Here is a 57138-nt window from a genome sequence, read left to right on the forward strand (position 1 = left end):
GCGACATCGTCGACTGGCCGGCCTCGGAGCGCGATGGCTACGTCTTCCGCCCCTACAACACGGTCATCAACGCGATCGGGCACCGGTCGTTCCGCCACAACTGCGTTCTCGGCCCGCCAGAACTACGGTTTCGCCGGCGGCGCGGTGCTGCTGCGCACGACCAGTTCGGCGGGCAGCCGCAGATGGCGCTCGGTCTGCTTGCCCTCGAGGAGCTCGAGCAGGAGCCCGAGGGCGGCTCGGCCCATCTCGTGGAGGGGCTGGGCGACGGTGGTGAGCGGGGGAGTGGCGTCGCGGGCCTCGGGTACGTTGTCGAAGCCGATCACCGAGAGGTCCTCGGGCACGCGCAGGCCGAGCGAGCCGGCGACCTCGATGACCTTGATCGCGGAGATGTCGTTGGCGGCGAAGATGGCGGTGGGCCGCTCGCCGACCGGTAGCGAGAGCAGCTCGCGGGCCGGTGCCTCGGCGAGCTCGGGGTGGTAGCCGCCCACCCGGATCAGGTCGGGGGAGACGCTCAGGCCGGCGTCGTGGAGGGCCTCGCGGTAGCCCTGCTCGCGCAGGCCGGCGGAGCGGAGGTCGGGGCGCCCGCCGAGGAACCCGATGCGCCGGTGGCCGAGCCCGACCAGGTGGTCGACGGCGAGCCGGGCGCCGGTGACGTTGTCGGCGTCGACGGTCATCGGGCCGTCCGGTCCGGTGTGGGGGTCGATCGCGACGACGGGGATGGTGGTCTCGTCGGTGATGATCATCGACGGCGTGACCACGATGGCGCCGTCGATCAGGGTGTGACCGAGGCGGGAGAGCGAGCGGCGCTCCCAGCCGGTGTGGTTGTGGGCGCCGGTGCGTCCGGCGTGGGCCAACAGCTCATAGCCGGTGCCGTCCAGGGCCGCCGAGATGCCCTTGAGGAGCTCGGCGGAGTAGGGCTCGAACTCGGCCACGAGCACGCCGATCACGCCGGTGGACTTGCGGCGCAGGCTCGAGGCGATCAGCGAGGACTGGTAGCCCAGCTGGTCGATCACCGCGAGGACCTTCTCGCTCGTCGCCTCGCTGACTCCGTAGCGCTCGTTGATCACCTTCGAGACCGTGGCCACCGAGACCCCTGCTTCGCGGGCGACATCGGTGATCGTCACCCGGCGGGGGCGGGGCTGGTCGAGCGTACTCATGACCCTGACAGTAGCCCACTTGGTGCATGTTCGATAACCATCTACGAAAACGTTATCGACAACGATTGACACGATCGGCTCGGACGCGCCATGCTCGACCCCGACGAATGTGGCGGCAGTCACATCACCCATACATCCAGAGCTGTGACGAAGAGGTCCCAAGATGTCGAGGAAGACACAAGCGCTCGCCGCGCTGTGCGCCGGATTGATGATTGCCGCCACCGGTTGTGGCGGCTCGGGCGACTCCGGTGGCGACGACAACACCATCATCTGGTGGCACAACTCCAACAACGATCCCGGAAAGGGCTACTACGAGCAGGTCGCGAAGGACTTCGAGGAGGCCAACCCCGGCGTCGACGTCAAGGTGCAGGCCTTCGCCCACGAGGACATGCTCACCAAGCTCGACGCCGCGTTCCAGAGCGGGGACCCCGAGCAGATCCCGGACGTCTACATGGAGCGTGGCGGCGGCGAGCTCGCCGACCACGTCGAGGCGGGCCTGACCGAGGACCTGTCCGAGGACGCGAGCGAGGAGATCGACATGATCGGCGGCTCCGTCGCCGGCTGGCAGGTCGAGGACAAGACGTACGCACTGCCGTTCTCCATCGGCGTGGTCGGGTTCTGGTACAACAAGGACCTCTTCGCCAAGGCCGGCATCACCGCCGCGCCGACGACGATGGCGGACTTCTACGCCGCCGTCGAGAAGCTCAAGGCGGCAGGGATCCAGCCCGTCTCGGTCGGCGCCAAGGACGCCTGGCCGGCCGCGCACTACTACTACTGGACCGCGGTCCGGGAGTGCTCCGAGGACGTACTGAGCTCGGCGGTCAAGAGCCTCGACTTCTCCGACCCCTGCTTCGAGAAGGCCGGTGACGACCTCGTCGACATCGTCGCCAAGAAGCCGTTCAACAACGGCTTCCTCTCCACCGGCGCCCAGGAGGGCCCGACCTCGGCCTCCGGCCTCCTCGCCACCGGCAAGGTGGCCATGGAGCTCGCCGGCCACTGGGAGCCCGGCGTGATGCAGGGCATCACCGAGGACAAGTTGGGCCTCGGGGACAAGACCGGCTGGTTCGCCTTCCCGCAGATCGAGGGTGGCCAGGGCGACCCGGCCGCGCAGATGGGCGGCGGCGACGCCTGGGCCGTCTCTGAGGGCGCCCCGGACGCCTCGGTCGACTTCGTGAAGTACCTGCTGTCCACCGACGTCCAGACGGGCTTCGCGGAGAACGGGATGGGGCTGCCGACCAACCCCGACGCGACCGGCGCGCTGACCGACCCGGCCCTGGCCGACCTGATCAAGGTGCGCGACAGCGCTCCGTACGTCCAGCTCTACTTCGACACCGCCTTCGGCCAGGGCGTCGGAGGCGCCATGAACGACGCGATCGTCGACGTGTTCGCAGGCAAGGGCACCGGGGCGGACATCGTCACGGCCACCCAGGAAGCCGCGGACAAGGAAAAGTGAGCTGATCCTGTGACACACGACGTGACCGAAGCCGCTCCGGCGGCGCCAGGGCACGCCACCTCGGAGGCCCGGCGTACAGGTGCTGTACGCCGGGCACCCGGCGGTCCCGGGCGGACCCGACAACGTGGTGACGCCTGGCGCAAGCGCCTGGAGATCCTGGTCTTCGTGACCCCCGCCCTCGCGCTCATCGCGCTCTTCGTCGCCTGGCCGATCGTCACCGCGGTGCGCTTCTCGGTCTACGACTGGAAGGGCTTCGGCGACCTGACCGACTTCGTCGGCCTGGAGAACTACGCCGAGGTCCTCGGCGACGAGGTGTTCCGCAGCGCGGTCGGCCACAACATGGTCATCGTGGTGGGGTCGATCCTGCTCCAGCTCCCGCTGGGTGTCGGCATCGCCCTCCTGCTCGACCGCAGGATGCGGGGCCAGGGTCTGCTGCGCACGATCATCTTCGTGCCGTACGTCCTGGCCGAGGTCATCGCCGCGGTGATCTGGCTGCAGCTGCTGCAGCCGCAGTACGGCTTCATCGACGCCTTCACCGCGGGGATCGGGCTCACCCCACCCGAGCAGGGCTGGCTCGGCACCCCGGAGTACGCCCTGTGGATCGTGCTCCTCGTGTTGACCTGGAAGTACCTCGGCCTGGCCGTGCTGCTCTTCCTGGCCGGTATGCAGGGTGTCTCCGAGGAGCTCCACGAGGCGGCCCAGCTCGACGGGGCCTCGTGGTGGCAGACGCAGTGGCGGATCACGATCCCCCTGCTGGGTCCGACCATGCGTACCTGGGCCTTCTTGTCGATGATCGGCTCGATCCAGTGCTTCGACATGATCTGGGTGCTGACCCAGGGTGGCCCCGCGAACGCGACGAACACCATGGCGACGTACCTCATCGACGAGGGGACCAAGCGGCACAACTACGGCATCGCCGGCGCCGCCTCCGTGATCCTGTTCGTGATCGCGTTCGCGATGGCGTTGGCCTACCAGGTCCTCATCCTGCGTCGTGACACCCAGGACGACACCCGGCGCTACACCCGAGCGGAGAGCGCCCTGTTCGGTGCCCTCTTCCGCAAGCGAAAGGCGGCGTGATGGCCGGCGTGACCCTCGACCCTCTCGCCGAGACCGGAGACGGCTCGGGCGGAGCACCCCGCAAGCAGCGTCGCGCCGGGTTCGGCGGCGGCAACCTGTGGGTCTATCTGATCGCGCTGATCGTCGTCGCGATCACCCTCGGCCCGGTCCTCTACGGTGCGATGGGCGGCTTCCGCACCAACGCCCAGCTCGCCGACAAGCCGGCCGGGCTGCCAGACCCGTGGGTGTGGACGAACTACGCCGGCGTGCTGACCAACGCCTCGTTCTGGCAGTACGCACTCAACTCGACGATGATCGCGATCATCACCACGGTGGTGACCGTCGTGTTCGGGCTGATGGCCGCCTACCCCCTGGCCCGCTACCAGTTCCGGGGGCGCGAGGCGCTGTTCATGGTCTTCGTCCTCGGCCTGCTCTTCCCGGCGGCCGTGGCGATCATCCCGCTGTTCATCATCATCACCCGCAACCTGCAGATGGCGAACACCTGGTGGGGCGTGGCTCTGCCGCAGGCCGCGTTCGCGCTGCCGATGACGGTGGTCATCCTGCGGCCGTTCCTGATGGCGCTGCCCAAGGAGCTGGAGGAGGCGGCGCTGATGGACGGCGCCGGCCGGATCAGCGTCTTCTGGCGGGTCCTGATGCCGCTGTCGGCACCCGGGATGATCACCGTCGGGGTGCTGGCGTTCGTGACCTCCTGGAACGCCTACCTGCTGCCGCTGCTGCTGCTCCAGGACGAGATGCGCACACTCCCGCTCGGCGTCGCCGACTTCTCCACCGAGCACTCCGCCGACACCGCCGGCGTTCTCGCCTTCACCACCCTCGCCATGATCCCCGCCCTCGTGCTGTTCCTCGCCTTCCAGCGCCGCCTCGTCAGCGGCCTGCAGGGCGCGGTCAAGGGCTAGAACGGACACCCCTGTGACTGAACCGATGACCGACGTACCTCTGCCTGCCTGGCCGCAGGTCTCCGAGCGCGTGCGCGACCTGCACGCGCGGATGACTCTGGAGGAGAAGCTCGCCCAGATCGTGGGCTACTGGCTCGACCGCGGCGGCGACGTCGTCGCGCCGATGGCCAACGAGATGGCCGGCGACACCGGCGGCGACCGGCGTCTCTCGGAGATCACCGCTCACGGCCTGGGCCACTACACCCGGGTGTACGGCACCCGGCCGGTCGATCCCGCCGAGCGCGCCGCGTGGCTGTGGGCCGAGCAGCGGCGTCTGGTCTCCCAGACCCGGCTGGGGATCCCGGCCCTGGTCCACGAGGAGTGTCTCACCGGGCTGGCGGCCTGGCAGGCCGCGACCTTCCCGACCCCGCTGGCGTGGGGCGCGTCCTTCGATCCCGAGGGCGTCGAGGAGATGGCCACGATGATCGGTGCCGACATGCGTGCCCTCGGCGTGCACCAGGGGCTCGCCCCGGTGCTCGACGTGATCCGGGACGCGCGCTGGGGCCGCTGCGAGGAGGCCATCGGCGAGGATCCCTATCTCGTCGGGACGGTCGCGACAGCGTACGTCCGGGGGCTGCAGGCCGCCGGCGTGCATGGCACGCTGAAGCACTTCGTCGGCTACTCGGGCTCGCGTGCCGGCCGCAACCACGCGCCCGTCTCCGCGGGGCCGCGCGAGATCGCCGACATCTATCTGCCGCCGTTCGAGATGGCGGTGCTGGACGGCGGCGCGAGGTCGGTGATGGCGTCCTACAACGACATCGACGGGGTGCCTCAGCACTCCTCGGTCGAGCACCTCACCACGCTGCTGCGCGAGACCTGGGGCTTCGACGGGGTCGTGGTCGCCGACTACTTCGGGGTCGCGTTCCTCGCGGTGATGCACGCCGTCGCCGCCGACCGTGGGCGGGCCGCGGCGCTGGCCCTGGAGGCCGGTGTCGACGTGGAGCTGCCCAGCGGGGACGCCTATCTCGAGCCGCTCGCGGCGCTGATCCGCTCCGGTGAGGTCTCCGAGTCGCTCGTCGACCGGGCCGTGCTCCGGGCGCTGGCCCAGAAGGAGTCGCTCGGACTGCTGGAGGAGTCCTTCGTGGCCGGCCTGGAGGAGGGGGCGCCGGAGTCGATCGACCTGGACTCCCCGGCCCACCGTGCGCTGGCACGCCGGCTGGCCGAGGAGTCGGTGGTGCTCCTGAGCAACGACGGGATCCTCCCGCTGCGCGAGGGCCCCGCCAAGGTCGCCCTGATCGGCCCCAACGCCGACCGCTCCGAGGCGCTGATGGGCTGCTACTCCTTCGTCAACCACGTGATGGCGAGCTATCCCGACAAGCCGCTGGGCATCGAGCTGCCGACGATCGCCGAGGCGATCCGGGCCGAGCTCGGCGGCGCCTCGTTCGAGGTCGTGGCCGGATGCGACGTCGAGGGCTCGGACCGCTCGGGTTTCCCGGCCGCCGTCTCCGCGGCCGCCGCGGCCGACGTCGCGATCCTCGTCGTGGGTGACCAGGCCGGACTCTTCGGCCGGGGCACGGTGGGGGAGGGCAACGACTCCGAGTCGCTCGAGCTCCCCGGTGTCCAGCGCGAGCTGGTCTCCTCGATCGTCGCGACGGGGACCCCGGTCGTGCTCGTGGTCGTCACCGGCCGGCCGTACGCCATCGGCTGGGCGCTCGACGAGGAGACCCGTCCGGCCGCGGTGCTGCAGGCGTTCTTCCCCGGCGAGGAGGGCGGACCGGCCCTGGCACGCATCATCTCCGGTGCGGTCAACCCGTCCGGCCGGCTGCCGGTCTCCTTGCCGCGGGTCTCCGGCACCCAGCCCTACAGCTACCTGCAGCCGTTGCTGGGTGGTCCCTCCGAGGTCACCAGCACCGACCCGACACCGGCGCGCCCGTTCGGGTTCGGGCTCTCCTACACCACCTTCGGCTACAGCGGGCTCTCGGCCGACCGGTCCGTCGCCGCCGGTGGCACCTTCGGCGTCGAGGTGACCGTCACCAACCTCGGTGAGGTCGCAGGCGTGGACGTGGTTCAGCTCTACGGCCGCGACCTGGTGGCGTCGGTGGTACGACCGGTCTCGCAGCTGCTCGGCTACCAGCGGGTGGCGCTGGGGCCCGGTGAGTCGGCGACGGTGCGCTTCGAGGTCCCCACGACCCGGCTGGCGTTCGCCGACCGCGGCCTCACCCGCGTCATCGAGCCCGGCGACGTCGAGGTCTGGGTGGCCGCCTCGGCCGGTGAGAAGGTCGCCACCGCGGTCGCCGAGGGCATCGCCGAGCTCTCCGGTGTCGAGGCCGCCTCGGCCGCCGGTGACTCGGGCAGCGACAAGGCGCTGGTCACCATCACCGGCGAGGTCCACCCGGTCGGCCCCGGCGACCGGCGGATCACCACGGCGAGGATCTCTCCCTAGGAGCGCCGGGCGAGGTGGGCGGCGGGATCGGCGATGACGCGGCGTACGACGGTCCCGGCCGCTCCGCGCACGGCGGCGTCGCTGCCGAGCCCGGAGACCAGCAGCCGCGGCGGCTCGGCGGCACCGGTGTGGTGGCTGATCGAGGCCGCGGTCGCCGGGGTGAGCCAGGGCGCGAGCGTGGCGAAGGCGCCACCGAGCACGATCGCGGTGGGGTCGAGAAGTGTGATGACCGAGGCGAGGGCGACGCCGAGGTGCCGGCCGGCGTCGGCGACGGCATCCAGCGCGGCCTGATCGCCCCTCTCGCAGGCCCGGGTGAGGTCGGCCATCGTCGCCACCTGAGCGCGGGCGAGGATCTCCTGCTGCCCGGCCATCCGCTCCAGGCAGCCGTGTCCGCCGCACGCGCAGCGCGGCCCGTCGGCGGCGACCACGACGTGGCCGAGCTCGCCGGCGCCCGCGTGCGCACCGCGGAAGACCTCACCGCCGATCACGATCCCGCCACCGATGCCGATCTCGCCGGAGACGTGCACGAAGTCGCGCAGAGGAGCGCCGTCGTGCTCGTGACCGCCGAACCACATCTCGCCGAGCGCCGCCAGATTGGCCTCGTTCTCCAGGTCGACCTCGAGCCCGGTGCCCTCGCCGACGGCGTCGGCGAGGTCGACCCGGGCCCAGCCCAGGTTGGGGGTGCGCACCACGGCGCCCTCGACGGTCAGGCCGGGCACCGCCACGCAGGCTCCGGAGAGCGGCAGAGCCTGGGAGGCGGTGCTGCGGGCGGCCGTACGGGCCAGCTCGACGAGGTCGGCGACCACCTCGTCGACGTCGCGGCCGCGGTTGTCGCGGCGTACGACCTGGTGGTAGCGGGGCATGCCGGTCAGGTCGGTCACCACGGCGGCCAGGTAGTCGACGTTGACCTCCAGGCCGAGCCCCGCGATGCCTCCGGGAGCGAGGCTGAGCGCGGTGGCGGGCCGACCCCGCTCGGTCGCGGCCGGGGCGCTCTCCTGGACCAGGCCGGCGGAGATCAGATCGGAGACCAGTCCCGATACCGACGACTTCGTCAGCCCGGTGTGCGCAGCGACCTGCGCCCGGGAGACCGGGCTGGTGCGGGCCACCTCGCCGAGCACGAGCGCGAGGTTGCTCGCTCGCATCCCGGCATGCTGAGCAGGCTCGGTTCTGACCGTCATGAAGGGGATTAGAGCAAGTTCTGAACTTTAGGTCAAGTGCTGCGCTTACTGGCGCGAAAAGGGTTGACAATGTGACGCTCGTCGCGTTGGATGTGGATCATATAGTCCGAGTCATGAACTAAAGTGAGGAAGCCAGGCTATGACGGATTACACCCCCACCGCCGAGGACAAGTTCACCTTCGGGCTGTGGACCGTGGGCTGGAGCGGTCAGGACGTGTTCGGCTCGGCGAGCCGGCCTCACCTCGACGTCGCCCACTCGGTGCACAAGCTGGCCGAGCTCGGCGCCTACGGCATCACCTTCCACGACAACGACGTCTTCGCGATCGACGCGAGCGACGCCGAGCGACAGGCCGAGATCGACAAGCTCAAGGTCGCGCTGGACGAGACCGGCCTCAAGGTGCCGATGGCCACCACCAACCTCTTCGGTCACCCGGTCTTCCGTGACGGCGGCTTCACCTCCAACGACCGCGAGGTGCGCCGCTACGCGATCGCCAAGGTCGCGCGCAACATCGACCTCGCCGCGGAGCTCGGGGCCACGACGTACGTCATGTGGGGTGGGCGTGAGGGCGCCGAGTCCCACGCCGCCAAGGACATCGCGGCGGCGCTGGACCGCTACCGCGAGGCGGTCAACGTCCTCGGTGACTACGTCACCGAGCAGGGTTACGACATCCGGTTCGCCATCGAGCCGAAGCCCAACGAGCCCCGCGGCGACATCCTGCTGCCGACCATCGGCCACGCGCTCGCCTTCATCAACACCCTCGACCGCCCCGAGCTGGTCGGCCTCAACCCGGAGGTCGGTCACGAGGAGATGGCCGGGCTCAACTTCGCCTCCGGTGTCGCCCAGGCGCTGTGGCACGGCAAGCTCTTCCACATCGACCTCAACGGCCAGCACGGACCGCGCTTCGACCAGGACCTGCGCTTCGGCGCCGGCAACCTGCGGGGCGCGTTCAACCTGGTCGACCTGCTGGAGTCCAAGGGCTACGACGGCCCGCGCCACTTCGACTTCAAGCCGCCGCGCACCGAGGACGAGGACGGCGTGTGGGCGTCGGCCGCGGGCTGCATGCGCAACTACCTCGTGCTGCGGGAGCGGGCCAAGGCGTTCCGGGCGGACCCGGAGGTCAAGGCTGCGCTCGAGGCCTCGCAGGTCGAGGAGCTGTCCGTGCCGACCCTGGCCGAAGGCGAGACGCTCGAGGACATCCGCAACGCGAGCTACGACATCGAGAAGCTGGACCACGGCTACGCGTTCGAGCACCTCGACCAGCTGGCCATGGACCACCTGTTCGGGCTTCGTTAGGTTGCAGGGCATGCCGCTCGTAGCCGGGGTCGACTCCTCGACCCAGTCCTGCAAGGTCGTCGTCCGTGATGCTGAGACCGGGGCGCTGGTGCGCTCCGGCTCCGCGCCCCACCCCGAGGGGACGGAGGTGGACCCGGCGGCGTGGTGGACCGCACTCGAGTCGGCCGCCGAGGCGGCCGGGGGCCTCGCCGACGTCGCCGCCGTCTCCGTCGGCGGGCAGCAGCACGGGATGGTGTGCCTGGACGAGGCTGGAGAGGTCGTACGTCCCGCCCTGCTGTGGAACGACACCCGCTCGGCCGGGGCGGCCGCCGCGCTCAACAGCGAGCTGGGCGCCGCGGCCTGGGCCGAGGCCGTCGGATCGGTGCAGGTTGCCAGCTTCACCGCCACCAAGCTGCGCTGGCTGGCCGAGCACGAGCCTGAGGCTGCGGCCCGGGTCGCGGCGGTGTGCCTGCCCCACGACTGGCTGACCTGGAAGCTCGCGGGAGCTCCGGGGCTGGAGGCGCTGCGCACGGACCGCAGCGACGCCAGCGGCACCGGCTACTACTCGGCCGTGACCGGTGAATACCGTCGCGACCTGCTCAAACGTGCGCTCGGACGCGACGATGTCGTGCTGCCCGAGGTGCTCGCGCCCTCGGCATCGGCGGGGCGTACGTCTGCCGGGGCTCTCCTCGGACCCGGCTGCGGCGACAACGCCGGCGCGGCCCTGGGCGTAGGTGCCCGGCCCGGCGACGTCGTCGTCTCGATCGGCACCTCCGGGGTCGCCTGCGCGGTCTCGGAGACGCCCACCGCGGACGCGTCGGGCACGGTGGCGGGCTTCGCCGACGCCACCGGCCGCTACCTGCCGCTGGTCGCGACCCTCAACGCCGCGCGGGTCCTCGACGCCACCACCAGGCTGCTCGGGGTCACTCACGAGGAGCTCTCCCGGCTGGCGCTCTCGGCGCCCTCGGGGTCGGGCGGCCTCGTCCTGGTGCCCTATCTCGAGGGTGAGCGCACCCCCGACCGCCCCTCGGCCCGCGGGGTGATCCACGGGCTGACCCTCGCCACCGCCGAGCCCGCCCACCTGGCACGCGCCGCCGTCGAGGGACTGCTCTGCGGCCTTGCCGACGGCATCGACGCGCTGAAGGCGCAAGGCGTCGCGGTCAACCGGATCCTCCTCGTCGGCGGCGGCGCCCGCTCCGAGGCCGTACGCCGCCTCGCCCCCGTCGTCCTCGGCCACCCCGTCCTCGTCCCCGAGCCGGGGGAGTACGTCGCCGACGGCGCCGCCCGTCAGGCCGCCTGGTTCCTCACCGGCGGCCAGGAGCCCCCCTCGTGGGAGCTCGCCGGCACCGAGACCTACGAAGCCACCCCCGACCCCGCCGTCCGCTCCCGCTACGCCGAGGTCCGCGACCTCACCGAAGGGACCTAGCCGAGACGGCAGAAATGGTGGCCGAGTCCGCACTTCCTGCGGGCCGAGTCTGCAGAAGTGGTGGCCGAGTCGGTCGTTGTGGTGACCACGGGATCGCCACAACGACCGACTCGCCCTCCACAAGTAACGATTCGGCGCGCCACAAGTGAAGTCTCGGCCACCATTTCTACCGATTCGGCGTGCACAACGACCGTTTCGGCAGTTTCCGATAGCGTGGCCGCGCCATGTTGGATCACATCAAAGGCTTCGTTCAGGGAGTCGTCCTCGCGCCCATCGTCCGGCTGTTCGTGGCGCTGAAGATCAGCCCCGATGTAGTGACGCTCGTCGGCACCATCGGAGTAGCGGTCGGGGCGCTGGCGTTCTACCCGCGCGGCGAGCTGTTGGCCGGCACGATCTTCATCACCTGCTTCGTCTTCAGCGACCTGATCGACGGCGCGATGGCGCGTGCCGTGGGCCGTACGAGCAAGTTCGGTGCCTTCTGGGACTCGACCCTCGACCGGATCGGCGACGGCGCCGTCTTCGGTGGCCTGGCGCTCTACTTCGCCGGCCCGGGTGACTCCGACCTCTACCTCGGCCTGACGCTGTGGTGCGTGGTGATGGGCGCGGTCACCTCCTATGCCCGCGCCCGCGCGGAGTCGCTGGGCTTCACCGCGAACGTCGGCATCGCCGAGCGTGCCGACCGGCTCGTCCTGGTCCTGGTGCTGACCGGCTTCGCCGGCATCTTCGACCTCGACCTGCTCATCTACATCGCGCTGTGGATCCTCGCCGTCGCCTCCACCGTCACCGTCGGCCAGCGCGTCTGGACCGTCCGCAAGCAGGCCCTCGCCGAGGAGGCGGCCTCGTGACGGCACCGACCGAGGCAGACGTACGCCTGGCCGCCGATCTCGTCCGAGGCGCCGGTTCGCTCGCCGCGAAGATGCGCAGCGAGGGCATCGGCGACTCGATCGAGACCAAGACCTCGGTCTCCGACCTGGTCACCGCCGCCGACAAGGCCGCCGAGAAGGCGATCGTCGAACGCCTGACGGCCGAGCACCCCGGCGACGGCATCCTCGGCGAGGAAGGCTCGGCCCGGGAGTCGACCACCGGTCGCGTGTGGACCATCGACCCGGTCGACGGCACCTACAACTTCGTCCGCGGCCTCGACTGGTGGTGCTCGGCACTGGCGCTGACCGATGCCGACGGGATCGTGCTGGGCGCGGTCTACTCCCCGGCCGAGGACGCCGTCTACGTCGGTGGCCCCGAGCTGCCCACCACCCGCAACGGCGTCCGCCTCGCGGCGATGCCGGACGTGCCGCTCGCCCTCGGCTGCCTCACCACCTATCTCCACCCCTCGAAGCTGAGGCACCCGTCGGGTGAGGCGTACGTCCGGGTCGCCAGCCAGGCCGCTTCGATCCGGATCCTCGGCTCCGGCTCCATGGACCTCACTGCGATCGCCCAGGGAAAGCTCCACCTCTTCTGTCAGCACTCGGTCCCGGACTGGGACCGTCTCCCGGGCGCAGCCCTGGTCCTGGGCGCCGGCGGAGCCACGACCCAGGTGGAAGCCGGTGGCGTCCTCTGGTCCCTGGCCGGCGCCCCGACCGCGGTCGCCGAGGCCGCCCAGGCACTGGCCTCCTAGCAGTCCACTTCGGGAACAGTGGCCTGACCAGGCCTTTCCGAGGATGGCGTACGTCGCTTCCCGACCTACGATCGCCCCATGGCAACAAGCACGAATGAGACGGGAACCTCGCGCGTCAAGCGCGGGATGGCGGAGATGCTCAAGGGCGGCGTGATCATGGACGTGGTCACCCCCGAGCAGGCGAAGATCGCCGAGGACGCCGGGGCGGTGGCGGTGATGGCGCTCGAGCGCGTGCCCGCCGACATCCGCGCCCAGGGCGGCGTGAGCCGCATGTCCGACCCCGACATGATCGACGGCATCATCGAGGCCGTCTCCATCCCGGTCATGGCCAAGGCCCGCATCGGTCACTTCGCCGAGGCCCAGGTGCTGCAGTCCCTGGGGGTCGACTACATCGACGAGTCGGAGGTGCTGACCCCGGCCGACTACGAGAACCACATCGACAAGTGGGCCTTTACCGTGCCGTACGTGTGCGGCGCGACCAACCTCGGCGAGGCCCTGCGCCGCATCACCGAGGGCGCGGCGATGATCCGCTCCAAGGGCGAGGCCGGCACCGGCGACGTGTCCAACGCGGTCACCCACATGCGTACGATCCGCCGCGAGATCCGCCGGCTCGGCGCCCTCGCCGAGGACGAGCTCTACGTGGCCGCCAAGGAGCTCCAGGCGCCCTACGAGCTGGTCAAGGAGGTCGCCGAGAACGGCAAGCTCCCGGTCGTCCTGTTCACCGCCGGCGGCATCGCGACCCCGGCCGACGCCGCGATGATGATGCAGCTCGGCGCCGAGGGTGTCTTCGTCGGCTCCGGCATCTTCAAGTCCGGCAACCCCGCCCAGCGCGCCGAGGCGATCGTCAAGGCGACCACCTTCCACGACGACCCCGACGTCGTCGCGAAGGTCTCCCGCGGCCTCGGCGAGGCGATGGTCGGCATCAACGTCGACGAGCCGGCCAGGTCGATCCAGTTCGCCGAGCGCGGCTGGTAGATCCCACCTCGAGCGACGCGGTCGGGCAGCCCTCAGTGGGGCGGCCTGGCCGCGTCGGTGTTTGTGGTGAACGGTGGTCAAAGGACCCTCTCCGAAGTCACCACGGGAAAAACTCGGCAAATGAGATCAAAACCGATAATTCTCCCGTTTCCCTGTTAAAACACGACGTTCTGATGGACCTTGGACTCATACACAACAGGGGCACCGCGCCCCTGTGGAGATGGGGACAGAAACATGAAGAAGTCGACGAAGGGCGCCGTGGCCGCCGCGAGCGCCGCGGTCCTGCTTCTCGGGGGCGCCGGGTCGCTGGCCTACTGGACCGATGACGGCACTGCCTCCGGCGGCACGATCACGACGGGCAACATGGCGCTGAGCGACGGCACCTGCGAGGCGGGCTGGACCTACCCCGACGGCTCCGCGGTCACGACCATCGTCCCGGGAGACTCGATCACCAAGTCCTGCTCGTTCGAGGTGACCGGCTCGGGTGACCACCTGACCGCCAGCGTGTCGGCCCCGGGTGAGGTCACCTACACCACCGACAAGGCCACCACGACGATGCAGCTCACCGCGACCGCGGACTACCAGCTCGGCGGCGAGCCGGTGGGCGACGGCGACTCGTTCGCGATCGACGGGCCGACCACGCTGGTCGCCGAGGTGGAGGTGATCTTCCCGTACGGCGACGCGACCACGATCAACGCCAACGACACCCAGGACGTCACCGCGACCCTGGACGCGATCACGATCACGCTGACCCAGGACCAGAGCTCGGGCCAGAACCCGAACCCCTGATCCGCGTGCTCGTACCTGGGAGGCGGTGCCCATGACATCCGCCGCTACGTCGTCGGCTCGGCGCCCCTCGCTGCCGGGAGGTCGACGCCTGCCCATCGCCGGGCCCCGAGCCGTCCTCGGTTTCCTGGGGCAGTTCGTGGTGTGGTTCGTGATCATCGCGGCCGGCGCGGTGATCCTCCTCGGTGTCGCCGTGCCGCGGCTCGTCGGAGGAGAGGCGTACACCGTGCTCAGCGGCTCGATGCGTCCCGGCATGCCGCCGGGGTCGCTGGTGGTCGTACGCCCGGTGCACCCGGCCACGCTCGGGATCGGGGACGTGATCACCTTCCAGCTCAGGTCGGGGGAGCCGACGGTCGCGACCCACCGCATCACCGGCATCGGCACGACCACCAAGGGCGAGCGGGTCTTCACCACCCGCGGCGACGCCAACGACGCCGAGGACGTGCGGCCGGTCCGGGCGGTGCAGGTGCGCGGGGAGCGCTGGTACTGGCTGCCCTACGTCGGCCATCTCAACTCGCTGTTGACCGGAGAGCAGCGCGCCATCACCCGACTGGTCGGCGCCGGGCCGCTCATCGGCTACGCGCTGGTGATGTTCGGTGGTTCGATCCGCGACCGCCGCCGGGAGCGAGCCGAGGAAGCGGAGGCGAGGCCATGAGAGCCGTACGTCTCCTGCTCGCGCTCCTGGTGATCTCCAGCCTCGCCGCAGCCGCGCCGGCGGCCGCGTCGACCGAGCCGGTGCAGCTGAGCAACGACGGCCGCACCTGGGGCGTCGACCTGCCCCGCCCGCTGTTCGAACCGGAGGTGCGCTGGGTGCCCGGCGACTCCCGGGAGGCCACCTTCTGGGTACGCGATGCGGGGGAGAGCCGCGGCGCGCTCACCGTGAGCGCCGACATCCGCGACGCCGACGGCCTGGTCGCCGAGGGTGCGATGAGCCTGCGGCTTCGCCGCGGGGACGGCCGGTGGCAGGAGGTACGCCCTGGTGACCGCGCCTCGCTGGGCTGGCTGGAACGGGGCAGCCAGGACCGGATCGGCGTCATCGCGACCTACGCACCGGCCTCCGGCAACGACACGATGGACAGGTCGCTCACGTTCAGTCTCGACGTACGTCTGACCGGGGAGGACGCGACCGGACCGGGCGGTGCCACGCCGCCCGGCGGCAACGGCAACGGCGACGGCAACGGCGACGGAGAAGGCGCGGGCGACGGGGGTCTGCTGCCCGACACCGGCAGCCCGGTGACGTGGTCGCTCATCGCCCTGGCCTCACTCCTCATCGGCGGGGGCACGGCCCTCGTCCTACGCAGCAAGCGAAAGGGAAGATCATGACCAGTCCACGACGGCGCCCGGGGGCAGCGCTACGGCGTGCGGTGAGGTCGGCGCGCGTACGCGCGCTGCTCGCGCTCGGCGTGGTCGTCTCGATCGGGGCGACCGGGACGTTGGCCTACTGGACCGACACGGTCGATGTCACCGGAGCCACGTTGACGACCGGCACCCTGGACCTCCAGGTCAACGGCGCCGACCCCTACACCGGCTTCACCGCGCTGAGTCTGACCGGCATGTATCCGGGGACCTCCTCGGCGGGCATCCTGACCGTGCAGAACGCGGGGTCGATCCCGCTGAGCTACACGATGACGAGCGCCTCCTCGACCAGCACGCTGGCCCCGCTCACGCTCAAGGTCACCGCCGACACCAGCGTGACCGACGACGGCACCTTGAACCAGACCTGCCCGGGCACGGCGCTCACCGGCACGGGCGGCCCGCTGCCCTCCTCCGGCATCGCGACCGCGCGTACGCTCCAGCCGGGCGCGTCGCAGACGCTCTGTCTGCAGGTGACGCTCGGCACCGACGCCCCCGACACCGCCCAGGGCCGTTCGAGCAACCTCACCTTCACCCTCACCGGGACCCAGCTGCCGTGACCCGACTGCAGCACCTCGCCGCCACCGCCGCCCGGCGGACGGGGGATCTCGCCCTCACCGTCGCCGCGGTGGCCGGCGTACTGTGCCTGCTTATCCTGCTCGCGGGACTGGCCTTCGACGTCCGCCCGCTCGTGTTCCGCTCGGGCTCGATGTCGCCGGCGATCCCGACCGGATCGCTGGCGCTCGCGGTGCCGGTCGACCACCACGAGATCGAGGTCGGCGACGTGGTCTCGGTGCCGTACGAGCGCACCCGGGTGACGCACCGGGTCGTCTCGATCGACCACACCGAGTCGAGCTCGCTGCTGCGGCTGCAGGGCGACGCCAACGACACCGCCGACCTGCGTCCCTACCAGGTCACCGCCGCCGACCGGGTCGTCTTCTCCGTGCCCCACCTCGGCGCAGCGATCGCCTGGCTCTCGCACCCGCCGGGGATCTTCGTGCTCGCCGGGTACGCGGCGCTGCTGCTGACGATCCTGATGCGCCGCCGGGCGAACCCGCCCGCCCCGAGCGCCCCCGTGGTCCCCGAGCCGCCGGAACCACCGCACCCCGCACCGGAGCCCGCCGAGGGCCGCCGGCTGCGCCGAGGACGGCTCGTGTTCGCCGTCCTCGTGCTCGCGTTCCTGGTGGGTACGGCGATGCCACCAACCTGGGCGGCCTGGACGGACCCGGTGGTCGTCACCGGCGGCACGCTGGGCACGACCAGCCTGGTCTCGCCGACCGCGGCGCCGTCCTCCGGCGGGGGCACCGGCAGCGCGACCGGCAACTGCCAGGCGCAGAACCAGGCGCTCGGCAGCACGATCACGCTGCGCTGGGAGGGCGTCGCGCCGGCGTCCGCTCCGCCGCTGGCGAGCTACGACTATCAGCTGCAGTTCTTCAACCGCGACACCAACCAGAACCAGGGTGCTGCGGTGACCGTCGCCCATGCCGGGGCCGCCGGCTCGAGGCAGGCGTATCAGCAGAACGCGACGACGCTGGGCAACCTGATCGGCCTCAACCTGCTCTCCAACACCCGGCTGCAGCTGCGGGTGCGCTCCCACCTCACCGGCAGCAGCTGGTACGGCGCGACGACCGTCCAGATCAACTTCTCCAGCAGCGCGGTGCTCGCCTTCGCCTCCTTCGAGTGCAACACCGCCTGAGCCGAGTTCCGTGCGGCCCTCACCCCGAACTACGCTGCCGAGGTGACTGCACCGACCATCGGCGTACTCGCTCTTCAGGGCGATGTCCGCGAACACCTGGCCACGCTGACCCGGCTGGGGGTCAAGACCCTTCCCGTACGCCGCCAGGCCGAGCTCGACACCTGCGACGGGCTCGTGCTGCCCGGTGGCGAGTCGACCACGATGTGGCGTCTGGCCAGGACCTTCGAGCTGCTCGACCCGCTCCGGGCGAGGGTGGCGGACAAGATGCCGGTCTTCGGCACCTGTGCCGGGATGGTGCTGCTCGCCGAGCGCCTGCTCGACGGTGCCGAGGGTCAGGAGACGATCGGCGGCCTGGACATCACGGTGCGTCGCAACGCGTTCGGGCGCCAGACCGAGTCCTTCGAGACCGACCTGAGCGTCGCCGGGGTGGAGGAGCCGGTCCGAGCGGTCTTCATCCGCGCGCCCTGGGTCGAGGCGACCGGCCCCGAGGTGGAGGTGCTGGCGAGCGTGGCGGGCCACCCCGTCGCCGTACGCCGCCGGCATCTGCTGGCGACGTCCTTCCACCCCGAGGTCAACGGGGAGGACCGGCTGCACCGGCTCTTCCTCGACACCTGCTGGTGACGGTGACCGAGGCCACGTAGTTAGAATGGGCACCTGCTGCCCTGTGACGACTCCGGAGGCGGCTCGACAAGCACAGCGACGACGCGGGGCAAAGGACGGTTTTCAGATGAGCGGCCACTCCAAGTGGGCAACGACCAAGCACAAGAAGGCGGCGATCGACGCCAAGCGCGGCAAGCTCTTCGCCAAGCTCATCAAGACGATCGAGATCGCGGCCAAGACCGGCGGTCCCGACCCGGCCGGCAACCCGACCCTCTACGACGCGATCCAGAAGGCCAAGAAGCAGTCGGTCCCCAACGACAACATCGACCGTGCGGTCAAGCGCGGCGGTGGGCTCGACGGCGGCGGGGTCAGCTACGACACGATCATGTACGAGGTCTACGGCCCCCAGGGCGTCGCGCTCCTCATCGAGTGTCTGACCGACAACCGCAACCGGGCGGCCATGGAGGTACGCACCGCGGTCACCCGCAACGGCGGCACCATGGCAGACCCGGGCTCGGTCTCGCGGCTCTTCGACCGCAAGGGCGTCGTCGTCGTGGCGAAGGCGCAGGAGGGCAAGACGGTCACCGAGGACGACCTCCTCGAGGCCACCCTCGACGCAGGTGCCGAGGACGTCAACGACCTCGGTGAGTCCTTCGAGATCGTCTCCGACCCGTCCGATGTCGTCGCGGTCCGCACCGCGCTGCAGGACGCCGGCATCGACTACGACTCCGCCGAGGTCCAGTTCGTCGCGAGCATGGACATCCCCGTCGCCGACGCGCCGTCGGCCGAGAAGGTCTTCAAGCTCATCGACGCCGTCGACGACCTCGACGACGTCCAGAACGTCTACTCCAACGCCGACATCCCCGACGAGGTCATGGAGACCGTCGACGCCTGACCTCCCGCGCGCGCCGAGTCGGTCGAAACGGCGTGCCGAATCGTGCGTTGTGGGCGACGAAACTCTACTTTCGTCGCCCACAACTACATTCTCGGCACGCCCTACCTGATGATTCGGCGCGGGGTCTGTAGTCTGCGAACAGACGTTCGATGGAGGTGTGTGCGTGAGGGTGCTTGGGATCGACCCCGGCCTGACCCGGTGCGGGATGGGCGTGGTCGACGGCTCGCTCGGCCGCCCGCTGTCGATGGTGGACGTCGGTGTGATCCGTACGTCGGCCGACCTTCCGGTCTGGGAGCGGCTGGTGAGCATCGAGAAGGGGATCGACGCCTGGATCGAGGAGCACCGGCCCGACGCGGTCGCGATCGAGCGGATCTTCGCGCGCTCGAACGTCTCCACGATCATGGGTACGGCCCAGGCCAGCGGGCTGGCGATGGTCTGCGCCGCGAGACGCGGTCTCCCGGTCGCCCTGCACACACCCTCGGAGGTCAAGGCAGCCGTCTCCGGCAACGGCCGGGCCGACAAGGCCCAGGTGACCGCGATGGTGACCCGCATCCTGCGGCTCCCGACCCCGCCGAAGCCGGCCGACGCCGCCGACGCGCTCGCGCTGGCCATCACCCACCAGTGGCGCGGAGGCGCCCAGAACCGCATCGAAGCCGCGCTCGCGGCTGCTGGAAGGACAAAGAAGTGATCGCGTCCGTGCGCGGCAAGGTCGCCGCAGTCAGTCTCTCCACCGCCGTCGTCGAGGTCGGCGGGATCGGCATCGAGCTGCTCTGCACGCCCAACACGCTGGCCACGCTCCGCACCGGGGAGGAGGCACACCTGCCGACCAGCCTGGTCGTGCGCGAGGACTCGCTGACCCTGTTCGGTTTCACCGACACCGACGAACGCACCCTCTTCGAGCTGCTCCAGACCGCCTCCGGCGTCGGCCCGAAGCTCGCCCAGGCGATGCTCGCCGTCCTCTCGCCCGACGGCATCCGCCTGGCCATCGCGGGCGAGGACGCCAAGACCCTCACCAAGGTCCCCGGCATAGGCCAGAAGGGCGCCCAGCGGATCATCCTGGAGCTCAAGGACAGGATCGGCGCGCCCACCGGCACCGCCTCCGCACCGGCCGCCGTCCAGCCGGGCGCCGCACCTTGGCGCGACCAGGTGACCGAGGCCCTCATCGGCCTGGGCTACAACGCCAGGGACGCCGACAAGGCGGTCACCGCCATCGAGCCCGAGGCCGGCGACCAGGCCAACATCTCGCTGCTGCTCCGGGCGGCCCTGCGAACCCTCTCGAAGGCATAAGGACCCATGCACGAGGACGACCTGGACCGGGCCGAGGAGGACTACTTCTCCTCGCTCACCATTGCCGAGGCCGACGGCGACGACCGGGCTGTCGAGGCGGCGCTGCGTCCCAAGACCCTCGACGAGCTGATCGGCCAGCAACGCGTCCGCGAGCAGCTCGGCCTCGTCCTGGAGGCGGCCCGGCAGCGCGAGCGGGCCCCCGACCACGTACTCCTGTCCGGGCCGCCGGGACTCGGCAAGACCACGCTCGCGATGATCATCGCCGCGGAGATGTCGGCGCCGCTGCGGATCACGTCCGGCCCCGCGATCACCCACGCCGGCGACCTGGCCGCGATCCTGAGCGGCCTCAACGAGGGCGAGGTGCTCTTCGTCGACGAGATCCACCGGATGAGCCGTCCCGCCGAGGAGATGCTCTACCTCGCCATGGAGGACTTCCGGGTCGACGTGGTCATCGGCAAGGGGCCGGGCGCGACCGCGATCCCGATCGACCTGCCGCCGTTCACGCTGGTCGGCGCGACCACCCGCGCCGGACTCCTCCCCGGCCCGCTCCGGGACCGGTTCGGCTTCACCGGTCATCTGGAGCTCTACGACCCCCAGGACCTCGAGCTGATCGTGCGCCGCTCCGCGGGCCTGCTCGACGTCACCCTCATGGACGACGGCGCCGCCGAGATCGCCGGCCGCTCCCGAGGCACTCCACGGATCGCCAACCGGCTGCTGCGCCGCGTACGCGACTATGCCCAGGTCAAGGCCGACGGCACGGTCACCCAGCAGATCGCCGAGAAGGCGCTCGACCTCTACGAGGTCGACCCGCTCGGCCTGGACCGTCTCGACCTGGCCGTCCTCGACGCCCTGTGCCGCAGGTTCGGCGGCGGCCCCGTGGGCATCTCCACCCTCGCCGTCGCGGTGGGGGAGGAGCGCGAGACGGTCGAGGAGGTTGCCGAGCCCTTCCTGGTGCGCACCGGCTTCCTCGCACGTACGCCGCGCGGCCGGGTCGCGACCCCGGCCGCGTGGGAGCACCTCGGGCTGCCAGTACCGGCCAACGCCGAGGCTGCCGCGTGGTCCAAGGAAACGCTGTGGGATGAGGCCTGATTCACAGTCTTAACCAGGTGCCTGGTTAGACTTGCACGTCGCCGTGCGCCTGCCGGTGACCACTCAGACTGTCGGAGCCGAACCCCCGTGGAATTCCTTCCTTTTATCGTCATCATCGTCCTGTTCTACTTCCTGTTGATCAGGCCGCAGCAGAAGCGTGCGAAGCAGGCTCGTGAGCTCCAGCTCAACCTTCAGCCGGGTGACCGGGTGATGCTGACCGCCGGGCTCTTCGGCACGGTGACGGAGGTCGAGGAGGCCACGACGAACATCAAGGTCGAGATCGCCGACGGCGTCGTCATCCAGGTCGTGCGCCAGGCCGTGGCCCAGAAGGTCACCGAGGCGCCTGCCGAGGAGATCGACGAGGACACCGCGGAGGAGCCCGAGGTCGAGGCCAAGGCCGACGAGACCCCTGAGGGCGCCGAGAACGTCATCGTGGACCTCGACAAGAAGGACTGACCAACACATGGCACGCAAGACAGCGCGCCCCGGCCGGACACTCGCACTGCTCTTCTTGGCCATTGCGATCATGTTCGGCGGCATCGCGTTCGCCGGCACCTGGAAGCCCGAGCTCGGGCTCGACCTGCGCGGCGGCACCGAGATCTCGATGACCGCGAAGAACACCGAGGGCGGATCGGTCCCGAGGGAGAGCCTCGACGAGGCCAAATCGATCATCGACCAGCGCGTCAACGGCTCCGGCATCACCGGCGGTCGGGTCACCACCGAGGGCAACGACGTCATCAAGGTCTCCATCCCCGGCACCGGCAAGGTGCAGCAGGAGACCGCCGAGCGCGTCCGTCAGACCGCGAAGCTCCGCTTCCGCCTGGTCGCCTGTAGCCCGCAAAAGCCCTGCGGCGCCGCCGACTCCGGCGGCGGCTCGATGGTCGAGGACCCCTCGACCGGGACCGTGCCGGGCACCTCGCCGCGCGCGGCGTTCGGTGGCGAGACCGCCAGCGCCTCCGAGACCGCGAGCGCGTCGGAGAAGGCGTCCGAGAGCGCCGACCCGAGCGCCAGCCCCTCGGCCTCGGCGAGCGCCGAGCCCAAGAAGCAGAACGACAACAAGGTCGTCAAGGTCGACGACGCCGTCAAGTTCATGCGCAACGTGCCGCAGGAGTGGGCCACCGCCTACAGCTCCTTCACCTGCCCCGCTCCGGGCGCCGAGCCGGCCGAGGACATCCCCGGCAAGCCGCTATTGACCTGTGACGAGGACGGCGTCCCCTACCTGCTGACGCCGGCCGTGATCGAGGGCACCGAGATCAACGAGGCCTCCTACGGCATCCCGCAGCAGCAGGCCAACTACGTGGTCACGCTGGACTTCAAGTCCGACGGCAACAAGGCCTTCGCCGACACCACCGGCGCCATCGCCGGCACCGGTGAGCAGTTCGCGATCGTCTTGGACGCCAAGGTGATCTCGGCGCCGACCGCCGACTCCCGGATCAGCGGAGGCGCCCAGATCAGCGGTGACTTCACCCAGGAGAGCGCCGCCGCGCTGGCCAACAACCTCAAGTACGGCTCGCTGCCCCTCGACTTCCCCGAGGACGGCATCCAGACCCGCGTCATCGGCCCGACCCTGGCCGGCAACCAGCTCACCGCCGGGCTCTGGGCCGGCCTGATCGGCCTGATCCTCGTGGTGATCTTCTCGGTCCTCTACTACCGCGCCATGAGCATCGTGGTGATCGGCTCGCTGCTCGTGGCGGGTGCTCTGACGTACGGGATGATCCTGCTGCTCAGCGAGACCGCCGGTGTCACCCTCGACCTTCCGGGCGTGGCCGGTCTGATCGTCGGTATCGGCATCACCGCCGACTCCTTCATCATCCTCTACGAGAGGATGCGTGACGACATGCGTGATGGCCGCTCGATGCGGGTGGCCGTCGACACGGCCTGGGTCCGGGCGCGGAACACCTGCCTGGCCTCCGACGGTGTCTCGTTCCTGGCCGCGTTCGTGCTCTACGTCTTCGCGACCAACGAGGTCAAGGGCTTCGCCTTCATGCTCGGCCTGACCACGATCATCGACGTGCTGGTGTTCTTCTGGTTCACCCACCCGATGACCAAGCTGATGGCCGGCTGGGGCTTCTTCAACAAGGGTCACGTGCTCTCCGGCATGGACAAGCGCGCGATCGGCACCGTCGACGCCCCCACGGGCACCACTCTGGTCGGAGGCAAGGCCTGATGAGCAAGTTCTCCTTCTCGCGGCTCGGCAAGGAGCTCTACACCGGCGAGAAGTCCTTCGACTTCGTCGGTCGCCGGATGCTCTGGTACGCCGTCTCCGCGGTCGTGCTCGTCGCCGTCGTCCTCGGTGTCTGGCTCCAGGGCATCAACCTCGGCATCGACTTCACCGGCGGCACGCGCTACACCGTGACCGTCGCGCAGGCCGACCAGGAGCTCGCCGACGACCTGCGTACGGCCGTGGGTGACACGGCGGTCGAGGCCGCCGACGGCGCCACGGTGCGCACGGCCGGTGGCAAGTCGATCGTCATCGAGACCAAGGCGATCGCCGACGGCTCCGAAGCGGACAACTCGATCATGGAGGCGATCACCAAGACCGCCGACGTGGCCGACGACGACGTCAGCCGCACCGGCATCGGCCCCAGCTGGGGGCAGCGGGTCGCGGCCAAGGCGGGCCTCGCGCTGGGCATCTTCCTCGTCGGTGTGGTCCTGTTCATCTGGATCTACTTCCGAGAGTGGAAGATGTCGGTCGCGGCCGTCGTCGCGTTGCTCCACGACGTGGTGATCACGGTCGGCGTCTACGCGATCGTCGGCTTCGAGGTGACCCCGGCAACGGTCACCGGCTTCCTGACGATCCTCGGCTACTCGCTCTACGACACCGTGGTGGTCTTCGACAAGGTCAAGGAGAACACCCGCAACCTGTCGCAGAAGAAGCAGACCTACGCCGCCGCGGCCAACCTGGCGGTCAACCAGACCCTGGTGCGGTCGATCAACACCTCGATCATCGGTCTGCTGCCCGTCGTCGCGATCCTCTACGTCAGCACCGTCCAGCTCGGCACCTCCTCGCTGAAGGACATCTCGCTGGTCCTCTTCATCGGTATGGCCGTCGGCACCTACTCCTCGATCTTCATCGCCACCCCGCTGTTGGTGCACCTGAAGTCGAAGGAGAAGGACGTCGTCGACGCCGAGAAGCGTGCCGCCGCGCGGATGAAGGAAGCCGACAAGTACGCCGCGGTGCCGGTCTTCGACGAGGGCATGGCGGTCGCTGACGAGGAGCCCGACGAGCTCCGGGACTCCGAGGACCTCCACGAGGCCGGCGTGAGCCGGGGCACCAGCCCCAACCGCTCCGCGACCGGCCGAGGCCGCAACGTACCCGACCAGCACCGTGAGGTCTCCGACAGCGGCGCCTCCGGGCGTCCGCAGCCGAAGCGCGAGTCGAGGTCGAAGCGCAAGTGACGCTCTCCGAGACGGCCGCTGGTGGCCGGTCGCTCGAGGAGACCCTCGAGCGGCTGGTCGCCGACGTCCCCGACTTCCCGGAGCCGGGCGTCGGGTTCAAGGACATCACCCCGCTGCTGGCCGACCATGCGGGCTTCACCCAGGTGGTCGAGGCGCTCGCCGCTCCGGGACGCGACGCCGACGGCACCGTGGGCGTCACCAAGGTGCTCGGCATGGAGTCGCGAGGCTTCATCCTCGGCGCTCCCGCCGCGCTGCACCTCGGCGTGGGCTTCGTGCCCGTCCGCAAGGCCGGCAAGCTGCCCCGCGAGACCCACGCGGTCTCCTACTCGCTGGAGTACGGCGAGGCCACCCTGGAGCTCCACACCGACGCGGTCGCGCCGGGGGAGCGGGTGCTGGTCATCGACGACGTCCTCGCGACCGGGGGCACCGCGGCGGCCACGATCGAGCTCGTCGAGCGCTGCGGCGGTGTCGTCGTGGGTGTCTCGGTGCTGCTCGAGCTCGGCTTCCTCGACCCGCGCAGCAAGCTGCCGGACACTCCGGTGCACTCGCTGTTGGTCAGTTGACAGGTCCATCATGCAGGTGTCGTCCTAGCCAATGCTCCGGGTGCGGCCGGTAGACTCGTTACATGGCAGAGGATCGCATCGTCGCGCAGCCTCGTGCGCACAACATCGAGGCGCGGGAGAGCAGTGGCCCGGCCCCGTCGGGTCGCAGCGTCCGTGCGCGCCTGGCCCGGATCGGCGGACGTGGCACGCCGGGCAATCCTGTGCTGGAGCCGCTGTTCCGGGCGGTGAGGTCCAACCACCCGAAGGCCGACCTGGCCCTGCTGGAGCGGGCCTACGTCACCGCCGAGCGCCTGCACGGCACGCAGATGCGCAAGAGCGGCGATCCCTACATCACCCACCCGCTCGCGGTGACCACGATCCTCGCCGAGCTCGGCATGACCGAGCCGACCCTGGTGGCGGCCCTGCTGCACGACACCGTCGAGGACACGCCATACACGCTCAAGGAGCTCACCCGCGACTTCGGTGAGGAGGTCGCCCATCTGGTCGACGGCGTCACCAAGCTCGACAAGGTCACCTACGGCGACTCCGCGCAGGCCGAGACGATCCGCAAGATGGTCGTGGCGATGTCCCGCGACATCCGGGTGCTGGTGATCAAGCTGGCCGACCGCCTGCACAACATGCGTACGCTGCGCTACGTCCCGCAGAAGAGCCAGGAGCGCAGCGCCCGCGAGACCCTCGACATCTACGCGCCGCTGGCCCACCGGCTCGGCATGAACACCATCAAGTTCGAGCTCGAGGACCTCGCCTTCGCGACCCTCTACCCGAAGATGTACGACGAGCTCGTCCGTCTCGTCGCCGACCGCAACCCGTCGCGGGAGAAGTTCCTGGCCCAGGTCATCGACCAGGTCGAGCGCGACCTGCACGAGGCCCGGATCAAGGCGACCGTCACCGGCCGACCGAAGCACTACTACTCGATCTACCAGAAGATGATCGTCGGCGGTAAGGACTTCTCCGACATCAACGACCTGGTCGGCATCCGGATCCTGGTCGAGGACGAGCGCGACTGCTACTCCGTCCTCGGCATCCTGCACTCGCGGTGGAACCCCGTCCTGGGGCGCTTCAAGGACTACATCGCGATGCCGAAGTTCAACATGTACCAGTCGCTGCACACCACGGTCATCGGTCCGCAGGGCAAGCCGGTCGAGCTGCAGATCCGCACCTTCGCGATGCACCGCCGTGCCGAGTTCGGTGTGGCCGCCCACTGGAAGTACAAGGAGGACGGCCGTAACGGTGTCGACACCGACCGGCCGATGGACAACGACATGAGCTGGGTCAAGCAGCTCATGGACTGGCAGTCGGAGGTCAACGACCCCGGCGAGTTCCTGGAGTCGCTGCGCTTCGAGATGAAGCGTACCGAGGTCTACGTCTTCACGCCCAAGGGCGACGTGATCGCGCTGCCCGCCGACGCGACTCCGGTCGACTTCGCCTACGCCGTCCACACCGAGGTCGGCAACAAGACCATCGGTGCCCGCGTCAACGGCCGTCTGGTGCCGTTGGAGTCGACCTTGGAGAGCGGCGACGTCGTCGAGGTCTTCACCTCCAAGTCGCCCAACGCCGGTCCGTCGCGGGACTGGGCCTCCTTCGTCAAGTCCAACCGGGCCAAGGCGAAGATCCGGCAGTGGCACACCCGCGAGCGCCGCGACGAGGCCATCGAGAAGGGCCAGGACGCGATCGCCCGGCTCATGCGCAAGGAAGGGCTGCCCCTCAAGCGGCTGATGTCGCGCGAGTCGCTCATGCTCGCCGCCGACCACTTCGACCTGGCCGACGTCGACGCGCTCTACGCGGCGGTCGGCGAGAGCCACCTCTCCGCCCAGGCTGTCGTACGCCGCGTGATCGAGGACCACGGCGGTGACGACGGTGCCGCCGAGGACCTCGCCGAGGCCATCAACGTCGGCCGCAGGCGCAACGGCAAGGTCTCCGCCGCAAACTCCGACGCCGGAGTGATCGTCAAGGGTTCTCCGGACGTCTGGGTCAAGCTCGCCAAGTGCTGCACGCCGGTGCCCGGCGATGACATCCTCGGCTTCGTGACCAAGGGCGGGGGAGTCTCGGTCCACCGCACCGACTGCACCAACGCCGCCGAGCTCCGCTCCCACCCCGAGCGCCTGCTCGAGGTCGAGTGGGGCTCCACCTCCAACTCGGTCTTCCTGGTCAACATCCAGGTCGAGGCGCTGGACCGGGCCCGGCTCCTGTCCGACATCACGATGGCGCTCTCCGACGCCCACGTGAACATCCTGAGCGCCCAGCTCACCACCACCCGCGACCGCGTCGCGAAGTCCCGGTTCTCCTTCGAGATGGCCGACTCCAAGCACCTCGACACCGTCTTGAAGCAGGTACGCACCGTCCCCGGCGTCTTCGACGCCTACCGCGTCACCCAATAGGAAAGTGAGCATCTCGTGGACCCGTTCACCTGGTTTCTGATCGCTTTGGGAGTTGTCGTCGTCGGCGCCGTCGTGTGGGTGGCGGTGAACAAGTCATCGCGAGGCATCGACGAAGCCGTCGCGAACCGGAACAGGGGGCAGGCCTTGGGCAAGGCCGAATACCACGGTGGCAAACACCATGGTGGCTCCGACGGCGGCTCTGCCGGTCTCGGTTTCTAGACCGCCGGTGTTCACCTGGATCCTCATCATCGGCGGTGTACTCCTCCTCGCGGGCATCGTCTGGACCGCGATGGGCAAGGGCGGGAACCCCGTCGACCACGAAGACGTGCGGCAGGCCCAGAAGGGAAATGTCGCCAAGGGCGACTACTACGGAGGCCTGTGAGACGCCGAGTCGGCGCAAACTGACCACAGAACCCGCCGAGTCGGCTCGTTATAACGAGCCGACTCGGCGGGTTTTCTTGTCAAGATGAGCCGACTCGGCCCGGCTGCGCTGAACAGACGCGCCGAGTCGGCGTGGGTCAGGAGAAGTCGGCGCTGGCGCGCTTGGCCATCTCCAGGAACTGGCGGCGGGACTCGAGGTTCTCCTCGAGGCTCTTGATCTTGCGGGCGTCACCCGAGGTCTGGGCCTTGGCGAGATCCTTCTCGACCTGGGCGATGGCCTCCTCGAGCTTGGCGATCATGTCGTCGGCACGAGCGGACTTCTCGGGGTCGGACTTGCGCCACTGGTCGTCCTCGGCGGACTTGATGGCCTGCTCGACCTTGCGCATCGCACCCTCGAGCTCCTTGATGCGGTCGCGCGGGACCTTGCCGGCCTCGTCCCAGCGGTCGGCGATGTCGCGGAAGGACCGCTTGACCGCGTCGAGGTCGTCGCCCTTCTCCAGCAGCGGGAGAAGCTCCTGTGCCTCGGTGAGCAGGCCCTCCTTGACCACGGCGTTCTGGGCGAACTCGGCGTCGAGCGCCGCGTTGGCGGCGTCCCGGGCACCGAAGAAGACGTCCTGGGCGGCCCGGAACTGCTTCCAGAGCTTGTCGTCGACATCCTTGGGGGCCGGACCGGCAGCCTTCCAGTCGCGCATCAGGTCGCGGTAGCGCCCGGCGGTGGGGCCCCAATCGGTGGAGGCGGAGAGCTGCTCGGCCTCGACGATGATCCGCTCCTTGATCACCTTGGCGTCCTCGCGCCGGGCGTTCAGCTCGGCGAAGTGGGCCTTGCGGCGCCGCGTGTAGGCGGTACGTGCGGTCGAGAAGCGCCGCCACAGCGCGTCGTCGGAGCCGCGGTCGATGCGGGGGAGCGCCTTCCACTGGTCGAGCAGCTCCCGCAGCCGGTTGGCGCCGTTACGCCAGTCGTTGCTCTGAGCCAGCTTCTCGGCCTCGGCGACGAGAGCCTCCTTGGCGACCTTCGCCTCGGCCGCCTTCGCGGCCCGCTCGGCCTTGCGGGCCTCACGCTGGGTGGCGATGACCGGCGCCAGAGCGTCCAGTCGCGCCACCAGCGAGGCCAGATCACCGACCGCGTTGGCGTCGGTCACCTTCTCCACGACGGTCTTGACCGCCGCCGTCGCCTCGTCGGGCGACGTCTTACCCGCATGCACGCGCCGCTCGAGCTGCTCGACCTCGAAGGCGAGCTGGTCGAACCGGTTGGTGAAGAAGGCAAGCGCCTCCTCCGGCGTGCCTTCCGGGTATTGCCCCACGGAACGCTCGCCCTCAGCGGTCTTCACGTAGACCGTTCCGTCTTCCTCGACCCGACCCCACTGCTCGCTGGTCACAATGTCCCTACTCTTCGCATGAGGCGCTAACCTCTTATGAAATCTCCCCCGCCGGACACCGTGCTCGTCACAGTCCCGGTCGGCTCAACTTGCAGGTCCCCGTGGTGTCCCGGCACACCTCGGGATGCCCATCGTAGTCAGACGCCACGATGCGGCGCTGCACTGTACCGCTGGATAGGGTGTTTCTCGTGTTGATCGCAGGCTTTCCCGCCGGTCCGTGGGGCACCAACTGCTACGTCGCCGCCACCGGTCCGGGCACCGAGTGTGTCGTGATCGATCCCGGCAAGGACGCTGCGAAGGGCATCGAGGAGATCGTCCGGGAGCAGCGCCTCAAGCCGGTCGCCGTGCTCCTCACCCACGGCCACGTCGACCACATGTGGTCGGTGACCCCGGTTTCCAAGACGTACGACTCCACCGCCTGGATCCACCCCAACGACCGTCACCTCCTCGCCGACCCGCTCCAGGGGATCTCGCCGGAGTCGGCGCAGATGCTGCTCGGCATGCCGCAGGGGACCTACGACTTCGTGGAGCCCGACGATGTCCGAGAGCTGAGTGACGGGCAAGCCATCGACCTGGCCGGGATGAGCTTCCTGATCGACCATACGCCCGGGCATACCGAGGGGTCGGTCACCTTCCGGACTCCCTACCCCGACCACGCCGAGGTCAGTGACGTGATGTTCTCCGGCGACCTGCTCTTCGCGGGCAGCATCGGGCGTACGGACCTCCCCGGCGGTGACCACGCCACGATGCTGCAGTCCCTGACCACCAAGGTGCTGCCCCTCGCCGACGACATCGTGGTGCTCCCCGGCCATGGCGAACAGACCTCGATCGGGCGCGAGCGCGCCACCAACCCGTTTCTTCAGGACCTGATCACCACACCATGAACAAGCCAACACCCCTCTCCGGATTCCCGGAGTTCCTGCCGAGCCAGCGCACCGTCGAGCGCGAGGTCATCGAGACCCTGAGCCGCACCTTCGAGCTGCACGGCTTCGGCAACATCGAGACCCGCGCCGTCGAGCCGATGGACCAGCTGCTGCGCAAGGGCGACACCTCCAAGGAGGTCTACGTCCTGCGCCGGCTGCAGGAGGACGACAGCAGCCGAGACAAGGGGATGGGGCTCCACTTCGACCTCACCGTCCCCTTCGCCCGCTACGTGCTCGAGAACGCCGGCAAGCTGGAGTTCCCCTTCCGCCGCTACCAGATCCAGAAGGTCTGGCGAGGCGAGCGCCCGCAGGAGGGCCGCTTCCGGGAGTTCGCGCAGGCCGACATCGACATCGTCGGGCGCGACACACTGCCGTTCCACCACGACGTCGAGGTCGCCCGGGTCATGCTCGAGGCGCTCGGCAAGCTGACGTTCCTGCCGGGGTTCACGCTCCAGGTCAACAACCGCAAGCTGATCCAGGGCTTCTACGCCGGTCTCGGCGTTCCTGACGTCGAGGAGACCATGCGGCTCATCGACAAGCTCGACAAGATGCCGGCGGAAGAGGTCGGCAAGCTGCTGGTCTCCGAGGCCGGGCTGAGCGACGAGCAGGCCGCCAAGTGCCTCGAGCTCGCCACGATCACCGCCACCGACGACTCCTTCGTCGAGAAGGTCCGGGCCCTCGGCGTCGAGAGCGAGCTGCTCGAGGAGGGCCTGACCGAGCTGGCCACGCTGATCAACGCCACCGCGCCGCTGAACACTGATTCTGTACGCGTCGTGGCCGACCTGAGCATCGCCCGCGGTCTGGACTACTACACCGGCACCGTCTTCGAGACCCGCCTCGACGGCTACGAGTCGCTGGGCAGCATCTGCTCGGGCGGCCGCTACGACGCGCTCGCCAGCGATGGCAAGACCACCTACCCGGGCGTCGGCATTTCGCTCGGCGTGAGCCGCGTCCTGGTGCCTCTCGTGCAGAAGGGCGTGCTCGACGGCGACCGCAAGGTCCCGAGCACGGTGCTGGTCGCCGTCGCCGACGAGGAGAGCCGGACCGAGGCCGATTCGGCGGCCCAGCTCCTGCGCGCCCACAATGTTGCCTGCGAGGTCTCGCCCAACGCCGCCAAGTTCGGCAAGCAGATCCGCTTCGCGGAGCGCCGCGGCATCCCGTACGTCCTCTTCGCGACCGAAGGCGGCTACGAGATCAAGGACATCCGCACCGGCGACCAGGTCTCGGCCGACCCGGCCACCTGGACGCCCCAGAACGAGAGCGACCTGAAGCCCCAGGTCGTCGCGAACAACGAGGAGAAGAAGTGATCCGCACCCACGACGCCGGCACCCTGCGTGCCGAGCACGTCGGCCAGACCGTGACCCTCGCCGGCTGGGTAGGCCGTCGACGCGATCACGGCGGGGTCGCGTTCCTCGATCTGCGTGAGGCCAGCGGCGTGGTCCAGGTCGTCGTCCGCGACGAGGAGATCGCCCACGCCCTCCGCAACGAATACTGCATCAAGGTCACCGGCGAGGTCGTCGCGCGCACCGACGAGAACCGCAACCCCAACCTCGCCACCGGCGAGATCGAGGTCGTCGCCAAGGACCTCGAGGTCCTCTCCGCCGCGGCCGCCCTGCCGTTCCCCATCGACGACCACGTCGAGGTCGGCGAGGACGTACGCTTCAAGCACCGTTACCTCGACCTGCGCCGCACCGCGCCCGGCAACGCCATCCGCCTGCGCTCGAAGGCCAACAAGGCCGCCCGCGACGTCCTCGCCGGCCACGACTTCGTCGAGATCGAGACCCCGACGCTGACCCGCAGCACCCCTGAGGGCGCCCGCGACTTCCTGGTCCCGGCGCGCCTGCAGCCGGGCTCGTGGTACGCGCTGCCGCAGTCGCCGCAGCTGTTCAAGCAGCTGCTCATGGTCGGCGGCATGGAGCGCTACTACCAGCTCGCCCGCGCCTACCGTGACGAGGACTTTCGCGCCGACCGGCAGCCCGAGTTCACCCAGCTCGACATCGAGATGAGCTTCGTCGAGCAGGACGACGTGATCGCCCTGGGCGAGGAGATCGTCGCCGCGCTGTGGAAGCTGATCGGCTACGACGTCCCGCTCCCGATGCCGCGGATGACCTACGCCGACGCGATGGCCAAGTACGGCTCGGACAAGCCCGACCTGCGCTTCGGCATCGAGATCACCGAGTGCACCGACTACTTCTCCGAGACGACGTTCCGCGTCTTCCAGGCGCCCTACGTCGGCGCCGTGGTGATGCCGGGCGGCGCGAGCCAGCCGCGGCGTCAGCTCGACGGCTGGCAGGACTGGGCCAAGCAGCGCGGCGCCAGGGGCCTGGCGTACGTCCTGGTCCAGGAGGACGGCTCGCTGACCGGTCCGGTCGCCAAGAACCTCTCCGAGACCGAGGCCGCCGGACTGGCCGCGCACGTCGGTGCCAACCCGGGTGACTGCATCTTCTTCGCCGCAGGCGCGCCCAAGTCGAGCCGCTCCCTGCTCGGTGCGGCCCGGCTGGAGATCGGCAACCGCCTCGACCTCCGCAAGGACGGCGAGTGGAGCTTCCTGTGGGTCGTCGACGCGCCGCTGCTCGAGCCGGCCTCCGAGGCGGTCGAGTCCGGTGACGTCGCGGTCGGCGCGGGGGAGTGGACCGCGGTCCACCACGCCTTCACCAGCCCGCAGGACGTCGAGAGCTTCGACAAGGACCCCGGCAACGCGCTCGCCTGGGCCTACGACATCGTCTGCAACGGCAACGAGATCGGCGGCGGCTCGATCCGTATCCACCGCGAGGACATCCAGAAGCGGGTCTTCGACCTGATGGGGATCGGCGAGGAGGAGGCCGAGGAGAAGTTCGGCTTCCTGCTCGACGCGTTCAAGTTCGGCGCCCCGCCCCACGGCGGCATCGCGTTCGGCTGGGACCGCGTCGTGGCCCTTCTCGCCGGCACCGACTCGATCCGCGACGTCATCGCCTTCCCGAAGACGGGTGCCGGCTACGACCCGCTCACCGCCGCTCCGGCGCCGATCACGCCCGAGCAGCGCAAGGAGGCGGGCGTCGACGCGCTGAGCTCAACCTCTCCGGCCGCCGCCGAGGCCGAATCGGCTAACTGAGCGCGCTTCCCACAAATCCAACAGAGTCTCCGGGACCGGTTCGCCGGCCCCGGAGACTCTTGGTGTTCAGCGTTGAATGGCGAGAATCCCTCCCGATCTGCCGTATCACTGGTTGAAATCGGATCGTTACCGGTCCGGGCTCCATCCGGGCAAAGGGATCACATAGAGTTCCATCCGTCGACCTCGTGGGTCGGACGCTGCCGTGCGACGGCGGCACCCACAAATACGACTAGACAGAGGAACCATGAGCGAATCGGCCACCGTGTTCGAAGGTGAAGAACTCTCGGGTGGATCGACACCTTCTGCTTCGCCTGAGGAGGCGAAGAAGATCGCCGGCAAGTCGCCGATGAAGCTGGCATGGATGCGGCTTCGCAAGGACAAGCTGTCGATGGTGTCGCTGACGATCGTCGTCCTGGTGGTCCTGGCTGCCGTCCTGGCGCCGATTCTCGTCAGGATGGGCGTGCTGGACCCGTTCGGCTACAACCAGGACCTGCTCGACGCCAACACCATTCCCGAGGGCCGGTTCAGCGGCGCGAGCCTCGAGCACCCGCTCGGCGTGGAGCCCGGCACCGGCCGCGACGCGTTGTCCCGGTTCTGGTACGGCATCACCTTCTCGCTGATCATCGCCCTCACCGCCGCCATCTTGTCGGTGGTCATCGGTGCGATCATCGGGATCATCTCCGGGTTCAGCGGTGGCTGGGTCGACGCGGGCCTGAGCCGCTTCACCGACCTGACGCTCTCGTTCCCCTCGACGATGATGCTGCTGGCGCTCTCCGCGCTCGGCCTCGAGCTCATCCAGATGGTGACGGGACTACCAAACGGCCCACTTGTCCAGGGGATCTACTGCACCGTGGTGCTCGCGATCTTCGGCTGGACCAGCACCGCCCGCGTGGTCCGAGGACAGGTCCTCTCGATCAAGCAACGAGAGTTCGTCGAGGCGGCGATCGTCCTGGGTGCCTCGAAGTCCCGGATCTACTTCAAGGAGATCCTGCCGAACCTGTGGGCCCCGCTGCTGGTCCTGGTCACCCTGATGATGCCGGCCTACATCTCGGCCGAGGCTGCGCTGAGCTACCTCCAGGTCGGTGTGAAGCCGCCGACGCCCACGCTTGGCAACGTGCTCACCGACTCGTTGAAGTACGCGCAGGTGGACCCGTTCTACTTCTTCATGCCCGCGATCATCATCGCGACGATCGTGATCTCGTTCAACCTTCTCGGGGACGGGTTGCGAGACGCCCTTGATCCCAAGGGTGACAGGTGAGCCTCGGGGCTCCGTCCACACACAGGTGACCCGCCCGGGACACCGTTACGGCGTCAGTTGTCAGAGGCTGACGGCGACCACACCAAGGAGAAACGAATGCTCAAGAAGCGAGCTAAGTACGTAGCGGTCAGTGCCGCTGGCGTGCTCGGTCTTTCGCTGGGCCTGGCTGCCTGTGGCGGCGGGGACGGCGGTGGCTCGAGCTCGGCGAACACGCTGACCATCGTCGCTGAGGACCCGATCGACCACCTGGACCCGCAGCGGATCTACGTCGGCGAGACCATCTCGCACACCACGCGTCTGGTCTACCGCAAGCTGCTCTCGAACCCGTCGTCGACCGACCCCAAGGTCTCGAGCAAGCCGATCCCCGACCTGGCGACCGACGAGGGCACCTCGACCGAGGGCGCCAAGACCTGGTCGTTCACCATCAAGGACGGCGTGAAGTGGGAGGACGGCTCCGACATCACGTGTGAGGACTTCGCCTACGGCGCCTCGCGCAACTTCGCCGCCGACGAGCTCACCGGCGGTCCGGGCTTCTACCTGACCGCGAAGCTCGCGCTCAAGGGTGAGTACCCCGGCCCCTACACCGCGACCCCGGAGCAGCAGGCCGACTTCGACCAGGCCGTGACCTGCGATGGCAAGACCATCACCTACAAGTTCAAGTCGCCGTGGCCCGACTTCCCGCTGGCGATCTCGTCGCTGCACATGATGGACCCCTACAAGAAGTCCTTCGACAAGGGTGCCAAGAACGACGACAAGATCTTCTCCAACGGCCCGTACAAGGTCGACACCTGGAACGCCCAGAAGGGCGGCACCCTGGTGCGCAACGACGAGTACGACCCGGAGACCGACGACAAGTCGCTGCGTGAGGCCAAGCCGGACAAGGTCGTCTTCAAGTTCGGTGAGAAGGCGACGACCACCTACGAGAAGCTGTTCTCCGACAGCCCCGACTCGCAGGCGACCATCGTCAGCGGCTCGCGCGTCCCGCCGGAGTTCTACCCGCGTCTCACCGAGGCCGGCGTCAAGGACCGCTACGTCCAGGTCCCGTCGCCCTACGTCGACTACCTGGTGCCGAACCAGAACCAGATGAAGGACCCGAACGTTCGCAAGGCTCTGGCCCAGGCGACCGACGTCGAGTCCTGGATCGCCGCCGGCGGTGGCGAGAAGGCCTACACCCCGGCCGACTCGATCGTGAACCCGGCCGTTCCGGGCTACGTCGCCAACCCGGCGTACAAGGACCGCAACCTCAAGGGCGACCCGGCCGCGGCGAAGAAGACCCTGGCCGACGCCGGTGTCAAGACGCCGTACCCGATCACCTTCACCTACCCGCAGAGCGACACCGCTGACAAGCAGGCCGCCGCGCTGGTCCAGGGCTGGGAGGCCGCCGGCTTCAAGGTCACGCTCGACCCGCTGGGTGACGTCTACTACTCCAACATCCAGAAGCCTTCCAACAAGGCCGACGTGATGTGGGGCGGTTGGGGTGCCGACTGGGGCTCCGCGATGACCGTCACCGCTGCGCTGTTCGACAGCCGTCAGATCGAGAAGTCGACCAACGGTCAGAACTACGGCAACTACAAGAACCCTGCGGTCGACAAGCTGTTCGACCAGGCCGCCAACTCCGCCACCATCGAGGAGCAGAACAAGTTCCTCCAGGAGGCAGACGCGGTCATGGGTGAGGACGTCGCCTACATCCCGCTGGAGATCGCGACCTTCAACTGGGTCCACGGCTCCAAGGTGAAGGACTTCGTCACCACCGATGCCTCCTCGTCCTACCCGGACCTGGCGACCATCGACGTCGAGGACTGATCCTTCAGCTCCGCAACACCGTTCGGACGGCCCTGAGCCGTTCCGACCTTGGAGGCGGGGCTCGCCAGAGCCCCGCCTCCCCCATGTACCTGGACACGATTCCCCCCGGACGACACCCCACGACGGTGGTCCGGCCGATCCCAATGAAGGTGAGACCCACCGATGGTCGCCTACATCATCCGGCGCGTGATCGTCGGTTTGCTCATGCTGGTGGCGATGAGCTTCATCGTCTTCGCACTGTTCATGAAGAACCCGGTTGACCCGGCTCAGTTCTCGTGCGGCAAGAACTGCCCCCCGGAGCGCATCGAGGAGACCCGTCAGGCCCTCGGCTACGACCAGCCGCTGCTGGTCCAGTGGGGCAACTTCGCCAAGGGCGTCGTCGTCGGCCGCGAATACCCCGCCGACGAGGCGATGCGCGAGGCCAACCCCGAGCTGGTCACCGAGTGCGCGGCACCCTGCCTGGGCTACTCCCAGCAGCTGCAGATGACGGTCAACGAGGAGATCGCGGAGGCAGCCCCGATCTCGATCTCGATCGCTCTGGTCGCGGTCACCATCTGGGTCGTCTTCGGTGTTCTGTTCGGAGTGATCGCAGCGGTCTTCAAGGGGTCCCTCGTGGACCGCGGAGTCGTCGGAGCCACGCTGTCCCTGTATGCGTTTCCGACCTTCTTCGTGGGTGCCCTGCTGATCAACTTCGTAGCCATCAAATGGGGGATCTTCCCCGCACCGGGATACGTGCCGATCGCCGAAGGTGGCGTCGGGGAATGGCTGCTCCAGCTCATGCTCCCCGGGTTCACCCTCGCTGCGGTCTACATGGCGGGCTACGTACGCATGACCCGGGCGTTCGTCCTCGAGTCGATGAGCGAGGACTACATCCGCACCGCGAAGTCCAAGGGCCTCAAGGGCGGCAAGGTGCTGTTCAAGCACGCGCTGCGCGCCGCGCTGACCCCGCTGGTGACGATGTTCGGCCTCGATGTCGCTGCCGTCCTCGGCGGAGCGATCATCACCGAGGACGTCTTCAACTACTACGGTCTCGGAAAGCTCGCGGTGACCGCGAACGAGACCTACGACCTTCCCACCATCGTGGGCCTGGTGCTGCTCCTCGGCGCTCTGGTGATCATCGCCAACATCATCGTCGACGTCCTGTACGCCTTCATCGACCCGCGCGTGCGCGTCGCCTGACCCGGGAGCTGATCCATGACTGACCTCTCCAAGACCCCCGAGACGACGCCGGCCAGGGATGGCGCGTTCCTCTCGGTCCAGGACCTGAAGGTTCACTTCTCCACCTCCGACGGCATCGTCAAGGCGACCGACGGCCTCACCTTCGAGCTCGAGCGCGGCAAGACGCTCGGCATCGTGGGCGAGTCCGGGTCGGGCAAGTCGGTATCCAGCTCGGCGATCATGGGGCTGCACCGCGGCACCAACGCCATCCTCAGCGGCCAGATCATGCTCGACGGTGTCGACCTGCTCAAGGTGAGCAACGAGGACATGCGCAGGCGCCGCGGTCGCGACGTGGCGATGATCTTCCAGGACCCGCTCTCCGCGATGCACCCCTATTACACGGTGGGCAACCAGATCATGGAGGCCTACCAGGTCCACAACGACGTGAGCAAGAAGGAGGCGCGCACGCGCGCCATCGAGATGCTCGAGCGCGTCGGCATCCCGCAGCCCGACCGTCGCGTGGACGACTACCCCCACCAGTTCTCCGGCGGTATGCGCCAGCGCGCGATGATCGCGATGGGGCTGATCAACAACCCCAGCCTGCTGATCGCCGACGAGCCGACCACGGCTCTCGACGTGACCGTCCAGGCGCAGATCCTCGACCTGCTCCAGGACCTGCAGCGCGACTTCGACGCGGCGATCATCATCATCACCCACGACCTCGGCGTCGTGGCCGAGATGGCTGATGACGTACTCGTGATGTACGCCGGCCGCGCGGTCGAGTACGGCCCGTGCAAGGAGATCCTCACCAACCCGGAGATGCCCTACACCTGGGGTCTGCTCTCCAGCGTGCCGGACCTGACCGCGTCGACCGAGGCCAAGCTGATCCCGATCCGGGGCAACCCGCCCTCGCTGCTCAACCCGCCGCCGGGATGCGCCTTCGAGCCGCGCTGCGACCACGTGGCGAAGGTGGGCGGCGACCTGTGCCGGACGACCCTTCCCGACCTCACCCCGGCCCACAGCGGTGGCAACCACACCAAGCGGTGCCACATCAAGAACGCCGACGAGGTCTACGAGGCAGAGATCCTGCCCGAGATCGCCCCTGACCTGGTGGAGGACTGATGAGCGACACCACGACCGCCCCCGCGGCCTCGGTCGCACCGGAGAGCACGGAGGCAGTGCTCTCGGTCGACAACCTGAAGATGCACTTCCCGGTCAAGGGCAGTGGCGTGATCCGGCGTACGGTCGGGCACGTCAAGGCCGTCGACGGGGTCTCCTTCGAGGTGGCTAGGGGCAGTGCCCTGGGCCTCGTCGGCGAGTCCGGTTGTGGCAAGTCCACGACCGGCCGGATGGTGACGCGGCTCTACAAGCCCACCGAAGGTTCGATCAACTTCGAGGGCACGGACATCGCCAACTACTCCGGTCGGCAGCTGCACCCGATGCGCCGGGAGATCCAGATGATCTTCCAGGACCCGTCGACCTCGCTGAACCCACGTCACACGGTCGGCTCGATCATCGGCGCGCCGCTGCGGATCCACAACATGGTGCCGAAGAACAAGGTGCTCAGCCGGGTCCAGGAGCTGCTCGAGATCGTCGGTCTCAACCCGGAGCACTACAACCGCTACCCGCACGAGTTCTCCGGCGGCCAGCGCCAGCGCATCGGCATCGCCCGGGCGCTGACCCTGCAGCCGAAGCTGCTCGTCGCCGACGAGCCGGTCTCGGCTCTGGACGTCTCGATCCAGGCCCAGGTGATCAACCTTCTGCAGGATCTGCAGAAGGAGTTCGACATCTCCTTCCTGTTCATCGCTCACGACCTCGCCATCGTTCGTCACTTCTGCCCCGAGGTCGCGGTGATGTACCTCGGCAAGATCGTGGAGATCGGTGACCGCGAGTCGATCTACGAGCGCGCTCACCACCCCTACACCCAGGCGCTGCTCTCCGCCGTGCCCGACGTGAAGCAGGCCGCGATCGGCGGCCGTCGTGAGCGGATCCGGCTGGAGGGCGACGTACCTTCGCCGATCAACCCGCCCTCGGGCTGCCACTTCCGCACCCGCTGCGCCATCGCCAAGGACATCTGCTCCGTGGTCGAGCCGCCGCTGCTGCAGATCGGTAAGAAGCACAAGGTCGCCTGCCACTTCCCGGGCGAGATCCACCAGCACCCGGAGAAGCCGATCACCGCGCCGCTCCTGGGCGTCGACGAGTTCGGCGCGCCGGACCCGGGTGCCAGCCCGGCCGAGGTCCCGGGCGATGGCCCGGGCTACGCCGACACCTGGTACGACCTGGCGAACAACTCGCGAGGGCGTGCCTGAGAATCTCTCGCATCTCGTCAGGATTACGAAAGACGGTCCGCAGCCGACGGCTGCGGACCGTCTTTGTTTCGTATGTGTCACACGTCACCGTCGGTATCGAACCGTTATCTGTAGTCCCGCCCGAAGCGCGGCAACTTGGCATAACTTGAGGCAGCGCGCTGGCTCGGGCCCGCGCCAAGTGGTCTGGTCTTGGGCGTACCGAGCCTTGGCATCGAACGGAGATCCGAGCGTATGACTGTGTCCGAAGTGTTGATCCAGGGTCCTGATGATCCCGAGATCAGTCCGGAACCGAGGACCGGCGACGTCGCGGGCCGTTCGCCGATGCGGATCGCCATGGACCGCCTGCTCTCGGACAAGGTCGCGATGATCTGTGCCGGGATCGTGCTGCTCTTCGTCCTGATCGCCGTCTTCGCGCCGCTGCTGTGCAAGCTGTTCGGCGTCGAGGTGCGTGCCGGTGACCCGGTCACCGACACCGACTCGTTCAACTATCCCGTCATCGGCCCGCCCAACTACGGCTTCACCTGGGAGGCGCCGCTCGGCCTGGAGCCCAACTCCGGCAACGACCTGCTCGCGGAGTGGTTCTACGGCGCGCGTACGTCCCTGCTCGTCGCCACGATCGCCACGGTCGTCTCCACCGTGGTCGGTGTGGTGCTCGGCCTGATCGCGGGCTACAGCCGCGGCTGGGGTGACCGGGTGATCACGTTCGTGATCGACCTCTTCCTCACACTGCCGTTCCTGCTGGTCGCGATCGCGATCTCGCCGATGCTCGTGGAGCGTTGGCGGGAGAACCCGACGATGCTCGACAACGCCTCGCTGATCGCACTCATCGTGATCCTCTCGATCTTCGGGTGGATGGGTCTGGCCCGGCTGATCCGCGGCGAGGTGATCTCGCTGCGTGAGCGCGAGTTCATCGAGGCCGCCTACGTCCTCGGGATGCCGACCCATCGGATCCTGTTCAAGGAGCTGCTCCCCAACCTGGTGGCGCCGATCGTGGTCTCGTTCTCGCTGAGCCTGCCGGCCACGATCGCCGCGGAGGCGACGCTGGCCTATCTCGGTGTCGGTGTCACCGGGCGACCGTCCTGGGGGCAGACGATCCTGCGCGCCCAGAGCTGGTTCGACGAATACCCCTTGTACCTCTACGCGCCGATCGTCGGGATCGTGGTCCTGGTCTTCGCGCTCAACCTGCTCGGAGACGCCATCCGCGACGCCTTCGACCCCAAGTCTTTCCGGTGAGCACGTCGTCGGAGAGAGGCATCAACCATGGAAGGTGGAAATCTACGATGCAATTGAAGAGAACAGTGATCGCGGCCAGCGCGATCGCTGCGCTGACGCTCACCGCTGCTTGTGGTGGCGGGGGTGGCGGTGGCGAGGACCCGGCCGGCGAGTTCAAGGCCGGCGGCGGCGCCGGCGCCGGCAAGGACGCCACGGCCGAGGGGCCGCTGGAGATCCCGAGCGACGCCAAGAAGGGCGGCACGATCACCGTGCTGTCCAACAACGCCCCCCACACCCTCGACCCGACCCGGACCTACTACGTCGACTCCGGCGCGATCATGTCCGGCCTGGTGACCCGCTCACTGACGCAGTACGTCTACGACCAGAAGAGCGGCGACTCCGTTCTCGTCCCTGACCTTGCCACCGACCTCGGCCAGGTCTCCGAGGACGGCCTGACCTGGACCTTCGAGCTCAAGGACGGCATCAAGTACGAGGACGGCACCGAGGCCACCGCCGAGGACGTCGTCTACGGCATCAAGCGCTCCTTCGCCATCGACACCCTGACCGACGGCCCGACCTACCAGACGACGTTCTTCAAGGACGGTCAGAAGTACAAGGGCCCGTTCGCGGACACCGACGCCGAGCTCAAGAAGCTCCCCGACTACGACCCCAGCGCCGGCTGGTACGGCGGTGAGGACTACGACGGCGTCGAGGCCGACGGCAACAAGGTGATCATCCACCTTGCCCAGCCGTTCCCCGAGCTCGACTACTACGCCTCGTTCCCGGTCTTCTCGCCGATCCCGAAGGCCAAGGACAAGGACCCGCTGGCCTACGAGAGCCACCCGATGGCGACCGGGCCCTACAAGTTCGAGTCCTACAAGCCCGGCGCCTCGCTGAAGCTCGTCAAGAACGACCAGTGGGACCCCGACACCGACCCCGGCCGGTTCCAGGCCGCGGACGCCTTCGACTTCAAGTTCGCCCAGGACACCGCGAAGCTCGAGAACCAGATCCTCGGCGACAAGGGCGCGGCGCAGTCGATGATGACCTACGACGACGTCACTCCGCCGACCTACAAGTCGATCAAGGAGAGCGCCCCGGACAACCTCGTCGAGGGCACCTCGCCGTGCACCTACATGTACCGTCCGGACCAGACCAAGATCACGGAGAAGAAGGTCCGCGAGGCGATCAGCTGGGCCTACCCCTACCAGGCCGCCTGGAAGGCCTCCGGCGAGATCGTCGGAGTCACCATCGAGCCCGGTACCTCGCTCCTGCCCCCGGGCACCGCCGGTCGGGTCGAGTACCAGTACCCGAAGGGTCAGGACGGTCAGACCACCGACCCGGAGAAGGCCAAGGCGCTGCTGAAGGAGGCCGGGGCCGAGGGCTTCGAGCTGAAGTGGTACTACCAGCGCGACGACGAGAACTCGGTCGCCAAGAAGGACCAGATGGTCAAGGGCTTCGAGGCCGCCGGTTTCAAGGCGACCCCGGTCGCTTCGACGGACGAGACCATTCGTGACGACGAGAGCAACCTGGATGCTCCGATCAACCTCCGCTACGGCGGCTGGTGCTCCGACTGGCCCTCGGGCGGCTCGTGGTTCCCGGCGCAGTGGATCGGCTCGAACGCCAACAAGCCGGGCATGCCGAACCCGACCAACTTCAAGGAGGCCGACGCCGACGCGAAGCAGGCCGAGATCCTGAAGTTGGACGCCGACGAGGTCCCCGCAGCCTGGGGCGAGTTCGACAAGTGGATGCAGGAGACCTACATGGTCGAGATCAACGCCGGCTACGACGCGAACGCCTTCATCAAGGGCTCGCTGGTCGGCGGGGTCGTCAACGACCCGGTCAAGGGCATGCCGAGCTTCTCCATCATGTACCTCAAGTGAGGTGATCCGGCCGGCGTGGGTGCTCCCACGCCGGCCGGACCCGCACGCCCGACCCAGCAGCTCCGGGCCACCGCCCGAGAACACCCACCCAGGAAGCGAGACCTCCGTCCCATGATCGGTTTTGTCGTACGCCGGTTGATCTCGGCACTTCTCGTGCTGTTCGTGATCTCGGTGGCGGTCGTCGCGCTCTTCACCTATGGCCCGAGCGACCCGGCGGACGCGATGTGCCCGGAACCCAAGTGCACCGCCGAGCGTCAGGACGCGATCCGGGAGGCGCTCAACCTGGACGCGCCGCTCCACGTCCAGTACGTCGAGTACATGTCCGGAATCGTCAACGGCCGCGAGATCGCGTTCGGCTCCGAGGCGTACGACTGTGACGCCCCGTGCTTCGGGGTCAGCTTCATCTACCGGGTCAACGTCTGGGACGACATCAAGGACCGGATCGGGCCGACGGTCTCGGTCGCGGTCGGCGCCGGTGTCACCATTCTGCTGATCGGCGTGCCGATCGGGATGTTCGCGGCCAGACGCCGGGGGACCTCGGCGGACAAGGCCGTCATCGGCGCGACGCTGGTGATCGAGTCGATCCCGTACTACCTGTTCGTCCTGCTCGCGTTCCTCTATCTCGCGGTCAGCGCCGGGATCTTCCCGCAGGAGGGTTACACACCGCTGACCGACTCACCGCTGAAGTGGGCCTGGGGCCTGTTGCTGCCCTGGCTCGCGCTCGGCCTGGTGAACTCCTCCAAGTACGGCCGGTTCACCCGCGGGTCGATGATCGAGGCGTTCAACCAGGACTACGTCCGCACAGCGCGCGCCAAGGGTCTTCCGGAGCGGAGGATCGTCAACAAGCACGCGCTGCGGGCCGCCGTCGTGCCGATCGTGACGATCTTCGGCATCGACTTCGGAGCGCTGCTGACGGGCACCATCTTCACCGAGCTGATCTTCGGTATCCCCGGCCTCGGCCTCCGTGCGCTCAACGCGGTCAGCCAGAGCGACCTCCCGGTCATCGAGGCGACCACGCTGATCTCCGCCTTGATCATCGTGATCACCAACCTCCTGGTCGACCTCTTCTACAGCGTGCTCGACCCACGCGTACGCCTCACCTGACCGCCACCCCCTGTCGGCTGAGTCTGTCGGTGCCGACTACTAGGGTTGGCGTGTGGACGGGTTGTTTGAGATGGGGGCCGCTGCCGGCGCCTCGCGTGGCGGGTCGCTGAGCCACAGTGACCATGCGGCTGCGCCGCTGGCGGTGCGGATGCGCCCGCGTACGCTCGAGGAGCTGGTCGGGCAGAGCTCGCTGCGTGCTCCCGGGTCGCCGCTGCATCAGGTGGTGGAGGGCGGTCAGTCGCTCTCGCTGCTGCTGTGGGGGCCGCCGGGCACCGGGAAGACGACCATCGCCTCGATCGTGAGCCGCTCCACCGACCGGCGTTTCGTCGAGGTCTCCGCGGTCTCGGCCGGCGTCAAGGAGGTCCGCGCGGCGATCGACGCGGCCCGTGCCGAGCTCGTCGCGACCGGCAAGGAGACCGTCCTCTTCGTCGACGAGGTGCACCGGTTCAGCAAGGCGCAGCAGGACGCGCTGCTGCCGGGCGTGGAGAACCGCTGGGTCACCCTGGTCGCCGCCACCACGGAGAACCCGTTCTTCTCGGTGATCTCGCCGCTGCTGTCCCGCTCGCTGCTGCTGCGGCTCGAGTCGCTGACCGACGATGACATCCGCGGCGTGCTGCTGAAGGCGGTCGAGGACGAGCGTGGCCTCGGCGGCTCGGTGAAGCTGACCGACGAGGCGCTCGACCATCTCGTACGACTCGCCGGCGGCGACGCGCGCCGGTCGCTGACCTACCTGGAGGCGGCAGCGGGCGCAGCCTCCGACGGGGAGATCAGCCTCGAGGCCGCTGAGCGGGCCGTGGATCAGGCGGCGGTGCGCTACGACCGGCAGGGCGACCAGCACTACGACGTGGTCAGCGCCTTCATCAAGTCGGTGCGCGGGTCGGACGCCGATGCCGCGCTGCACTACCTGGCGCGGATGATCGAGGCGGGGGAGGACCCCCGGTTCATCGCGCGCCGGCTGATGATCCTCGCCTCCGAGGACATCGGACTGGCTGACTCCACGGCGCTGCAGACCGCGGTCGCCGCGGCCCAGACCGTGCAGCTGATCGGGATGCCGGAGGCACAGCTCACCTTGGCGCACGCGACGATCGCGCTGGCCGTCGCGCCGAAGTCCAACGCGGTCACCAACGCCATCTTCGCCGCGCGCGCCGACGTCGCGGCAGGGAAGATCGGCAACGTCCCGCCACACCTGCGCGACGCCCACTACGAAGGCGCGAAGAAGATCGGTCACGGCGAGGCGTACAAGTACGCCCACGACGAGCCGTTCGGCATCGCGACCCAGCAGTACGCACCCGACGCGGTCGCCGACGCGGAGTACTACCAGCCGACCACCCACGGAGCCGAAGCAGGAGTGAAGGAACGGTGGGAGCGTGTCCGGAAAATCGTGCGCGGACAGGATGGATAGGGTAGGCGCACCATGACGAACTCGAGCATGCCCGCGTGGGCGCTGGTCGCGACGCTGACCGCGGTGGGGGTCCTGGTCCTCATCTCGCTGGTCGCCGTGCTGCTCGCGCTCGGCGTGCGTCGCCGCGCGCGGCGACGGCTCGAGGAGGCCGAGGCCAGCGAGGCCGAGCTGCGCGAGCGGCTGGAGGCCCTGGAGAAGCGGTTGGCGCAGCCCGAGCCGACCGCCCGGCGACGGCGCCGGGACGAGAAGGCTGCCGAAAAAGAGTATGTGATCACCTCCCTCGGGGAGGACGGCGAGCCTGCCGAGGTGGAGCAGGTGGTGCAGCGTACGTTGACCGCACCGGCCTTCGCGGACGCGGTGTTCCGGGAGACGATGGTGCACAGCGCCGCGCTGGTCCACGGGGTGCGCCGGGCGTTCTCGCCCGAGGTGCGGTTCAAGATCCGCTACGAGATGCACCGCGAGGTCAAGCGGGCACGCAAGGACCGGAAGAGCGAGATGCGCGAGGCGCTGCGCGAGTACCGTGCGCGCCAGCGCGCGGCAGTTGACGAGGACGTACGTATGGAGGACTCCCGATGAGGGGCGCGATCTGGTTCGTGGTCGGTGCGGGTGCCGGCGTGTACGCGGTGGTCAAGGGGCGTCGCGCCGCCGAGGCCTTCACCGCCGACGGCCTGCGCGACCGTGCCCAGGCGCTCGGGGTCGGCGCGCGGATCTTCCGCGACGAGCTGGCCACCGGCAAGGCCGAGAAGGAGCTCGAGCTGCGCGAGTGGATCGAAGCTCGAACGGCAGGACCGAAACAGATTGGCGCCGCTGGTGCCGAGCAGCAGACACTTGGATTGACCGGGCCAACCGAGGACCCGAGGCAGAACACGGAAGGTAGTACCCCCTGATGGAGTGGTTGAGCACGGCGGAGATCCGCCGCCGTTTCACGGCGCATTTCGCCGAGAACACGAGTGTCGGCGAGCACACGGTGGTGCCGTCGGCATCGCTTCTGCTCGATGACCCCAACCTGCTCTTCGTCAACGCAGGCATGGTGCCCTTCAAGCCCTACTTCCTGGGACAGGCGACTCCGCCCTTCGACCGGGCTACCTCGGTGCAGAAGTGCATCCGTACGCCCGACATCGAAGAGGTCGGCAAGACCACCCGGCACGGCACCTTCTTCGAGATGTGCGGCAACTTCTCCTTCGGTGACTACTTCAAGGAGGGTGCGATCACGCTCGCCTGGGAGCTGGTCACCAAGTCGGTCGCCGACGGCGGCTTCGGCTTCGACGAGTCGGCCCTCTACCCGTCCGTGCTCAACGGCGACGAGGAGGCGGTCGCGCTCTGGAAGAAGATCTCCGGCCTGCCCGACGACCGCATCGTCCGGCTGCCCCCGAGCGAGAACTACTGGTCGATGGGCGTGCCCGGGCCGGGTGGTCCGTGCTCGGAGATCCTGATCGACCGCGGCCCGGAGTTCGGCGCCGACCGTGACTGGGACGCCGGCGACCGCTACCTGGAGTTCTGGAACCTCGTCTTCATGCAGGACAACGTCGTCGCGGCGCGGTCCAAGTACGACGTCGACATCGACGGCGCGCTGCCGCAGAAGAGCATCGACACGGGCCTCGGCCTCGAGCGTGTCGCCTACCTGATGCAGGGCAAGGCGAACATGTACGAGACCGACGTCGTCTTCCCCGTCATCGAGAAGGCGATGGAGCTGACCGGGAAGAAGTACGGCGCCTCCTACGAGGACGACGTCCGCTTCCGCGTCGTCGCCGATCACGTGCGCTCCTCGCTGATGCTGATCAGCGACGGCGTCACCCCCGGCAACGAGGGCCGCGGCTACGTCCTGCGCAGGCTGATGCGCCGTGCGATCCGCAACATGCGCCTGCTGGGCTACGAGGACCCGGCGATGCCCGAGCTGCTGCCGATCTCCCGCGACAAGATGGGGGAGACCTACACCGACCTGCACACCGGATGGGACCGCATCAAGCGGGTCGCCGACGCCGAGGAGGAGGCCTTCCGCAAGACCCTCGCGGCCGGCACCCAGATCTTCGATCTGGCCGCGACCGAGGTGAAGTCGAGCGGATCGACCACGTTCACCGGTGCCAAGGCGTTCCAGCTCCACGACACGTACGGCTTCCCGATCGACCTGACCCTGGAGATGGCCGCCGAGGCGGGCCTCGAGGTCGACGAGCCGGGCTTCCGCGGCCTGATGACCGAGCAGCGGGAGCGGGCCAAGGCCGACGCGCGCGCCAAGAAGGGTCAGCACGCCGACCTGTCGGTCTACCGCGGCATCCTGGACACCAACGGGCCGACCGACTGGCAGGCCTACACGACCCTCGACACCGAGTCGAAGCCGATCGCTCTCCTCAAGGAGGGCAAGCCGGTCGACGTGCTCGGCCCCGAGGACATCGGCGAGATCATCCTGGACCGGACCCCGTTCTACGCCGAGTCCGGCGGCCAGTCCGCCGACGCGGGCATCATCGAGTTCGACGGTGGCCGGCTGGAGGTCGTCGACGTGCAGCGGCCGGTCAAGGGCCTCGTGGTGCACCAGGTCCGGGTCGTCGACGGCGAGTTCCATGGTGGCGAGTCCCTCGTGCACGCCCAGGTCGACCCCGAGTGGCGCCTCGGCGCGCGCCAGGCCCACTCCGGCACCCACGTGGTGCACGCGGCGCTGCGCGAGGTGCTCGGCCCGACCGCGCTGCAGTCGGGCTCGTTCAACCGCCCCGGCTACCTGCGTCTCGACTACGGCTGGACCAAGGGGCTGACCCCGGCGCAGATGCACGAGATCGAGGAGGTCTCCAACAACGCGCTGCGCGCCGACCTGCCGGTCTCCTGGGACTACATGACCCTCCCGGAGGCCAAGGAGTGGGGCGCGATCGCGCTCTTCGGCGAGACCTACGACGACACCAAGGTGCGGGTCGTCGAGATCGGCGGCCCCTGGTCGCGCGAGCTCTGCGGCGGCACCCACGTGGACCACTCCTCCCAGATCGGCACGATCGTGGTCACCTCGGAGGCATCGGTCGGCTCCGGCAACCGGCGCATCGAGGCCTACACGGGCGTCGAGGGGTTCAACTACCTCGCCCGCGAGCGCGACGTCGTCTCCGAGCTCAACCTGCTGCTGAAGTCGAAGTCCGACGATGTCGTCGGCAGGGTCTCCGACCTGATGGAGCGGCTCAAGGCCGCCGAGAAGGAGATCGCCCGGGCGCGTACGGCTCAGCTGCTCGCCTCCGGCGGCTCGATCGCGGCCTCCGCGGTCGACGTCAACGGCGTCCAGGTCGTCGCCCAGCGGGTCCCGGGCGTGAGCGGCGGCGACGCGCGCACGCTCGCCCAGGACGTACGCTCCCGGCTCGGTGACGCTCCGGCGGCGGTCGTGCTCTTCGGCGACGCCGACGACAAGGTGGCGGTCGTGGCCGCGGTCAACCCGGCCGGCATCGCCGCCGGGGTGAAGGCGGGCGACCTGATCAAGGAGCTCGCTCCGATCGTCGGCGGTCGCGGTGGCGGCAAGCCCGACTTCGCCCAGGGCGGTGGCACCGAGGTCGGCAGGATCGACGAGGCCGTCGCCAACGTGAGGTCCCTGGTGTCGAACGCCGTGACCGGAGCCTGATGCGACACGGCGTACGCCTCGGTCTCGATCCTGGCGACGCTCGGATCGGTGTCGCCAGGAGTGACCCCACGGGGTTCCTGGCGACACCGCTGGAGACGGTCAAGAAGGGCCGCGGCGACCTCACCCGTCTCCAGGCGATCGTCGCCGAGATCGCCGAGGAGTCGACGATGCTCGAGGTCGTCGTCGGGCTGCCCCGGTCCCTCAAGGGAGGGGAGAACCCGGCGACTGCTAAGGTCCGGGACTTCGCCGCGTCCTTGGCGCGGCGAGTGGCTCCGGTCCCGGTTCGCCTCGTCGACGAACGACTCACCACAGTTTCCGCGGAGGCTATGCTCCGAGACCGAGGTCGCAAGGGTCAGGACCGCCGAGCCGTGGTGGACATGGCCGCGGCGGTTGTGATCCTGCAACACGCATTGGACAGTGAGCGCGCTTCGGGGGCCGCGCCTGGAGAGATCGTTGAGGTCGGTCATTGAGTGAGCGCTACTACCCCCCGGACCCGCGCGACCCGCGTCGCCCTGGCCAGGGGTCATATGGTCGCGATCCGCGCGGTGGCCACCCGCCACGGCAGCAGCCTCCGCAAGATCCCCGAGACCCACGCCGGAAGCTGCCGCAGATGCCCGGTGAGGTGCCGGGTCAGCTGCCTCCGCAGCAGGGCCAGCCAGGTCGACGTCAGGGCCCTCGTCCGGTGCCCGGCGCCGGCACGCCCCCGCCGGGCTACGGCCGCCAGGAGCCCCCGCAGCGGCAGCCCGGCTACGGCGGTCCGACCTACCAGCAGCAGCCGGCCTTCTTCGAGGGCGGTCCCGCGGGCCACGATCCCTTCTTCGACGAGAAGCCGCCCAAGCGCAGACGACGCTTCGGCGGCTGTCTGGCCGTACTGGTCGCCATGGCGGTGGTCCTCGGTGGTTTCTACGTCGTCGGGGACCGGGCCATCGACTACGTCAAGGACATGGTCGCGCCGCCGGCCGACTACGCCGGCCCCGGCACCGACCCGGTCTCCTTCGAGGTGCACGAGGGTGACTCGGTCTCAGCCGTCGGCCGCAGCCTGAAGGAGGTCGGTGTGGTGAAGTCGGTCGATGCCTTCATCGACGCGGCCAACACCGAAGGTCTGACCGTCCAGGTCGGCTTCTACCCGCTGAAGAAGCAGATGAAGGCCACCGACGTCGTCGAGGTCCTCGCCAACCCGGAGAACATCGACACGGTCAACGTCACCATCACCGAGGGGTCGCGCGCCAAGGCGATCTACAAGGTGCTCGCCGAGAAGACCGGGAAGAAGCCGGCCGAGTTCAAGAAGGCCGCCCAGGACGCAGAGGCGATCGGGCTGCCCGACTACGCCAAGGGCAATGTCGAGGGTTACCTGTTCCCGGCGACGTACGCCTTCCCGCCCGACGCGACGCCGACCGAGATGCTGGCGATGATGGTCGACCGGTGGGAGCAGGCGCTCGGCGACAACGACATCGAGGCGCGCGCCAAGCAGCTCAAGTGCGGCGACGGCAAGGCGTGCACAGCGGAGCAGATCATGACCGTGGCGTCGCTCGTGGAGGCCGAGGGCCGCGGTGACGACATGTCGAAGATCGCCCGGGTGATCTACAACCGGGTCGAGAACCCCGGCACGGCCGGTCAGGCGGGCTTCCTGCAGATCGACGCGACGGTCAACTATGCGCTCGGGAAGTCCGGAAGCACCGAGCTCGGTGGCGTCGACGTGCAGTCCGTCGACTCGCCCTACAACACCTACACCAACAAGGGCCTGCCCCCGGGGCCGATCGGTGCGCCGGGCGACGACGCGATCCAGGCCGCGCTCAACCCGGCGGACGGTGACTGGTACTACTACGTGACCGTCAACCTGAAGACCGGTGAGACGAAGTTCGCCAAGAACTACGACCAGTTCCTGAAGTTCAAGGCCGAGTACAAGGACTACTGCGCCAATGAGTCCAAGAGCTGCTGAGGAAGAGACCAGAGTGAAGTGTGCTGTCCTGGGTGACCCGATCGGTCACTCGCTCTCCCCGACCCTCCACCAGGCTGCGTACGCCGAGCTGGAGATGGCCGACTGGTCCTACACCTCCACGCGCGTGCAGGCCGGCGGCCTGGCGAAGTACGTCGCCGACCTCGGCGGTGACTGGCCGCCGAGCCGGTGGCGTGGGCTGTCGGTGACGATGCCGCTCAAGCGGGAGGCGTACGAGCTGGCGCGGTCGATGTCGCCGCGGGCGCGGCTCGTGGGAGCGGTCAACACGCTGGTGCGATCCTCGCACGGCTGGGTGGGGGACAACACCGACCTGCCCGGTGCCGTCGCGGCGATCCGGGAGCGCGCGGGCGAGGGCTTCACCTGCGCCTCCGGCGCGATCCTGGGCGCCGGTGCGACCGCGGCCTCCACGGGCCTCGCGCTCGCCGAGCTGGGTGCCTCCCGGATCACGCTGCTGGCCCGCAACCCGGGCGCGGCGGGGGAGACGATCGAGATGATCTCGCGTCACCCGAGCAAGCCCGTCGTCTCGGTGCTCCCGCTGGACTCCGTCGTCGACGGTGTCGACGCGGTCGTCTCCACCGTCCCGGCGAAGGCGCAGACCCCCGAGCTCATCGACCGCTGGGCGTCGACGCCGGTCGTCTTCGACGTCGTCTACGACCCGTGGCCCTCACCGTTGCTCTCGGTCACGCCCGGCGTGGCCGTCAGCGGTCTGGACCTGCTCGTGCACCAGGCGGTGCTGCAGTTCGAGCTCTTCACCGGCCGACCCGCGCCGCTCGAGGCGATGCGGGCAGCGGGGGAGAAGGCCCTGGGCATCATGGAGCCGTCACCGGCATGAGTCCCGGGGCGGTCGTGCTGGTGAGTGCGGCCGTCGCCGGTCTGCTCGCGCTCGGGGTGCCAGCACTGCTTCGCCGGCTCCCCGAACCGGTCGACGACCCGCCGGAGATCTCCTACGCCGCTGTGGCCGGGTGGGCGCCGCTCCTGCCGCTCGCCGTGGCCGTCTCCGCGGTGCTCGCCGGGCTGCTCGCCTGGCGGGTGGAGCCCGCGCGGCTGATGGTGGCACTGGTGCCGCTCACCCCCGTGGGGGTGCTGCTCGCCTATGTCGACTGGCGCGTCCGGCGGCTGCCGAAGGCGCCGATCCTGGTAGCGACGGCGGTTGGCATCGGGCTGCTCGGTGCCGAGTGGCTCTGGACCCGCGAGAGCGCGACAGTCCTTGGCGCTCTCGCCGGCCTGGTGATCGCCCGCTCAACGTTCTGGCTCCTGTGGCGGCTGGTGCCGCATGCGATGGGCTTCGGGGACGTACGCCTCGCGGCGCTCGTCGGCCTGGTCCTCGGTCGCCTCGGCTGGGAGCAGCTGGCCCTGGGGCTGTGGGCAGGGCTGGCGATCTTCGGTGTCTGGGGCATCGGACGTGCCCTCGCGCAGCGTTCCCGCACGGCGATGCGTGAGCCCCTGGCGTACGGGCCGTTCATGATTCTGGGCATGCTCATCGGTGTGCTCGCCGTCTCGCTTTGAGCCCGGGTGCACGGGGTTGCGTGGCCGGGATGAAAGACTGGCGTCATGTTGCGTTGGCTCACTGCGGGCGAGTCCCATGGTCCGTCCCTGACGGCCGTGATGGAGGGTCTGCCCGCCCACGTCCGGATCACCTCAGACGACATCGCTGATGCCCTGGCCCGGCGCCGGCTCGGCTATGGCCGCGGTGCCCGGATGAAGTTCGAGAAGGACCAGGTGCGGATCACCGGCGGCGTACGCCACGGGGAGAGCCAAGGCGGTCCGGTCGCGATCGAGGTCGGCAACACCGAGTGGCCCAAGTGGGAGACCGTGATGGCCTCCGACCCGGTCGACCCCGAGGTGCTCGAGAAGCAGGCCCGTAACGCGCCGCTGACCCGGCCGCGGCCCGGTCACGCTGACCTGGTCGGGATGCAGAAGTACGACTTCGACGACGCCCGCCCGATCCTGGAGCGTGCCTCGGCCCGTGAGACCGCGGCCCGCGTCGCGCTCGGCGCGGTCGCCTCGGCCTTCCTCGAGCAGGCGCTCGGCGTCCGCCTCGTCTCCCACGTCCTGGAGATCGGCGGCGTCCGTACGCCGGGCCGCGAAGTGCCAGCACCCGAGGATGTCTCCCGGCTCGATGAGGACCCGGTGCGGGTGCTCGACCCCGACGGCTCCAAGCAGATGGTCGCCCGGATCGACGAGGCCCACAAGGACGGTGACACCCTCGGCGGCGTCGTCGAGGTCGTCGTCCACGGGCTGCCGCCGGGCCTCGGCTCCCACGTCCACTGGGACCGGCGCCTCGACGCCCGCCTGGCCGGTGCGCTGATGGGCATCCAGGCGATCAAGGGTGTCGAGGTGGGCGACGGGTTCGAGCTCGCCGCGACCCCCGGCTCCAAGGCCCACGACGAGATCGTTCCCTCCGCCGAGGGCATCCGCCGCGCCTCCGGGCGCTCGGGCGGCACCGAGGGCGGCATGTCGACCGGCGAGATCCTGCGCGTACGCGCCGCGATGAAGCCGATCGCGACCGTGCCCCGCGCGCTGCGCACCGTCGACGTGGCCACCGGCGAGGAGGCCGTCGCCCACCACCAGCGCTCCGACGTCTGCGCGGTGCCCGCCGCCGGCGTCGTCGCCGAGGCGATGGTCGCGCTCGTGCTGGCCGAGGCCGCGCTGGAGAAGTTCGGTGGCGACTCCGTCGCCGAGACGGCCCGCAACGCCAAGAGCTACCTCGAGAACCTGAGGTACGTCTGATGCCGGCTGTCGTGCTCGTCGGCCCGATGGGTGCCGGGAAGTCGACGGTCGGGGCGCTGCTCGCGACTCGCCTCGGAGTCGCTCTGCGCGACACCGACGAGGACATCGCGGCGGCTGCCGGCAAGAGCGTCCAAGACATCTTCGTCGACGAGGGCGAAGCGCACTTCCGCGCGATCGAGGCCTCCGCTGTCGCTGCGGCCCTTGCCGAGCACGACGGTGTGGTCTCCCTCGGCGGAGGCTCCGTCCTGGCCGAGCAGACCCAGATCCTGCTCAAGGAGCACACCGTCGTCTACCTGCGGGTCGGGGTCGCCGATGCGGTCAAGCGGGTCGGGCTCGGTTCGGGCCGTCCGATGCTGCTCGGCAACGTACGCGGCCGCATCAAGACGCTCCTGGAGGAGCGCGCACCGATCTATGAGTCGGTCGCGACGCTGGTCGTCGACACCGACGGCCGCTCGGCCGACGACGTCGCCGCGGAGCTCGCCACCGCCCTCACCGCGCTGAACACCACGGAGTAGAAGTGACCGAACCCGACAGCACAGTCATCAGGGTCGAGAGCGCCGCGGCGTACGACGTCGTCATCGGCTCTGGCCTCGCCAGCCGGCTCCAGGGACTCCTGGGTGAGAGCGTCCAGCGGGTGGCGTTCCTCTACGCCGCCGAGCTCGCCGAGTACGCCGAGCCGGTCCTCGAGGAGCTGCTCAAGCACTACGACGTGCTCGGACTCGGGCTGCCCAGCGGCGAGGACCAGAAGACGGTCGCGGTGGCCAACGACTGCTGGGAGGCGCTGGGGGAGAGGGGCTTCACCCGCTCCGACGCCGTGGTCACCTTCGGTGGCGGCGCCACCACGGATCTGGGCGGATTCGTCGCGGCCGGCTGGCTGCGCGGCGTACGCGTGGTGCACGTGCCGACCACGGTGCTCGCCATGGTCGACGCCGCGGTCGGTGGCAAGACCGGCGTCAACACCGGTGCCGGGAAGAACCTTGTCGGCGCGTTCCACGAGCCCGCCGGCGTGCTCTGCGATCTCGCGCTGCTCGCAACGCTGCCGGAGGCCGACCTGATCGCGGGGCTCGGCGAGGTCGTCAAGTGCGGCTTCATCGCCGACCCCGAGATCCTGCGCCTGGTTGAGGAGGCGGAGAACATCACTGCTTCCTCGCCCGTTCTCGCCGAGCTGATCGAGCGCGCGATCCGGGTCAAGGCCGAGGTCGTCGCCGCGGACCTGAAGGAGACCGGCGGAGCCGACGGCCACCCCGGCCGTGAGACCCTGAACTACGGCCACACGCTCGCCCACGCCCTCGAGAAACACTCCGGCTTCTCGATCCGTCACGGTGACGCGGTCGCCGTCGGGTGCGTGTACGCCGCCGAGCTCGCCCGCCTCGCCGGCGTCCTCTCCGACGACGTCGCCGCGCGGCACGCGCCGACCTTCGCGAAGGTCGGCCTCCCGACCACCGTCAAGGAACTCGGCGTCGAGGCCGGCTTCGACGACCTCATCGGCGCCATGCGGGTCGACAAGAAGGCCCGCGGCTCCGTCCTCCGCTTCCTCGTCCTCCACGACCTCGCGGTCCCGCGCATCCTCACCGGGCCGACCGAGGAGCAGCTGCGCGAGGCGTACGCGGTCGTCGCCCGGTAACAAGAGCCCGGACGCTGCTCGGCGCAAGCGCGACGTGCCCGGGCCGTGCTGGTCGAGCTGCGACGGTCGCGTCGAGCTCGGCCGGCGAGCCGTGGTGAGGGCATTGCCGAGCTGAGGGATCCGACGGATCAGATGGATCGGTACGCAGCCGCGATCGATGCCCCCTAGGGTTCGTTCATGACCCTGCAGCCCACCGCCACGACTGGAGTTCGTGTGGGGATCCCGGCCCCGGTCGTCCTCGCCGTCGTCACGGTCTTCATCACCTCGGGTCTCGGGCTACCGTTCAAGCTGATTCCGGTGTTGTTGCTCGGCGCGGAACCCGAGATGATCCCCGCCGCCGATGAGATCAGCCTGGCGACGGTGGCGGGCGTGGTGGTTACTCGCAGCATCGTCGAGGTCGTCGCTGCGGCGTTGCTGCTCCGCGGGTCGGCCGCAGCTCGAGCCGTCCTGACTGCTGCGTGCACGGCTGGTTTGGTCGCGACGTTCCTGTCGCTGAGCCCCGACATGTACGAGATCGGGGAAGTCGTCCTGCCGTCGATGATCTCGGTGGCCGTGCTCGTGCTGATCCACCTGCCTGGGGTGAACCGTTGGCTGATGCCGACGTCGGGCCAGGCTCAAGAGCGGCGCCGTCCGCCGCAGGTCACGATCGGTGCCTTGATGACGCTGGTCTGGTCGCTTCCACTCCTGGTCGTGGCGATCTTCTTCGTCGCCAGGGTGGGGTGGTCCTACAAGGCGGCGCAGCCGTGGTTCGACTCGCTCTTCCCATATCTCATCGGCGGCGACGTCGCGCTGCTTCTCGGCCTCGAGATGGTCGTGCTCTCCTTGCCGGCCTTCGTCGCCGCGCTGGCGTCCTTCCGGCGGGTGGGGTTCGCGCGTGCTCTGCTGGTGTTGTCCGCAGCTGTTGCCATCGGTTACCTACGCCATGCCGCAGGATCCGTGGTGCCGTCAGACCCGCTCGCCGCGACGATCCTCGGGGTTGTGGCGCTGGCCGCGCTGGCGTCTGTGGTGCTGCTTCATTCTCGCCCGGCCCTGGCGTGGTTCTCCGGCGGCTCCGACGTGCCCGCGGCCTGACTCACCACCCGGTGTCCTTGGCGATGATCAGCTTCATGACCCCCGGAGTTGTCAACGTGCCGTGTGCACGCACCAGCCCTCCTGGGCCGGCTCACTTCCCTGACCAGCGGGCGACGTCTTCGTCGGTGACCTCGATAGGACCCTCGACGCGCTGGGTGACGCGGATGTGGTTGCCGAACGGGTCGCGGAGGGCGCAGTCGATGCCGTAGGGCTGCCGGATGGGCTCCTGGGTGAACTCGACGCCCTTGGCCGAGAGATCCTCGTAGAGCTTGTCGCAGTCGTCGGTGTTGAAGATGACCACGGCGCCCATGGCACCTTTGGTGACGAGGTCGCGCAGCTGGGTGGCGGTCTCGGCGCTATGGGCAGGAGAGCCGCCGGGCACCTCGAGCAGGAGCTGGTGGTCGGGGTCGCCGGGGAGGTGGACGGTGAGCCAGCGCATGAAGCCCATGTCGACATCGCTGCCGACCTCGAGGCCGAGCTTGCCGACGTAGAAGTCGAGCGCCTCGTCCTGGTCGAGCACGTAGATTCCGGTGATGTTGATGTTGGTCAGCATGCGACCAGTCTGCGTCCGGCGAGTGCCGGGCGCTTCTCCGAAACTGCTCAGCTCGCCGGACGCATCCAGGCGCGGGCCACGCACCCCGGCACGGCGGGGCTGTCGACAGAGGCGCGGTAGTGGCTGGGCGAGGCGCCGACGATGTCGCGGAACGTACGGCTGAAGGTGCCGAGGCTGGTGAAGCCCACCGTGATCGCCACCTCGG

54 protein-coding genes (1 of these 54 only partly in view) are annotated in these 57138 nt (G+C 69.1%); 49 read left to right on the forward strand and 5 right to left on the reverse strand.

Features of this window, described 5'->3' with window-relative positions:
- Positions 1-122: 122 nt before the first annotated feature.
- Positions 123-1157, reverse strand: coding sequence for a LacI family DNA-binding transcriptional regulator (locus tag ABZ796_RS19645; RefSeq protein ID WP_357339072.1), 1035 nt, complete (start codon positions 1155-1157; stop codon positions 123-125).
- Positions 1158-1320: 163 nt separating this feature from the next.
- Here ABZ796_RS19645 and ABZ796_RS19650 point away from each other — a divergent pair, with 163 nt between their 5' ends.
- The 4 genes from ABZ796_RS19650 to ABZ796_RS19665 are packed head-to-tail and all read left to right on the forward strand — an operon-like array spanning position 1321 to position 7005.
- A complete protein-coding gene (locus ABZ796_RS19650; protein ID WP_357339073.1) occupies positions 1321-2610 on the forward strand; it encodes an extracellular solute-binding protein in 1290 nt (429 codons plus the stop codon).
- Positions 2611-2619: 9 nt separating this feature from the next.
- Entirely contained in the window at positions 2620-3687 is a 1068-nt protein-coding gene (locus ABZ796_RS19655; RefSeq protein ID WP_357339075.1) for a sugar ABC transporter permease, read from the forward strand.
- Positions 3687-4583, forward strand: a complete 897-nt coding sequence (locus ABZ796_RS19660) for a carbohydrate ABC transporter permease (RefSeq protein ID WP_357339077.1) — start codon at positions 3687-3689, stop codon at positions 4581-4583. Before ABZ796_RS19655 ends, ABZ796_RS19660 begins: the two co-directional genes overlap by 1 nt.
- Before the next feature lie 25 nt (positions 4584-4608).
- On the forward strand, positions 4609-7005 hold the full coding sequence (locus ABZ796_RS19665; protein WP_357339079.1) for a glycoside hydrolase family 3 N-terminal domain-containing protein: 2397 nt from the start codon (positions 4609-4611) through the stop codon (positions 7003-7005).
- Here the strand turns inward: ABZ796_RS19665 and ABZ796_RS19670 are convergent.
- A complete protein-coding gene (locus ABZ796_RS19670; RefSeq protein WP_357339081.1) occupies positions 7002-8183 on the reverse strand; it encodes an ROK family transcriptional regulator in 1182 nt (393 codons plus the stop codon). The genes ABZ796_RS19665 and ABZ796_RS19670 overlap by 4 nt on opposite strands.
- Before the next feature lie 139 nt (positions 8184-8322).
- Here ABZ796_RS19670 and xylA point away from each other — a divergent pair, with 139 nt between their 5' ends.
- The 22 genes from xylA (at position 8323) to ABZ796_RS19780 (ending at position 27900) form a co-directional block, all read left to right on the forward strand.
- The gene (gene xylA / locus ABZ796_RS19675; RefSeq protein ID WP_357339083.1) at positions 8323-9477 is read left to right on the forward strand and encodes a xylose isomerase; all 1155 of its coding nucleotides are present in this window, start codon (positions 8323-8325) and stop codon (positions 9475-9477) included.
- 10 nt (positions 9478-9487) lie between these two features.
- Positions 9488-10882: a xylulokinase gene (gene xylB / locus ABZ796_RS19680; protein WP_357339085.1), complete on the forward strand. Its 1395-nt coding sequence runs from the start codon at positions 9488-9490 to the stop codon at positions 10880-10882.
- Positions 10883-11106: 224 nt separating this feature from the next.
- Positions 11107-11727, forward strand: coding sequence for a phosphatidylinositol phosphate synthase (gene pgsA, locus ABZ796_RS19685; RefSeq protein ID WP_357339087.1), 621 nt, complete (start codon positions 11107-11109; stop codon positions 11725-11727).
- A complete protein-coding gene (locus ABZ796_RS19690; RefSeq protein ID WP_357339088.1) occupies positions 11724-12497 on the forward strand; it encodes an inositol monophosphatase in 774 nt (257 codons plus the stop codon). The genes pgsA and ABZ796_RS19690 overlap by 4 nt, the downstream gene beginning before the upstream one ends.
- A 78-nt stretch (positions 12498-12575) precedes the next feature.
- Positions 12576-13472 (forward strand): pyridoxal 5'-phosphate synthase lyase subunit PdxS, encoded by an 897-nt coding sequence (pdxS, locus tag ABZ796_RS19695; RefSeq protein ID WP_357339090.1) that lies wholly within the window; start codon positions 12576-12578, stop codon positions 13470-13472.
- Positions 13473-13706: 234 nt separating this feature from the next.
- Positions 13707-14261, forward strand: coding sequence for an alternate-type signal peptide domain-containing protein (locus tag ABZ796_RS19700; RefSeq protein ID WP_357339092.1), 555 nt, complete (start codon positions 13707-13709; stop codon positions 14259-14261).
- A gap of 31 nt (positions 14262-14292) precedes the next feature.
- The gene (locus ABZ796_RS19705) at positions 14293-14913 is read left to right on the forward strand and encodes a signal peptidase I (protein ID WP_357339094.1); all 621 of its coding nucleotides are present in this window, start codon (positions 14293-14295) and stop codon (positions 14911-14913) included.
- On the forward strand, positions 14910-15581 hold the full coding sequence (locus ABZ796_RS19710) for an LPXTG cell wall anchor domain-containing protein (protein ID WP_357339096.1): 672 nt from the start codon (positions 14910-14912) through the stop codon (positions 15579-15581). Before ABZ796_RS19705 ends, ABZ796_RS19710 begins: the two co-directional genes overlap by 4 nt.
- On the forward strand, positions 15578-16171 hold the full coding sequence (locus ABZ796_RS19715) for a SipW-dependent-type signal peptide-containing protein (protein WP_357339098.1): 594 nt from the start codon (positions 15578-15580) through the stop codon (positions 16169-16171). The genes ABZ796_RS19710 and ABZ796_RS19715 overlap by 4 nt, the downstream gene beginning before the upstream one ends.
- Positions 16168-17307: a signal peptidase I gene (locus ABZ796_RS19720; RefSeq protein WP_357339100.1), complete on the forward strand. Its 1140-nt coding sequence runs from the start codon at positions 16168-16170 to the stop codon at positions 17305-17307. Before ABZ796_RS19715 ends, ABZ796_RS19720 begins: the two co-directional genes overlap by 4 nt.
- A gap of 42 nt (positions 17308-17349) precedes the next feature.
- Positions 17350-17928, forward strand: a complete 579-nt coding sequence (gene pdxT / locus ABZ796_RS19725; RefSeq protein ID WP_357339102.1) for a pyridoxal 5'-phosphate synthase glutaminase subunit PdxT — start codon at positions 17350-17352, stop codon at positions 17926-17928.
- Between the two features lie 106 nt (positions 17929-18034).
- Positions 18035-18802, forward strand: a complete 768-nt coding sequence (locus ABZ796_RS19730) for a YebC/PmpR family DNA-binding transcriptional regulator (RefSeq protein WP_357339104.1) — start codon at positions 18035-18037, stop codon at positions 18800-18802.
- 163 nt (positions 18803-18965) lie between these two features.
- Positions 18966-19490: a crossover junction endodeoxyribonuclease RuvC gene (gene ruvC, locus ABZ796_RS19735; protein WP_357339106.1), complete on the forward strand. Its 525-nt coding sequence runs from the start codon at positions 18966-18968 to the stop codon at positions 19488-19490.
- Positions 19487-20089, forward strand: coding sequence for a Holliday junction branch migration protein RuvA (gene ruvA / locus ABZ796_RS19740; protein ID WP_357339108.1), 603 nt, complete (start codon positions 19487-19489; stop codon positions 20087-20089). The genes ruvC and ruvA overlap by 4 nt, the downstream gene beginning before the upstream one ends.
- A 6-nt stretch (positions 20090-20095) precedes the next feature.
- Positions 20096-21178: a Holliday junction branch migration DNA helicase RuvB gene (gene ruvB, locus ABZ796_RS19745; RefSeq protein WP_357339110.1), complete on the forward strand. Its 1083-nt coding sequence runs from the start codon at positions 20096-20098 to the stop codon at positions 21176-21178.
- Positions 21179-21265: 87 nt separating this feature from the next.
- A complete protein-coding gene (gene yajC, locus ABZ796_RS19750) occupies positions 21266-21634 on the forward strand; it encodes a preprotein translocase subunit YajC (RefSeq protein ID WP_357339112.1) in 369 nt (122 codons plus the stop codon).
- 7 nt (positions 21635-21641) lie between these two features.
- A complete protein-coding gene (gene secD / locus ABZ796_RS19755; protein WP_357339114.1) occupies positions 21642-23345 on the forward strand; it encodes a protein translocase subunit SecD in 1704 nt (567 codons plus the stop codon).
- On the forward strand, positions 23345-24577 hold the full coding sequence (secF, locus tag ABZ796_RS19760; protein ID WP_357339116.1) for a protein translocase subunit SecF: 1233 nt from the start codon (positions 23345-23347) through the stop codon (positions 24575-24577). The genes secD and secF overlap by 1 nt, the downstream gene beginning before the upstream one ends.
- Positions 24574-25140 carry an adenine phosphoribosyltransferase gene (locus ABZ796_RS19765; RefSeq protein WP_357339118.1) on the forward strand — a complete coding sequence of 189 codons (567 nt, stop codon included), beginning with the start codon at positions 24574-24576 and terminating at the stop codon, positions 25138-25140. Before secF ends, ABZ796_RS19765 begins: the two co-directional genes overlap by 4 nt.
- 62 nt (positions 25141-25202) lie before the next feature.
- Complete coding sequence (locus ABZ796_RS19770; protein WP_357339120.1) at positions 25203-27518, forward strand: bifunctional (p)ppGpp synthetase/guanosine-3',5'-bis(diphosphate) 3'-pyrophosphohydrolase; 2316 nt, start codon at positions 25203-25205, stop codon at positions 27516-27518.
- Positions 27519-27533: 15 nt separating this feature from the next.
- Positions 27534-27737, forward strand: a complete 204-nt coding sequence (locus ABZ796_RS19775) for a hypothetical protein (RefSeq protein WP_357339122.1) — start codon at positions 27534-27536, stop codon at positions 27735-27737.
- Positions 27738-27744: 7 nt separating this feature from the next.
- Positions 27745-27900: a hypothetical protein gene (locus tag ABZ796_RS19780; protein ID WP_357339124.1), complete on the forward strand. Its 156-nt coding sequence runs from the start codon at positions 27745-27747 to the stop codon at positions 27898-27900.
- A gap of 136 nt (positions 27901-28036) precedes the next feature.
- On the opposite strand, the gene ABZ796_RS19785 is transcribed toward ABZ796_RS19780, so the two are convergent.
- Positions 28037-29275 (reverse strand): DUF349 domain-containing protein, encoded by a 1239-nt coding sequence (locus ABZ796_RS19785; RefSeq protein WP_357339126.1) that lies wholly within the window; start codon positions 29273-29275, stop codon positions 28037-28039.
- A gap of 188 nt (positions 29276-29463) precedes the next feature.
- Between ABZ796_RS19785 and ABZ796_RS19790 the strand changes: the two genes are divergently transcribed.
- From ABZ796_RS19790 to ABZ796_RS19900, 23 genes are all read left to right on the forward strand, one after another.
- Entirely contained in the window at positions 29464-30159 is a 696-nt protein-coding gene (locus ABZ796_RS19790; RefSeq protein ID WP_357339128.1) for an MBL fold metallo-hydrolase, read from the forward strand.
- On the forward strand, positions 30156-31505 hold the full coding sequence (gene hisS / locus ABZ796_RS19795; RefSeq protein WP_357339130.1) for a histidine--tRNA ligase: 1350 nt from the start codon (positions 30156-30158) through the stop codon (positions 31503-31505). Before ABZ796_RS19790 ends, hisS begins: the two co-directional genes overlap by 4 nt.
- Positions 31502-33289, forward strand: coding sequence for an aspartate--tRNA ligase (gene aspS, locus ABZ796_RS19800; RefSeq protein WP_357339132.1), 1788 nt, complete (start codon positions 31502-31504; stop codon positions 33287-33289). Before hisS ends, aspS begins: the two co-directional genes overlap by 4 nt.
- A 244-nt stretch (positions 33290-33533) precedes the next feature.
- On the forward strand, positions 33534-34547 hold the full coding sequence (locus ABZ796_RS19805) for an ABC transporter permease (protein WP_357339133.1): 1014 nt from the start codon (positions 33534-33536) through the stop codon (positions 34545-34547).
- A 96-nt stretch (positions 34548-34643) separates the two neighbouring features.
- A complete protein-coding gene (locus tag ABZ796_RS19810; RefSeq protein ID WP_357339135.1) occupies positions 34644-36350 on the forward strand; it encodes an ABC transporter substrate-binding protein in 1707 nt (568 codons plus the stop codon).
- A gap of 162 nt (positions 36351-36512) precedes the next feature.
- Positions 36513-37529, forward strand: a complete 1017-nt coding sequence (locus ABZ796_RS19815) for an ABC transporter permease (protein ID WP_357339137.1) — start codon at positions 36513-36515, stop codon at positions 37527-37529.
- Positions 37530-37544: 15 nt separating this feature from the next.
- Positions 37545-38630: an ABC transporter ATP-binding protein gene (locus tag ABZ796_RS19820; protein ID WP_357339139.1), complete on the forward strand. Its 1086-nt coding sequence runs from the start codon at positions 37545-37547 to the stop codon at positions 38628-38630.
- Positions 38630-39817, forward strand: a complete 1188-nt coding sequence (locus ABZ796_RS19825) for a dipeptide ABC transporter ATP-binding protein (protein WP_357339141.1) — start codon at positions 38630-38632, stop codon at positions 39815-39817. The genes ABZ796_RS19820 and ABZ796_RS19825 overlap by 1 nt, the downstream gene beginning before the upstream one ends.
- A gap of 231 nt (positions 39818-40048) precedes the next feature.
- A complete protein-coding gene (locus ABZ796_RS19830) occupies positions 40049-41050 on the forward strand; it encodes an ABC transporter permease (RefSeq protein ID WP_357339143.1) in 1002 nt (333 codons plus the stop codon).
- Between the two features lie 47 nt (positions 41051-41097).
- Positions 41098-42909, forward strand: a complete 1812-nt coding sequence (locus tag ABZ796_RS19835) for an ABC transporter substrate-binding protein (protein WP_357339144.1) — start codon at positions 41098-41100, stop codon at positions 42907-42909.
- Positions 42910-43020: 111 nt separating this feature from the next.
- Positions 43021-44013: an ABC transporter permease gene (locus ABZ796_RS19840; protein ID WP_357339146.1), complete on the forward strand. Its 993-nt coding sequence runs from the start codon at positions 43021-43023 to the stop codon at positions 44011-44013.
- 70 nt (positions 44014-44083) lie between these two features.
- Positions 44084-45415, forward strand: coding sequence for a replication-associated recombination protein A (locus ABZ796_RS19845; protein WP_357339219.1), 1332 nt, complete (start codon positions 44084-44086; stop codon positions 45413-45415).
- Between the two features lie 12 nt (positions 45416-45427).
- Positions 45428-45991, forward strand: a complete 564-nt coding sequence (locus ABZ796_RS19850; RefSeq protein WP_357339148.1) for a hypothetical protein — start codon at positions 45428-45430, stop codon at positions 45989-45991.
- Positions 45988-46302, forward strand: a complete 315-nt coding sequence (locus tag ABZ796_RS19855) for a DUF6167 family protein (protein ID WP_357339150.1) — start codon at positions 45988-45990, stop codon at positions 46300-46302. Before ABZ796_RS19850 ends, ABZ796_RS19855 begins: the two co-directional genes overlap by 4 nt.
- Positions 46302-48998: an alanine--tRNA ligase gene (alaS, locus tag ABZ796_RS19860; RefSeq protein ID WP_357339152.1), complete on the forward strand. Its 2697-nt coding sequence runs from the start codon at positions 46302-46304 to the stop codon at positions 48996-48998. The genes ABZ796_RS19855 and alaS overlap by 1 nt, the downstream gene beginning before the upstream one ends.
- A complete protein-coding gene (gene ruvX, locus ABZ796_RS19865; RefSeq protein WP_357339154.1) occupies positions 48998-49468 on the forward strand; it encodes a Holliday junction resolvase RuvX in 471 nt (156 codons plus the stop codon). Before alaS ends, ruvX begins: the two co-directional genes overlap by 1 nt.
- Before the next feature lie 140 nt (positions 49469-49608).
- The gene (gene mltG / locus ABZ796_RS19870) at positions 49609-50937 is read left to right on the forward strand and encodes an endolytic transglycosylase MltG (RefSeq protein ID WP_357339156.1); all 1329 of its coding nucleotides are present in this window, start codon (positions 49609-49611) and stop codon (positions 50935-50937) included.
- Positions 50938-50950: 13 nt separating this feature from the next.
- Positions 50951-51787 carry a shikimate dehydrogenase gene (locus tag ABZ796_RS19875; protein WP_357339158.1) on the forward strand — a complete coding sequence of 279 codons (837 nt, stop codon included), beginning with the start codon at positions 50951-50953 and terminating at the stop codon, positions 51785-51787.
- Positions 51784-52461 carry an A24 family peptidase gene (locus tag ABZ796_RS19880; RefSeq protein ID WP_357339160.1) on the forward strand — a complete coding sequence of 226 codons (678 nt, stop codon included), beginning with the start codon at positions 51784-51786 and terminating at the stop codon, positions 52459-52461. Before ABZ796_RS19875 ends, ABZ796_RS19880 begins: the two co-directional genes overlap by 4 nt.
- Positions 52462-52506: 45 nt before the next feature.
- Complete coding sequence (gene aroC, locus ABZ796_RS19885) at positions 52507-53685, forward strand: chorismate synthase (RefSeq protein WP_357339162.1); 1179 nt, start codon at positions 52507-52509, stop codon at positions 53683-53685.
- Entirely contained in the window at positions 53685-54200 is a 516-nt protein-coding gene (locus tag ABZ796_RS19890; RefSeq protein ID WP_357339164.1) for a shikimate kinase, read from the forward strand. The genes aroC and ABZ796_RS19890 overlap by 1 nt, the downstream gene beginning before the upstream one ends.
- A gap of 2 nt (positions 54201-54202) precedes the next feature.
- A complete protein-coding gene (gene aroB / locus ABZ796_RS19895; RefSeq protein ID WP_357339166.1) occupies positions 54203-55309 on the forward strand; it encodes a 3-dehydroquinate synthase in 1107 nt (368 codons plus the stop codon).
- Positions 55310-55486: 177 nt separating this feature from the next.
- Complete coding sequence (locus ABZ796_RS19900; RefSeq protein ID WP_357339168.1) at positions 55487-56380, forward strand: hypothetical protein; 894 nt, start codon at positions 55487-55489, stop codon at positions 56378-56380.
- A gap of 91 nt (positions 56381-56471) precedes the next feature.
- Here the strand turns inward: ABZ796_RS19900 and ABZ796_RS19905 are convergent, their stop codons facing one another.
- Positions 56472-56933, reverse strand: coding sequence for a VOC family protein (locus ABZ796_RS19905; protein WP_357339170.1), 462 nt, complete (start codon positions 56931-56933; stop codon positions 56472-56474).
- Positions 56934-56980: 47 nt separating this feature from the next.
- Positions 56981-57138, reverse strand: the 3' portion of a protein-coding gene (locus tag ABZ796_RS19910; protein WP_357339171.1) for an AraC family transcriptional regulator. It continues 232 nt past the right edge of the window; only the last 158 of its 390 coding nucleotides appear in the window; its start codon lies off the right edge, out of view — the gene reads right to left on this strand; the stop codon is at positions 56981-56983.

It is taken from the genome of Nocardioides sp. NPDC047086 (assembly GCF_040643685.1).
In the GTDB taxonomy this organism is placed as follows: domain Bacteria; phylum Actinomycetota; class Actinomycetes; order Propionibacteriales; family Nocardioidaceae; genus Nocardioides.

What these genes read in the sequence shown, in the direction of transcription:
- ABZ796_RS19645 (WP_357339072.1), bottom strand. Translation starts at nt 1,157, where the DNA reads ATGAGTACGCTCGACCAGCCCCGCCCCCGCCGGGTGACGATCACCGAT.
- ABZ796_RS19650 (WP_357339073.1), top strand. Translation starts at nt 1,321, where the DNA reads ATGTCGAGGAAGACACAAGCGCTCGCCGCGCTGTGCGCCGGATTGATG.
- ABZ796_RS19660 (WP_357339077.1), top strand. Translation starts at nt 3,687, where the DNA reads ATGGCCGGCGTGACCCTCGACCCTCTCGCCGAGACCGGAGACGGCTCG.
- ABZ796_RS19665 (WP_357339079.1), top strand. Translation starts at nt 4,609, where the DNA reads ATGACCGACGTACCTCTGCCTGCCTGGCCGCAGGTCTCCGAGCGCGTG.
- ABZ796_RS19670 (WP_357339081.1), bottom strand. Translation starts at nt 8,183, where the DNA reads ATGACGGTCAGAACCGAGCCTGCTCAGCATGCCGGGATGCGAGCGAGC.
- xylA (WP_357339083.1), top strand. Translation starts at nt 8,323, where the DNA reads ATGACGGATTACACCCCCACCGCCGAGGACAAGTTCACCTTCGGGCTG.
- xylB (WP_357339085.1), top strand. Translation starts at nt 9,488, where the DNA reads ATGCCGCTCGTAGCCGGGGTCGACTCCTCGACCCAGTCCTGCAAGGTC.
- pgsA (WP_357339087.1), top strand. Translation starts at nt 11,107, where the DNA reads ATGTTGGATCACATCAAAGGCTTCGTTCAGGGAGTCGTCCTCGCGCCC.
- pdxS (WP_357339090.1), top strand. Translation starts at nt 12,576, where the DNA reads ATGGCAACAAGCACGAATGAGACGGGAACCTCGCGCGTCAAGCGCGGG.
- ABZ796_RS19700 (WP_357339092.1), top strand. Translation starts at nt 13,707, where the DNA reads ATGAAGAAGTCGACGAAGGGCGCCGTGGCCGCCGCGAGCGCCGCGGTC.
- ABZ796_RS19705 (WP_357339094.1), top strand. Translation starts at nt 14,293, where the DNA reads ATGACATCCGCCGCTACGTCGTCGGCTCGGCGCCCCTCGCTGCCGGGA.
- ABZ796_RS19710 (WP_357339096.1), top strand. Translation starts at nt 14,910, where the DNA reads ATGAGAGCCGTACGTCTCCTGCTCGCGCTCCTGGTGATCTCCAGCCTC.
- ABZ796_RS19715 (WP_357339098.1), top strand. Translation starts at nt 15,578, where the DNA reads ATGACCAGTCCACGACGGCGCCCGGGGGCAGCGCTACGGCGTGCGGTG.
- ABZ796_RS19730 (WP_357339104.1), top strand. Translation starts at nt 18,035, where the DNA reads ATGAGCGGCCACTCCAAGTGGGCAACGACCAAGCACAAGAAGGCGGCG.
- ruvB (WP_357339110.1), top strand. Translation starts at nt 20,096, where the DNA reads ATGCACGAGGACGACCTGGACCGGGCCGAGGAGGACTACTTCTCCTCG.
- secD (WP_357339114.1), top strand. Translation starts at nt 21,642, where the DNA reads ATGGCACGCAAGACAGCGCGCCCCGGCCGGACACTCGCACTGCTCTTC.
- secF (WP_357339116.1), top strand. Translation starts at nt 23,345, where the DNA reads ATGAGCAAGTTCTCCTTCTCGCGGCTCGGCAAGGAGCTCTACACCGGC.
- ABZ796_RS19770 (WP_357339120.1), top strand. Translation starts at nt 25,203, where the DNA reads ATGGCAGAGGATCGCATCGTCGCGCAGCCTCGTGCGCACAACATCGAG.
- hisS (WP_357339130.1), top strand. Translation starts at nt 30,156, where the DNA reads ATGAACAAGCCAACACCCCTCTCCGGATTCCCGGAGTTCCTGCCGAGC.
- ABZ796_RS19805 (WP_357339133.1), top strand. Translation starts at nt 33,534, where the DNA reads ATGAGCGAATCGGCCACCGTGTTCGAAGGTGAAGAACTCTCGGGTGGA.
- ABZ796_RS19810 (WP_357339135.1), top strand. Translation starts at nt 34,644, where the DNA reads ATGCTCAAGAAGCGAGCTAAGTACGTAGCGGTCAGTGCCGCTGGCGTG.
- ABZ796_RS19815 (WP_357339137.1), top strand. Translation starts at nt 36,513, where the DNA reads ATGGTCGCCTACATCATCCGGCGCGTGATCGTCGGTTTGCTCATGCTG.
- ABZ796_RS19820 (WP_357339139.1), top strand. Translation starts at nt 37,545, where the DNA reads ATGACTGACCTCTCCAAGACCCCCGAGACGACGCCGGCCAGGGATGGC.
- ABZ796_RS19825 (WP_357339141.1), top strand. Translation starts at nt 38,630, where the DNA reads ATGAGCGACACCACGACCGCCCCCGCGGCCTCGGTCGCACCGGAGAGC.
- ABZ796_RS19830 (WP_357339143.1), top strand. Translation starts at nt 40,049, where the DNA reads ATGACTGTGTCCGAAGTGTTGATCCAGGGTCCTGATGATCCCGAGATC.
- ABZ796_RS19835 (WP_357339144.1), top strand. Translation starts at nt 41,098, where the DNA reads ATGCAATTGAAGAGAACAGTGATCGCGGCCAGCGCGATCGCTGCGCTG.
- ABZ796_RS19840 (WP_357339146.1), top strand. Translation starts at nt 43,021, where the DNA reads ATGATCGGTTTTGTCGTACGCCGGTTGATCTCGGCACTTCTCGTGCTG.
- ABZ796_RS19845 (WP_357339219.1), top strand. Translation starts at nt 44,084, where the DNA reads ATGGGGGCCGCTGCCGGCGCCTCGCGTGGCGGGTCGCTGAGCCACAGT.
- ABZ796_RS19850 (WP_357339148.1), top strand. Translation starts at nt 45,428, where the DNA reads ATGACGAACTCGAGCATGCCCGCGTGGGCGCTGGTCGCGACGCTGACC.
- ABZ796_RS19855 (WP_357339150.1), top strand. Translation starts at nt 45,988, where the DNA reads ATGAGGGGCGCGATCTGGTTCGTGGTCGGTGCGGGTGCCGGCGTGTAC.
- alaS (WP_357339152.1), top strand. Translation starts at nt 46,302, where the DNA reads ATGGAGTGGTTGAGCACGGCGGAGATCCGCCGCCGTTTCACGGCGCAT.
- ruvX (WP_357339154.1), top strand. Translation starts at nt 48,998, where the DNA reads ATGCGACACGGCGTACGCCTCGGTCTCGATCCTGGCGACGCTCGGATC.
- mltG (WP_357339156.1), top strand. Translation starts at nt 49,609, where the DNA reads ATGCCCGGTGAGGTGCCGGGTCAGCTGCCTCCGCAGCAGGGCCAGCCA.
- ABZ796_RS19880 (WP_357339160.1), top strand. Translation starts at nt 51,784, where the DNA reads ATGAGTCCCGGGGCGGTCGTGCTGGTGAGTGCGGCCGTCGCCGGTCTG.
- aroC (WP_357339162.1), top strand. Translation starts at nt 52,507, where the DNA reads ATGTTGCGTTGGCTCACTGCGGGCGAGTCCCATGGTCCGTCCCTGACG.
- ABZ796_RS19890 (WP_357339164.1), top strand. Translation starts at nt 53,685, where the DNA reads ATGCCGGCTGTCGTGCTCGTCGGCCCGATGGGTGCCGGGAAGTCGACG.
- ABZ796_RS19900 (WP_357339168.1), top strand. Translation starts at nt 55,487, where the DNA reads ATGACCCTGCAGCCCACCGCCACGACTGGAGTTCGTGTGGGGATCCCG.
- ABZ796_RS19905 (WP_357339170.1), bottom strand. Translation starts at nt 56,933, where the DNA reads ATGCTGACCAACATCAACATCACCGGAATCTACGTGCTCGACCAGGAC.